At 49.4% G+C, this 57,671-nt stretch carries 53 protein-coding genes (1 of these 53 running past the window's edge); 18 read left to right on the top strand and 35 right to left on the bottom strand.

The window, feature by feature from the left end:
* The 8 genes from ACRJJO_RS07550 to ACRJJO_RS07515 form a co-directional block, all read right to left on the bottom strand.
* On the bottom strand, positions 1-1,390 hold the 5' portion of the coding sequence (locus ACRJJO_RS07550; RefSeq protein WP_431065248.1) for a helicase-related protein. 482 nt of this gene lie to the left of the window's left edge; 1,390 of the gene's 1,872 nt are visible here — the first part of the coding sequence; it begins with the start codon at positions 1,388-1,390; its stop codon lies off the left edge, out of view.
* Positions 1,387-2,421: a DEAD/DEAH box helicase family protein gene (locus ACRJJO_RS07545; RefSeq protein ID WP_431065247.1), complete on the bottom strand. Its 1,035-nt coding sequence runs from the start codon at positions 2,419-2,421 to the stop codon at positions 1,387-1,389. The genes ACRJJO_RS07550 and ACRJJO_RS07545 overlap by 4 nt, the downstream gene beginning before the upstream one ends.
* The gene (locus tag ACRJJO_RS07540) at positions 2,411-3,031 is read right to left on the bottom strand and encodes a class I SAM-dependent methyltransferase (protein ID WP_431065246.1); all 621 of its coding nucleotides are present in this window, start codon (positions 3,029-3,031) and stop codon (positions 2,411-2,413) included. The genes ACRJJO_RS07545 and ACRJJO_RS07540 overlap by 11 nt, the downstream gene beginning before the upstream one ends.
* Before the next feature lie 487 nt (positions 3,032-3,518).
* Complete coding sequence (locus tag ACRJJO_RS07535) at positions 3,519-3,803, bottom strand: type II toxin-antitoxin system RelE family toxin (protein WP_431065245.1); 285 nt, start codon at positions 3,801-3,803, stop codon at positions 3,519-3,521.
* On the bottom strand, positions 3,793-4,068 hold the full coding sequence (locus ACRJJO_RS07530; RefSeq protein ID WP_209004286.1) for a type II toxin-antitoxin system prevent-host-death family antitoxin: 276 nt from the start codon (positions 4,066-4,068) through the stop codon (positions 3,793-3,795). Before ACRJJO_RS07530 ends, ACRJJO_RS07535 begins: the two co-directional genes overlap by 11 nt.
* Positions 4,069-4,360: 292 nt before the next feature.
* Positions 4,361-4,603, bottom strand: coding sequence for a type II toxin-antitoxin system HicA family toxin (locus tag ACRJJO_RS07525; RefSeq protein WP_017840095.1), 243 nt, complete (start codon positions 4,601-4,603; stop codon positions 4,361-4,363).
* Positions 4,600-4,806: a 2-oxoisovalerate dehydrogenase E1 subunit beta gene (locus ACRJJO_RS07520; protein ID WP_014147666.1), complete on the bottom strand. Its 207-nt coding sequence runs from the start codon at positions 4,804-4,806 to the stop codon at positions 4,600-4,602. Before ACRJJO_RS07520 ends, ACRJJO_RS07525 begins: the two co-directional genes overlap by 4 nt.
* A gap of 1,074 nt (positions 4,807-5,880) precedes the next feature.
* The gene (locus tag ACRJJO_RS07515; RefSeq protein WP_431065244.1) at positions 5,881-6,267 is read right to left on the bottom strand and encodes a hypothetical protein; all 387 of its coding nucleotides are present in this window, start codon (positions 6,265-6,267) and stop codon (positions 5,881-5,883) included.
* Positions 6,268-6,644: 377 nt separating this feature from the next.
* Between ACRJJO_RS07515 and ACRJJO_RS07510 the strand changes: the two genes are divergently transcribed.
* Positions 6,645-6,887, top strand: a complete 243-nt coding sequence (locus ACRJJO_RS07510; RefSeq protein ID WP_431065243.1) for a type II toxin-antitoxin system ParD family antitoxin — start codon at positions 6,645-6,647, stop codon at positions 6,885-6,887.
* A complete protein-coding gene (locus ACRJJO_RS07505) occupies positions 6,884-7,186 on the top strand; it encodes a type II toxin-antitoxin system RelE/ParE family toxin (protein ID WP_431065242.1) in 303 nt (100 codons plus the stop codon). Before ACRJJO_RS07510 ends, ACRJJO_RS07505 begins: the two co-directional genes overlap by 4 nt.
* A gap of 394 nt (positions 7,187-7,580) precedes the next feature.
* On the opposite strand, the gene nqrF is transcribed toward ACRJJO_RS07505, so the two are convergent.
* The 12 genes from nqrF to coxB form a co-directional block, all read right to left on the bottom strand.
* Positions 7,581-8,810: an NADH:ubiquinone reductase (Na(+)-transporting) subunit F gene (nqrF, locus tag ACRJJO_RS07500; RefSeq protein ID WP_431065241.1), complete on the bottom strand. Its 1,230-nt coding sequence runs from the start codon at positions 8,808-8,810 to the stop codon at positions 7,581-7,583.
* Positions 8,807-9,010 (bottom strand): hypothetical protein, encoded by a 204-nt coding sequence (locus tag ACRJJO_RS07495; RefSeq protein WP_431065240.1) that lies wholly within the window; start codon positions 9,008-9,010, stop codon positions 8,807-8,809. Before ACRJJO_RS07495 ends, nqrF begins: the two co-directional genes overlap by 4 nt.
* 35 nt (positions 9,011-9,045) lie before the next feature.
* Positions 9,046-9,657, bottom strand: a complete 612-nt coding sequence (gene nqrE, locus ACRJJO_RS07490; RefSeq protein WP_431065239.1) for an NADH:ubiquinone reductase (Na(+)-transporting) subunit E — start codon at positions 9,655-9,657, stop codon at positions 9,046-9,048.
* Positions 9,658-9,661: 4 nt separating this feature from the next.
* Entirely contained in the window at positions 9,662-10,486 is an 825-nt protein-coding gene (locus ACRJJO_RS07485; protein ID WP_431065238.1) for a Na(+)-translocating NADH-quinone reductase subunit C, read from the bottom strand.
* Positions 10,473-11,678, bottom strand: coding sequence for an NADH:ubiquinone reductase (Na(+)-transporting) subunit B (locus ACRJJO_RS07480; RefSeq protein ID WP_431065237.1), 1,206 nt, complete (start codon positions 11,676-11,678; stop codon positions 10,473-10,475). The genes ACRJJO_RS07485 and ACRJJO_RS07480 overlap by 14 nt, the downstream gene beginning before the upstream one ends.
* The gene (locus ACRJJO_RS07475; RefSeq protein WP_431065236.1) at positions 11,675-13,042 is read right to left on the bottom strand and encodes a Na(+)-translocating NADH-quinone reductase subunit A; all 1,368 of its coding nucleotides are present in this window, start codon (positions 13,040-13,042) and stop codon (positions 11,675-11,677) included. Before ACRJJO_RS07475 ends, ACRJJO_RS07480 begins: the two co-directional genes overlap by 4 nt.
* A 546-nt stretch (positions 13,043-13,588) precedes the next feature.
* Positions 13,589-14,101, bottom strand: a complete 513-nt coding sequence (fae, locus tag ACRJJO_RS07470) for a formaldehyde-activating enzyme (RefSeq protein WP_431065292.1) — start codon at positions 14,099-14,101, stop codon at positions 13,589-13,591.
* A gap of 606 nt (positions 14,102-14,707) precedes the next feature.
* Positions 14,708-15,901 (bottom strand): NAD(P)/FAD-dependent oxidoreductase, encoded by a 1,194-nt coding sequence (locus ACRJJO_RS07465; protein WP_431065235.1) that lies wholly within the window; start codon positions 15,899-15,901, stop codon positions 14,708-14,710.
* A gap of 224 nt (positions 15,902-16,125) precedes the next feature.
* Positions 16,126-16,977 carry a cytochrome c oxidase assembly protein gene (locus ACRJJO_RS07460; protein WP_431065234.1) on the bottom strand — a complete coding sequence of 284 codons (852 nt, stop codon included), beginning with the start codon at positions 16,975-16,977 and terminating at the stop codon, positions 16,126-16,128.
* The gene (locus ACRJJO_RS07455) at positions 16,968-17,390 is read right to left on the bottom strand and encodes a hypothetical protein (RefSeq protein WP_431065233.1); all 423 of its coding nucleotides are present in this window, start codon (positions 17,388-17,390) and stop codon (positions 16,968-16,970) included. Before ACRJJO_RS07455 ends, ACRJJO_RS07460 begins: the two co-directional genes overlap by 10 nt.
* A gap of 97 nt (positions 17,391-17,487) precedes the next feature.
* Entirely contained in the window at positions 17,488-20,010 is a 2,523-nt protein-coding gene (gene ctaD, locus ACRJJO_RS07450; RefSeq protein ID WP_431065232.1) for a cytochrome c oxidase subunit I, read from the bottom strand.
* On the bottom strand, positions 19,997-20,698 hold the full coding sequence (gene coxB, locus ACRJJO_RS07445; protein WP_431065231.1) for a cytochrome c oxidase subunit II: 702 nt from the start codon (positions 20,696-20,698) through the stop codon (positions 19,997-19,999). The genes ctaD and coxB overlap by 14 nt, the downstream gene beginning before the upstream one ends.
* Positions 20,699-20,737: 39 nt before the next feature.
* Between coxB and ACRJJO_RS07440 the strand changes: the two genes are divergently transcribed.
* The gene (locus tag ACRJJO_RS07440) at positions 20,738-21,190 is read left to right on the top strand and encodes a DUF2231 domain-containing protein (protein ID WP_125218815.1); all 453 of its coding nucleotides are present in this window, start codon (positions 20,738-20,740) and stop codon (positions 21,188-21,190) included.
* A 33-nt stretch (positions 21,191-21,223) separates the two neighbouring features.
* Here the strand turns inward: ACRJJO_RS07440 and ACRJJO_RS07435 are convergent, their stop codons facing one another.
* Positions 21,224-21,634, bottom strand: coding sequence for a CopD family protein (locus ACRJJO_RS07435; protein WP_431065230.1), 411 nt, complete (start codon positions 21,632-21,634; stop codon positions 21,224-21,226).
* Positions 21,635-22,249: 615 nt separating this feature from the next.
* On the bottom strand, positions 22,250-23,755 hold the full coding sequence (locus tag ACRJJO_RS07430) for a phenylacetate--CoA ligase family protein (RefSeq protein ID WP_431065229.1): 1,506 nt from the start codon (positions 23,753-23,755) through the stop codon (positions 22,250-22,252).
* 902 nt (positions 23,756-24,657) lie between these two features.
* Between ACRJJO_RS07430 and ACRJJO_RS07425 the strand changes: the two genes are divergently transcribed.
* Positions 24,658-25,455: a dienelactone hydrolase family protein gene (locus tag ACRJJO_RS07425; protein ID WP_431065228.1), complete on the top strand. Its 798-nt coding sequence runs from the start codon at positions 24,658-24,660 to the stop codon at positions 25,453-25,455.
* Here ACRJJO_RS07425 and ACRJJO_RS07420 read toward each other — a convergent pair.
* Positions 25,452-26,435 carry a phosphatidylglycerol lysyltransferase domain-containing protein gene (locus ACRJJO_RS07420; RefSeq protein ID WP_431065227.1) on the bottom strand — a complete coding sequence of 328 codons (984 nt, stop codon included), beginning with the start codon at positions 26,433-26,435 and terminating at the stop codon, positions 25,452-25,454. The genes ACRJJO_RS07425 and ACRJJO_RS07420 overlap by 4 nt on opposite strands.
* A 1,092-nt stretch (positions 26,436-27,527) precedes the next feature.
* On the opposite strand from ACRJJO_RS07420, the gene ACRJJO_RS07415 reads away from it, so the two are divergent.
* Positions 27,528-29,177 (top strand): patatin-like phospholipase family protein, encoded by a 1,650-nt coding sequence (locus ACRJJO_RS07415; RefSeq protein ID WP_431065226.1) that lies wholly within the window; start codon positions 27,528-27,530, stop codon positions 29,175-29,177.
* Positions 29,178-29,226: 49 nt separating this feature from the next.
* Here the strand turns inward: ACRJJO_RS07415 and ACRJJO_RS07410 are convergent, their stop codons facing one another.
* From ACRJJO_RS07410 to ACRJJO_RS07390, 5 genes are all read right to left on the bottom strand, one after another.
* Positions 29,227-30,237: a hypothetical protein gene (locus tag ACRJJO_RS07410; RefSeq protein WP_431065225.1), complete on the bottom strand. Its 1,011-nt coding sequence runs from the start codon at positions 30,235-30,237 to the stop codon at positions 29,227-29,229.
* Positions 30,238-30,468: 231 nt separating this feature from the next.
* Positions 30,469-30,759, bottom strand: a complete 291-nt coding sequence (locus tag ACRJJO_RS07405; protein ID WP_431065224.1) for a hypothetical protein — start codon at positions 30,757-30,759, stop codon at positions 30,469-30,471.
* 117 nt (positions 30,760-30,876) lie between these two features.
* The gene (gene tnpB / locus ACRJJO_RS07400; RefSeq protein WP_431065223.1) at positions 30,877-31,128 is read right to left on the bottom strand and encodes an IS66 family insertion sequence element accessory protein TnpB; all 252 of its coding nucleotides are present in this window, start codon (positions 31,126-31,128) and stop codon (positions 30,877-30,879) included.
* 308 nt (positions 31,129-31,436) lie between these two features.
* Positions 31,437-31,796, bottom strand: a complete 360-nt coding sequence (locus ACRJJO_RS07395) for a TraU family protein (RefSeq protein WP_431065222.1) — start codon at positions 31,794-31,796, stop codon at positions 31,437-31,439.
* Positions 31,797-32,375: 579 nt separating this feature from the next.
* Positions 32,376-33,668 (bottom strand): IS4 family transposase, encoded by a 1,293-nt coding sequence (locus ACRJJO_RS07390; protein WP_431065291.1) that lies wholly within the window; start codon positions 33,666-33,668, stop codon positions 32,376-32,378.
* 383 nt (positions 33,669-34,051) lie between these two features.
* On the opposite strand from ACRJJO_RS07390, the gene ACRJJO_RS07385 reads away from it, so the two are divergent.
* The 11 genes from ACRJJO_RS07385 (at position 34,052) to ACRJJO_RS07335 (ending at position 49,430) form a co-directional block, all read left to right on the top strand.
* Positions 34,052-34,702, top strand: a complete 651-nt coding sequence (locus tag ACRJJO_RS07385; protein WP_431065221.1) for a carbonic anhydrase — start codon at positions 34,052-34,054, stop codon at positions 34,700-34,702.
* Positions 34,703-34,926: 224 nt separating this feature from the next.
* Positions 34,927-35,820, top strand: coding sequence for a universal stress protein (locus ACRJJO_RS07380; protein ID WP_431065220.1), 894 nt, complete (start codon positions 34,927-34,929; stop codon positions 35,818-35,820).
* 71 nt (positions 35,821-35,891) lie between these two features.
* Positions 35,892-37,472: a SulP family inorganic anion transporter gene (locus tag ACRJJO_RS07375; RefSeq protein ID WP_431065219.1), complete on the top strand. Its 1,581-nt coding sequence runs from the start codon at positions 35,892-35,894 to the stop codon at positions 37,470-37,472.
* Between the two features lie 583 nt (positions 37,473-38,055).
* On the top strand, positions 38,056-40,779 hold the full coding sequence (locus ACRJJO_RS07370) for a cation-transporting P-type ATPase (RefSeq protein WP_431065218.1): 2,724 nt from the start codon (positions 38,056-38,058) through the stop codon (positions 40,777-40,779).
* Positions 40,780-41,078: 299 nt separating this feature from the next.
* A complete protein-coding gene (locus ACRJJO_RS07365) occupies positions 41,079-42,035 on the top strand; it encodes a beta-ribofuranosylaminobenzene 5'-phosphate synthase family protein (protein WP_431065217.1) in 957 nt (318 codons plus the stop codon).
* Between the two features lie 100 nt (positions 42,036-42,135).
* Entirely contained in the window at positions 42,136-43,203 is a 1,068-nt protein-coding gene (locus tag ACRJJO_RS07360; RefSeq protein ID WP_431065216.1) for an ATP-grasp domain-containing protein, read from the top strand.
* Positions 43,204-43,217: 14 nt separating this feature from the next.
* On the top strand, positions 43,218-44,201 hold the full coding sequence (gene mch / locus ACRJJO_RS07355; RefSeq protein ID WP_431065215.1) for a methenyltetrahydromethanopterin cyclohydrolase: 984 nt from the start codon (positions 43,218-43,220) through the stop codon (positions 44,199-44,201).
* Positions 44,202-44,213: 12 nt separating this feature from the next.
* Positions 44,214-45,134 carry an ATP-grasp domain-containing protein gene (locus tag ACRJJO_RS07350; RefSeq protein ID WP_431065214.1) on the top strand — a complete coding sequence of 307 codons (921 nt, stop codon included), beginning with the start codon at positions 44,214-44,216 and terminating at the stop codon, positions 45,132-45,134.
* Positions 45,131-45,991 carry a triphosphoribosyl-dephospho-CoA synthase gene (locus tag ACRJJO_RS07345; protein WP_431065213.1) on the top strand — a complete coding sequence of 287 codons (861 nt, stop codon included), beginning with the start codon at positions 45,131-45,133 and terminating at the stop codon, positions 45,989-45,991. Before ACRJJO_RS07350 ends, ACRJJO_RS07345 begins: the two co-directional genes overlap by 4 nt.
* An 80-nt stretch (positions 45,992-46,071) precedes the next feature.
* Complete coding sequence (gene fae, locus ACRJJO_RS07340) at positions 46,072-46,581, top strand: formaldehyde-activating enzyme (protein WP_431065212.1); 510 nt, start codon at positions 46,072-46,074, stop codon at positions 46,579-46,581.
* A gap of 449 nt (positions 46,582-47,030) precedes the next feature.
* Entirely contained in the window at positions 47,031-49,430 is a 2,400-nt protein-coding gene (locus ACRJJO_RS07335) for a penicillin acylase family protein (RefSeq protein ID WP_431065211.1), read from the top strand.
* Positions 49,431-49,511: 81 nt separating this feature from the next.
* Here the strand turns inward: ACRJJO_RS07335 and ACRJJO_RS07330 are convergent, their stop codons facing one another.
* Complete coding sequence (locus ACRJJO_RS07330; protein ID WP_431065210.1) at positions 49,512-50,210, bottom strand: HisA/HisF-related TIM barrel protein; 699 nt, start codon at positions 50,208-50,210, stop codon at positions 49,512-49,514.
* Positions 50,211-50,266: 56 nt separating this feature from the next.
* Between ACRJJO_RS07330 and ACRJJO_RS07325 the strand changes: the two genes are divergently transcribed.
* Complete coding sequence (locus tag ACRJJO_RS07325; protein WP_431065209.1) at positions 50,267-51,277, top strand: ATP-grasp domain-containing protein; 1,011 nt, start codon at positions 50,267-50,269, stop codon at positions 51,275-51,277.
* Positions 51,267-52,316, top strand: coding sequence for a hydantoinase/oxoprolinase family protein (locus ACRJJO_RS07320; RefSeq protein ID WP_431065208.1), 1,050 nt, complete (start codon positions 51,267-51,269; stop codon positions 52,314-52,316). Before ACRJJO_RS07325 ends, ACRJJO_RS07320 begins: the two co-directional genes overlap by 11 nt.
* 174 nt (positions 52,317-52,490) lie before the next feature.
* On the opposite strand, the gene ACRJJO_RS07315 is transcribed toward ACRJJO_RS07320, so the two are convergent.
* The 6 genes from ACRJJO_RS07315 to ACRJJO_RS07290 all read right to left on the bottom strand — a co-directional run bounded on the left by ACRJJO_RS07315 (position 52,491) and on the right by ACRJJO_RS07290 (position 57,387).
* Positions 52,491-53,138, bottom strand: coding sequence for a c-type cytochrome (locus ACRJJO_RS07315; RefSeq protein WP_431065207.1), 648 nt, complete (start codon positions 53,136-53,138; stop codon positions 52,491-52,493).
* A 2-nt stretch (positions 53,139-53,140) separates the two neighbouring features.
* Positions 53,141-54,760: a b(o/a)3-type cytochrome-c oxidase subunit 1 gene (locus ACRJJO_RS07310; protein ID WP_404356310.1), complete on the bottom strand. Its 1,620-nt coding sequence runs from the start codon at positions 54,758-54,760 to the stop codon at positions 53,141-53,143.
* Entirely contained in the window at positions 54,753-55,286 is a 534-nt protein-coding gene (locus tag ACRJJO_RS07305) for a cytochrome C oxidase subunit II (protein ID WP_431065206.1), read from the bottom strand. Before ACRJJO_RS07305 ends, ACRJJO_RS07310 begins: the two co-directional genes overlap by 8 nt.
* 10 nt (positions 55,287-55,296) lie before the next feature.
* Positions 55,297-55,449 (bottom strand): hypothetical protein, encoded by a 153-nt coding sequence (locus tag ACRJJO_RS07300; protein ID WP_404356314.1) that lies wholly within the window; start codon positions 55,447-55,449, stop codon positions 55,297-55,299.
* 92 nt (positions 55,450-55,541) lie between these two features.
* Positions 55,542-56,237: an HAD family hydrolase gene (locus ACRJJO_RS07295; protein ID WP_431065205.1), complete on the bottom strand. Its 696-nt coding sequence runs from the start codon at positions 56,235-56,237 to the stop codon at positions 55,542-55,544.
* A 220-nt stretch (positions 56,238-56,457) separates the two neighbouring features.
* Positions 56,458-57,387 carry a hypothetical protein gene (locus ACRJJO_RS07290; RefSeq protein ID WP_431065204.1) on the bottom strand — a complete coding sequence of 310 codons (930 nt, stop codon included), beginning with the start codon at positions 57,385-57,387 and terminating at the stop codon, positions 56,458-56,460.
* Between the last annotated feature and the right edge of the window lie 284 nt (positions 57,388-57,671).

Here is a 57,671-nt window from a genome sequence, read left to right as displayed (position 1 = left end):
TACGTTGTACCGGTGGCACTTTTCGTAGTCTTTCTTCGTATTGCATGTAACGATAGTCGATCAGCTCCCCGATCAATGCAAAAAAGATGTCGATTTCGTTCTCCGGAACATCGCCAATAAATTGAAATCGCTCGACATCAATTTTAAAAAAAGCTTGATCGGTCGCCTTATTCCCGCCCGTCCACGCTTTGATGGGATTGGATTTCCAGTAAGTGCGCCAGCGGTTGACTGCCCTGCCCTCTAATCGATCGACTGCCCTAAACTCATCGGGCAAGTCGGCAAGCAAGGCACGACGACGCTGGATGATGCCGAAACAATGCATGGACAAATCCTTGATATCGATTGACTGTCGAAAACCGTCGAGCTCCAAGAGCGCTTCCAAAAGGACGATTTTGTAGGATTTGGTCAGGTTGGTGACTTCAATTTCTTTGAAGAAACCTTCAAAACGGCTCAAGCATTCGCTTTCATCTACCGAAAGGTCCTGCTCGGAAACAATAAAATTCAGCCACTGACCATATTGTTGACGAATGACTTGAACCTCGCCGCCCGCGTTATAAAACTCCGCCAATGTTGGCCGGCGATCTTTCGATGCCTTCAACGAACGATAAATCTCCTCTTGGGTATCGATATTCGTCGCGATTAATTTTGCAAGAAAATCGATGGCTTGAAGATCAAAGTTCACATAACAGCCGTCGGGCAGCTTGAGCGTGTTTGATTGAATTTGCTTGATGAACTCGCTACGTTCACGTTTGGAGACGCCCACATTGAAAAGCGCTTCGGGCTTGCGAAAAAAACTCAGGTGATTTCCGATAAAATCCAACACGACCAAGCTATCTTTCAGAAGATGTCTTCGTAATCCGCGCCCTAATTGTTGAAGAAAAATAATTTTCGATTCGGTCGGCCTTAGCAATAAAACGGTATCGATGAGCGGTAAATCAATACCCTCATTGAACAGATCGACCGAAAATATGATATCGATTTCAGCATTTTCTAATTTCGATAAGGCATCGTTTCGCCGAATGGAAGAGTCACTGTGCACAGATACCGCTTTATAACCCTGCTGTCGAAAGAAATCGGCCATATAATCCGCGTGTTTTTTCGAGACACAAAACGCCAGCGTCCTGACTTGTTTCAACTCCTCCCAGCGTTTGAGTGCATGTTTGGCTCGTGCCTGGGTAGCCAGCTTATTCTGTAGTTGCTCCGGGTCAAATTTGCCGTTGCGCCAGGGTATGCTTTGGTAATCGACTTCCTGATCGGCAATCCCGTAATAATTAAACGGACTTAATAGGCCTGAATTAATACCGTCGAACATATCGCGGCGATAAACCAAGTTATCATCACAAAGCGAAAAAATGTCCGCCTGATCGGTGCGCTCCGGCGTCGCCGTCAAGCCCAATAAAAAACGGGCTTGAAGTGGTTGAGTAATTGCCGATAAGTGCGAGCGGATGCATGATGAAATTCATCGACGACGATGTAATCGAAATGATCCGGCGCGAATTTGTTTAAGTGATGCTGTTTGCCCAAGGTTTGGATCGAAGCAAACAGCATATCGGCGTCCAGTTGATGATCCTGCCCGGTAAATTTCGCGACCTTGGCTTTAGAGCGAATACAGACAAAGGTATATTCGGCTTGAATCAGTATTTCTTCTCGGTGCGCGACAAACAACACTTTCTCGCTATTCAATTGCAGGCTATCGAACGCGGCTAGCCAGGTTTTTCCCAGTCCTGTCGCCATAACGACCAAGCCGCGTCGATAACCCATTTCACGAGAATGCTTTAGCGCTTTTAGCGCTTCTTCTTGAATGGCATTGGGTTCCGGCGGGAGTGTCGTTTCTTCTTTTTCCAATTCCGGAAAAAGAACGATAGGCCGATTTTCGAATCTTTGCTGATAAACCTCTATCCAATGATTCGACAATCGCTTTGTACTGGAATGAGTATAAATATGTTCAAATTTACGACATATTTCATCAAACCTGGCCGTATTTTCTTCAAGTGCCACTCTGAGATTCCATTCCAATCCATGCTTCAATGCGGAACTCGAAATATTACTGGAGCCGACATAGGCATGACCGCCGCTCTTACCTTGCTCACTCGAAAAGGCAAAGATATAGGCTTTCATATGAAAGCTTTGACCATTGTGCGTTTCGAATACCCGGACATCGGCGCCGGATTCTTGCAACAAAAGTAAATGACGCAAAGCAACCGGTTCCGTAACGCATAGATAGTCCCCGGTTAAAATGCGAATATCAACGCCCCGTTCAAGCGCATCGATCAAGGCGTCAAGGATCAATCGTAGACCGCTTTGCCGAATGAAAGACACCGTGATATCGATCCTGTTGGCAGAATTGATATCGTTCTTTAGCTTAGGCAGAAAAGGATCGTCGCCCCCCGTGATCAAATGTTGAATTACATTAGACGTCATTGTCCGCTTGTTTTTTTGCGTATAAATTGAGCCAAGTCTGGAGTCCGCCTCTTAGCGGTTTTGATTCGGTAAACAGGTCGATAATTTCTAAATCCGAATGGGCAACTAGCAATTCAGCCAAATCGGCTTCCGTGTAATCATTGAAAAAACGCCCCCGTTCGTCAACTCGTTCGCCGGCTCCAAACTTAAAAGACATATAAGCGATACCGTGCGGTTTCAAAGCCTTTGTTATTTTCAGTATGACGGAGTCCATCTCTGCTTTTGGACAATGCAACAAACTAGCGCAAGCCCAGATACCGTCGAAAGTCTCAAAATATTCAAGCTCTTGAAAATCTAGGACATCAACCGTTATGCCAATAAATTCGCTAGCTAATTTGGCAATGACTTCAGATGCATCGACAGCCGTCACCGAATAACCTCGGTCGATAAAAAAGCGACTGTCACGGCCTGAACCGCAGCCTAAATCTAATATCTGCCCGCCGTCAGGGATGAAATTCAGGAAACGATTTCGATGGTCTGAAACATCTAAATTGGAGGTTTCGGCAACATACTGTTCAGCATTGGCATTATAGAAATCGATTGTTTGCTTTTTATTATTAGTTTGGGGCATGCCGAAGAATGTCTAAATTTCAAATCTTATAATTTTTAATGGCGGCTTTTAATGCTTTCAGAGACAAGCCTACCAGACGTGCTGTGCTTGCAATACTAATTTCTGTCATTGCAATCGCACCCCAGTCTGTTTAGCTATCCGGTAGATCGGTAAATCTATTGACGAGTCGGCTCTGTGCAAAACGATATCTATTTTTTGCTCACCGATTTTTTTGTGGAGCTCCCGTAAAAACTGTAATTTGGCCGTTATTAATTCTTCGGCATTTTGTGTTGGTATTTCGATATACAGATCAATATCGCCGCCTTTGCGTGTATCGTCAACTCTCGTTCCGAATAATCAAACCTGCACCCGAGCCAAAATATTTTTCAGCGGCTTCACAAATAATATGCTTTTGTGTTATGCGCATACATTTAGTGTATTTTTATTTTTTGTACCAGAAATTTTCCCCCGAAATAAACCAATATGCTCGTAATGTTGGCTCGGCCCACTATAATCGAGATTGTGCCGTTTCATAAACCTTGGATTTTTCTCGTTTACCAACAGCGATCACAGTCACAAAAATAATCTCATCATCGACGCGATAAATCAGGCGATAGCCTTTGGAGGCAAGTTTTATTTTATAACAGTTAGGCATACCGGAAAGTGCCGCAGCCGGAACCCTTGGATTTTCAAGCCGTTCAGCCAATTTCTTTTTCAATGGCGCACGAACACTACCATCGAGTTTCTCCCATTCCTGTAGCGCCAGTTCATGGAAACGCAACTCATAAGTCATCAAGGCTTACCTTGATGAATGGGCCTTCTGCACGTTCCTTGACCAACTGTGCATCTTCTAAATCCTCCAAGTACGCCATCAACATTTCATAATGCGCGGCAGGTAGTAAATAGGCTTCAGCCTTGTTGTGGCTTAAAATAGCAACCGCTTCATCTTCTGCTTTTTTCAGGACGTCTGAAAAACTGCGTTTCAATTCGGTTACACTGACCGTCTTGTTACTTAAAATGACATCCATAAGAACTCCATGAATTGTTGGTTTGTTCATTTGTTGCTAATCTTTTAGCACATTAGGGCGCAATAGCGTTAGCGTATTGCGCCGGATGGTTACAGGCCAACATGCTGCGCAATACGGCTAATAACAAATCGGGGCATTCAGGTATTATGCAAAAAGAACAGCGAAGCACCGTGAGAACCGGATAACTCACCACTCAAGCGTCATAATCATCCAACCATGCCTGAAGCCGGGTAGGTCGGGTTAGGCGATAGCCGTAACCCGACCATCAATGGCTATCCTGTCGGGTTACGCTCACGCTAACCCGACCTACATTACTACTTTCTTATTCAAATAAACGACTTAATAGTTCGTCTCGGGTTAGATTAAAATGCGAAGCAACATCGTTCAATATGGCTGATAACACACCCGTTCTCAGCGGATTATGTGCTGGAATTGTTATGTGATGTTCGCCTTTTTCTAATGTCGTTAACCGCATGTGGCTACCTGTTTGCCGCGTTATTTGGTAGCCTAGAACCGCTAATTTTTTAGCGAGTAATATTCCTGTTAGATCTCGCGGCAACTTCATGCTGCAATCACTTCGTCACGGACAAAATGCAAACGAATAATGCTCGGCTTGTCTTCCGACTCGAAGTGACAGGCGACCGCATCTCGAACATTAGCATGCAGTTGTTCTATATCATCCGCCTCGGTATATATTGAACAGCCAAGCGCTTTAGCGATAAAACCGCCCTCCGCGGCTTCTTCTACAACAAAAATTATTTCGTTCATTTGCGCATTATCTCAGTTGTTTTTAATAATAACCCTAGAAAGAGCAGTTGACATGTGTTGTAGACCGTTCGTGCTGAGCCAAGTCGAAGCATGAAGGGTCTACAACACTTTCACCGGACTGGTGAAGCCTCAAACTACCGCTCACCCTTCGACAGGGCTCTCCTGAGCGCAGCCGAAGGGCTCAGGGCGAACGGTAGTTTGAGGCTCTCAGCTACTCTTTTTAGGATAATCGTTTCACGATCATAACCCGAACATCGATAGAGTAACTATTCAGTCCCCGGCAATTATCGTTCCCACGCTCTACCACTGCCATTAAGTTAAGCCATCACAGAGATAAGTAATGCTTGCATTCAGGCTCTAATGTGCCTCAAAAGCTTGCCATCCATGGCACAGGATCCCGCCACAAATCCGTACGGAACGGATTTGCATTTACCCGAAGGGTTCCGGGCAGGATAGCCCGGAGTGAATCCATGGCGGAATGACGGGCTTACCTTAACTTAATGGCAGTTACGCTCTCCCGCTCATCGTTATACATAAGTCAAAAATTACCCTTTTGCAATCTTAGCCAATGAGAGCTCGATACCTTTATTGTCATTTAACACACTCGGCTATCCTTCACCTAGCGCTAGGCGATCCGCGTAGGGTACGCTGTGCTCACCATGGTAACCCGGCAATGTTCATGTGCCAATCGAACCGTCAGGGCACGGCTTTGGCACGCGCAGCGTACCCTACAATTTATACCTTTAACACTTCAAATTTCGGCAGTGCCAGAGGAGGCGCCTGGGTGTCCGGTCGATTTTCGCTCCTGCAAAATCGACATTCACGCCATCCATGGCGCTCATAAAGGCTTTGCCTACATGGACTTATTCACCCAGCACCTAAATAAGCCATGTTTTGAATCATTTCCAATGACCTATGGAATTTAGGTGCTGGATTTAGGTGCTGGGTTCACGGCGTCCTTTAGCGGTCACCCAGGCGCCGAATTTTGATCTACGACGGGTATATGTATAACGATGATCGCTCTGCGTAAGAACGATAGTGGGATACGAATAATTACTCGATAGATACCCTTATTCAAGATGACCACTCCTTTATCAATCGCGCAAGAATAGCCTGTTTCAATGCCTGGCTACCTTGATCCAGCTTCAGTTCCGCTATTTTGGCGTCGGCCTGTTCTTTTAATTCTTCGGTCAAATAGGCCACTTGTTTGTATTCGCCATTTTCGCTCACGATTCGTATCAACGTCGCTTCACTGCCGGCTTCTGCTTTTTGTTGCTCGGCGTGGACGATCGCAAGCTCTTTCAATCTTCCGCTTAATTCGATTAAACGATAAGCGGCTTCGGTGGTGTTGTTTGGCTTCCATTTATCGGGCGGCGCTTTGCCTAAAAATGCGGCGACCGATTCCAACCAAGCCGTATCGGTGTCTTTGTCGTTCTGCAATCGGATGATGAATGCCTTCAAGCCTACGCCATCGATAGTATAGTTTTCCAGGCCGGAATAGCGTTGGGCGAATTCAACTCATAAATGCAACCACCCAGCAAATTATCGGTATTAAGTCCCGCCATTTTATAAAACACTCGTTCCCATGCTCTGCGCGCGAATGCCGCTTTAGACGCTCTGCGTCGACTGCCGTGGGCAATTGGATTAAAAAACTATAGAGAATCTATCGTTGCTCTTGTCGGGATTATCGACCCCCTGGGGACGCAGAGCGTAGGAATGATGTAAGGCATTGGGCCGACATATCGATTTGACGTTGGCTTGACGGCAGTCCGAGTAATTTGTCTTGATGTGTGTGTTGTACCATAATCAGGTATAAATAGGTATAAGCGAGGTGCAGAATGGCTAAAAACACGAGTATTACGTTGGGTGATCATTTTGATGGATTTATTGCTAGTCAAATTAAAAGCGGTAGATTTAGTTCAGCCAGTGAAGTAGTAAGAGCAGGACTTAGGCTGCTTGAAAATAATGAAACAAGATTGCATGCCTTGAGAAAAGCCCTAGATGAAGGCGAGCGAAGCGATATTGCGGATTACAACTACGATACTTTTATGGCCGAACTTGATAAAGAAATGGATGAATGAAGGCATTTGAGTTAACTCAAGCAGCAAAGAAAGATCTTAGGGAAATAGCTAAATTTACTGAAATTCGCTGGGGTCGAAACCAGCGGTATTTGTATCTAAAGCAATTTGACGATGTTTTTCATTTTTTAGCCGACAACCCATCTGTTGGAAAGAAATGCGACCACATAAAAATTGGATATAAAAAGTTCCCGCAAGGAAGCCATATTATATTTTTTCGTGAAGGTACGAATAGCAAGATTACAATAATTCGCGTACTTCATAAAAGCATGGATGTGGAGTCTCAGATTCTAGACACATAAAGGGCGTACCCCTTTGACACCATCCGCTAAAGGCGTTTTTGTTTATCTCGTATCCATTTCCCCCTAACTAAGGTGTCTTTCGAGGCTAGGCACAAAGAGCAAAGAGACCATGTTTATATGGGTACGTTATCAGCGATATACTTCGCGCGGTCATGTTTGCGGCTTTTATGGCAATGCTATTTTGTTCGAGAGCAAGGCGCGAAAACAGGCGCATAGCAAGCTATGTAACTGTTTTCGCAACGCCGCTATCGGACAAAATAGCGCGTTAGCTTACCAGCAAATGTGGCCGCGCGAAGTATAACATTACTTGAAGGGAGAACATGCGAACGTAAAAGCCCTTAACTTAATGGCGGTGGCGAACAATACGCACTTAACAACCTTGAGTACAAAAGCTTCAGAATTTATCAAACAATATATTCTTCGAATCGACGCCGAGATCGGTCAACATATCGACCACGGCATCGATCATCACCGGCGGGCCGCATAGATAATATTCGCAGTCTTCGGGGGCCGGATGGTCTTTTAGATATTCGTCGTACAGAATTTGGTGTATGAAACCTGTAGGTCCCGTCCAGTCGTCTTCGGGTAGCGGGCTCGACAAGCCGATGATCCATCGAAAATTGTCGTGTTCCTGCGCCAGTCGGTCGAAGTCTTCGGCGTAAAATACTTCGCCGAGACTGCGGGCGCCGTACCAGTAGGATATTTTCCGTTCGCTATTCAGCCGTTTCAATTGATCGAAGATATGCGAGCGCATGGGCGCCATGCCGGAGCCGCCGCCGACGAAGATCATTTCGTTGTCGGTTTCCCGCGCGAAGAATTCGCCGTAAGGCCCCGATATGCTGACCTTGTCGCCCGGTTTCAGACTGAAGATATAGGACGAGACCTTGCCGGGCGGTACGTCGGGATCGGAGGGAGGCGGCGAGGATATGCGGACATTCAACATGATGATGCCTTTTTCTTCCGGATAGTTGGCCATCGAATAGGCGCGCATGACCGGTTCGTCGACTTTGGAAACGTATTGCCACAGTTTGTATTTATCCCAATCCGGCCGAAACCGTTCTTCGATTTCGAAATCGCTGTAGTTAACGGTATGGGGCGGCACATTGATTTGGACATATCCTCCGGCCCTGAATTCCATGTCTTCGCCGGGCGGCAATTCCAATACCAGTTCCTTGATGAACGTAGCGACGCTGCGATTGGAATGCACCGTGCATTCCCAGTTGCGGATCGAGAACAGTTCCGGCGGCAAATCGAGGCCCATATCGCCCTTGACGGAAACCTGGCACGACAATCGGTAGCCGGCTTTGATCTGCTGCCGGTTGAGTTTGGCCCGCTCGGTGCCCAGGATAGCGCCGCCGCCTTTTTTGATCACGACCTTACATTGGCCGCAGGTGCCCTGGCCGCCGCAAGCTGAAGGGACATAGATAGCCTTGTCGGCTAAGGCGCCCAGCAATTTGCCGCCCATCGGCACGGTTAGGCTATGATCCGGATCGTCGTTAATCGTGAGAGTAGCGTCGCCTTTTTCGACCAGCCGGGCTTTGGCGAACATCACGACCAGCGTTAGCAGTAGAACGATGACTGTAAACAAGGCCATGCTAATGATGATTAAGCTAGTATCGCTCATGCCGGCCTCCGTTCGGTCGTCAGGAACGAGCATGAAGTGACTTCTTCAACAATCGGAAAGGGGATTCGGTGGCTCGATTGACAGGTGTCGGCGACAGGGAAAGCCGCCGTCAAGCCTACATGGACGTATTCACGGCGTCCTGTCAAGCGAGTCACCGAACCTCCGCAAAGTTTACTGTTTCGAGAAGATAATTTGTGCATATTCCTTAATGTCATCATTGTGGGAGGCCGCATCGCTAGAGCTCTATGCCCGAAAACAACATGAAGGCCATCGCCATCAAGCCGGCCGTGATGAAGGTAATACCGAGACCTCGCAGACCTTCGGGTACGTTGCTGTATTTCATTCTTTCGCGAATGCCCGCCAATCCGACGATGGCTAACGCCCATCCCGTTCCGGTACCGAATCCGAACACGATGCTCTCGGTAAAATTGTAATGACGCTCGACCATGAATAGGCTGCCGCCGAGGATGGCGCAATTGACCGTGATCAGCGGTAGAAAGATACCAAGCGCAATATAGAGCCGGGGAATATATTTATCCAAAAACATCTCCAGAATCTGCACGACGGCGGCGATCACGCCGATATAGCATAAAAGCCCCAGAAAAGTCAGGTCTATGCCTTGTAGTCCGAGCCAGGCGAGCGCGTTTTCCTTGAGGACATGCTGATAAATCAAATTGTTGATCGGCACGGTGATCGACTGCACGACGATGACGGCAATGCCGAGGCCGGTAGCCGTAGACAGTCGATCGGATACGGCCAGAAACGTGCACATGCCCAGAAAGAAAGCCAAGGCCAGGTTTTCTATGAAAACAGCGGTCAAAAAAAGACTCAAGTAATGTTCCAACATGGATTTACTCCGGTCCGTTGTTATCGGCGAAATTCTTTTGTTTACGCGCTTTTTCGAGAGCGTTTAGGTAGGGTCCGTAGCCGTGTTCGCCCAGCCAGTATCGGACCAGATTGTTGACTCCGCGACTGGTTATCGTCGCACCGGAAAGCCCCGAGACTTGATGATCCGCATCGCCGGCGTCCGGTTCGACTTCACCCCTCACGACTTCGATCACGACCCGACCTTGATCGTCAAACGCTTGCTTGCCTTTCCAGCTATTTTTCCATTGCGAATTGTCGACTTCGCCACCTAGGCCCGGCGTTTCCTTATGCTTGTAAAAAGTAATGCCGGTAATCGTGCGTAGGTCTTTATCCAGCGCGATGAATCCGTAAAGAGTCGACCACAACCCTCGTCCGTAGATAGGCAGGATGAGTTTTTGAAGGTGTCGATCCGTCTCGACTCGATAGACCGCCATGTATTGTGGGCGCTGTTTGATTTTTGCCTTGTCGTACTCAGGCGGTACGGATGCGCTATACCTTGGGTCTGCAGTCAGTGTTTGAATATCGAAGGCTTCGATATTCAGAGTCTCATCGAATTTTTCCGGTGCTACGACGTCTCCCGAATCCAACGCTATCATCTGCGGTACGATGTTTTGTCGGTAGACGGCTTCAATATCGATCCCGGGTTCATAGAGATCCGCAACGGCCAGGATATTTCCGATCCTGTCCAGGCGTTGGTTTTGCCTTTGCTTCGGTTGCAGCAATATCGCGGTCGCGGATACCAATAAAGAACAGATCAGGCTCACGCCCAATACGATCCGGAGGGTATTTTTGAAGCTATTTTTCCGCATCGACAGTTTGCCTCCTCAACCGTTTTCGGATATGACGGCTGACGAACAGCCTGTCTATGGTCGGCGCAAATACATTGCCGAATAAAATGGCCAGCATGATGCCTTCCGGAAAGCCCGGATTTATGACCCGGACCAGCACTGTCAAGGCGCCGACCAGAAATCCGTAGACGTATTGACCGGGCAGAGAATGCGCGGCCGAGACCGGATCGGTGGCCATATAAACGGTGCCGAAGGCAAATCCGCCCAACACGAGATGCCATTGCGGCGTGAGCTGAAACATCGGATTCGACGGGTTGCCGACATAGTTGAACAGCAATGATAAGCCGACCATGCCCAATACCACGCCGGTCATGATGCGCCACGACCCGACCCGGCTAACGATAAGAATCAACGCGCCGATCAGGCAGGCCAGCGTCGAGGTTTCGCCCATCGAGCCCGGCATGAACCCGAAGAAGGCATCCTGCCAAGAAACGCTCAGTTCAAGCTCGGGGGCGGGTAATTCCGCCAAGGGCGTGGCCCGGCTGTAACCGTCGACCGGCACCCAAATCGAATTGCCGGTCATTTCTCTCGGATAAGAGAAAAACAAAAAGCTACGTCCGACCAGGGCCGGATTGAGTATGTTCATGCCGACGCCGCCGAAAATTTCCTTACCGATCACCACGCCGAACGATATACCGAGCATGACCTGCCACAAAGGAATGTCGGGCGGCAGAATCAGCGCGAACAGCAGACTGGTGACCAAAAAACCTTCGCTGATGGCGTGTTGTCTGACGCTTGCGAACAGCACTTCCCAAAAGCCTCCCGTGACAACGGTAACGATATAGACCGGTAAAAAATACAGCGCGCCCAGCAGCATGTTATCCAGCATTCGGTTCGGATCATGACCGACACCCAGCAAGGTCAGTAGCGCGCCGCGCCATCCCGAGGCATGTTCGATGTTTAGTTGCTGCAGCGCCAAGTTGATTTGCAGACCGGTATTATAAAAAGCCATGACGACGGCCGGTATCAACGCGACGATGACGGTGACCATCATGCGTTTCATGTCCATCGCGTCGCGCACATGCGGGGCGCCACGGGTAACCGTTCCCGGCGTATGGAGAAAAGTGTCCACGGCCTCATAGAGCGGGCCGAGTAAGCGCCGCGTTTCGCCTTTGTTAGTTTGAGAGCCGCTTTTTCCGGAATCTTCGCTCATAAGGATTCATGCTCCAGGGTTTCTTCCTCGATCATATCCAGATTTCGGCGCAGCAACGGCGCGAAATCCAGTTTCGATGGGCACACAAAGGTACATAAGGCCAAGTCTTCTTCAGCCAGTTCGAGACAGCCGAGGTTTTCGGCTTCTTCGATATCTTCGACGGCCAGCGCTCGCAGCAAGAACAACGGCATCAAATCCAAGGGCATGACGCGTTCGTAATTACCGTTGGGAATGATGGCCCTGATATCGCCGTGCGTCGAGGTCGTGAAATCATAAGTGCTGCCGGGAATGAACTTGGATAGCACGACATTCTTGACCGAATAGAGCCTAAGGCCGGGATTCAACCAACCTAATAATTTGCGTTGTCGGTCTTCCGGCAACACCGAAATCTGCTGATGATAGCGGCCCAGAAACGCCGTGGCGCCTTGGGCGTGGTGACCGGACAATACAGAGCCGGAAATGATGCGATTCTCGCCGTCTATCAGCGCGTCGCGGCAATGGTCGTCCAAACAGGCGCCGATTCGGGTCTTGATCAGGCAGGGATGCAGCACGGACGGGCCGGCTAAGGCCGCGATGCGGTCTACATAAAGCCGGCCGGTAGTGAATAACTTCCCGACTGCGATCACATCCTGCAGCCCGATATGCCACACCGTCTTGCCGAGATGGACGGGGTCGAGAAAATGGATATGCGTGCCGACATTGCCGGCCGGATGAGGGCCTGAAAAATCCGTAATAGTCAGATTTTCGATAGCCAGGTCGGGCAGCGTCGTTTTGGGATGTTTGCAAAGAAAGACGCGGCCTTCGGTTAAGCGAGCGACGATTCGCACACCGTTGATGAAATCCCGCTCATGGCCGTCTAACATCGGCTCGATGGCCGGCGCCAACGGGTTGGTATCCATGGCCGTGATAAATAGCGAGTGCGGCACCGTGTCGGGATCGGCCGTCTTGTTGAACGGTCGCGTGCGCAACGCCGTCCATAACCCCGAAGCCAGCAGTTGGTCGATTATTTGGCGGCGGGTTAGCGAGATTAGCCGGTCTTCGGAATAGGCCTCGAAATGAACTTCTTCGTCGCTGTCGGTCAGCTCGATCACGACCGACAGCAGAGCGCGCCTTTCGCCGCGATTGATCGCTTTGACAAAGCCGGTTCCGGGCGAGGTGTAGCGTACCGCCGGCATTCTTTTATCGGTGAACAACAATTGGCCTTTAATGACCGGATCGGACTCTTTGACCGCCATCTGCGGCTTTAAACCGGCCGTGTCGAAGCCGAGTATCGCAACGCTTTTCGGCGGAGGCAGGGATTTGATAATCTGTTCAGGCCTGCCCTTGATGGGCAGGTCCAGGCCTTTTTTGATTTTAATCATCATCGATGCCCGTTTCTGAAAAAATTGCTAAGGGATCTTAAAATACCTCAACTCATCTTCGGCTTTCAACTCAAGCCGCCGACTTCAAAACGCATAATCCTAAAAAGAGCAGTTGGCATGTGTTGTAGACCGTTCGTGCTGAGCCAAGTCGAAGCATGAAGGGTCTACAACACTTTCACCGGCTTGGTGAAGCCTCAAACCACCCCTCATCCTTCGGCAGGGCTCTCCTGAGCGTAGCTGAAGGGGCTCAGGGCGAACGGTAGTTAGAGGCACTCAACTACTCTTTTTAGGATAATGTTTTTGAAAAAGCAGAAATGAAACGGCTGTTGATGGATTGTCATGTATCGATCATTCAGAACAATGACTGAACACTCGACCAAATAACCGCCCAATCGATTTACGCCAATCCGATACCCGTAAAGCGGTTCGTTAAGCCCGCCTAGGGGGCATTAGCGATAGCGTACTGCAACGAATGAATAAAATCCATCATGCGTCGCAATACGACTATCGCCTATTGACGCCCTACATACAGTTGCACCTTACGGACTATTAATCGTGAGCGGCAAGCGGATGATGCATGACATCTTCCTGAGCAATGACTTCCGCCGGTTTTGGCTCCCCAGCGATTGCTCGCTTGATTGCCAGCTTGACGGCCTCATAATTCCAGTCCTGGATTTTGTTGTCATCCTGCGCATCCCAATGAATATAAACGCCCACGCAAATAAATACATCTCCGGCTTCATCCAGAGGGATTACACCTTCTTTGACGCTATCGGCCACGGCCTTGGCTACGCCGCGCTCCGCGGGCCCAAACATTTGGTTCACTTGTTTTTCGTTTTTGAGTTCGACTTTGTTGAATATGACGGTATTGGGCTTAGCCATGAGATTGGGAGCTACCAATGCCAATAGCGCATTGTCGCCTCGTTTCTGGTTGGTCAACGTAATACAAAATGCGACTTCAGCGGCGCTGCCGCGAGGCCCCATCAACAAGTCAATGTGGGCCATCTCGTTGCCTTTTCCTACCAAGGCTTCACCGACCAGTACTTTATCGATTTTCGGCATGTTCATGATGATCTCTCCACTTAAGCATTCAAAAATTATCTATAATCTTGACAAGATTCAGCCGATTTCAGTATTTCCTATACAACTGACTCGTAAACATTAATAGGTCAATGGTTATAGACGTTTTGCTTTAACCCATTACTTAGGAACGTGCATTTTATAACTTACGCAACCGACAGGTCTTTCTGTCCGTCTTCTTCGTTGCTCAAACAGTTACATAGCCTGCTATGCGCCTGTTTGAGCGCCTTGAATACGAACAAAAATCCTGCGTCAGTTGGGTGACTTATTTCATGCCCGTTTCTTAACGAACCTCCGCTAAAAACGAGAGGAAGCGAATAACGGATTGAAAGTGCGAATACGCGTCGTATTAACGATGCAACTTAGGACATGGTCAAAAATAACCTCCCTCCGTATCCTTTGCTCCAACCGGAAGAAGGAAGGAGTAAAATGCGGAAGTTATTTTTGACGTAATCCTTAATCAGAATCCGGGTGAATAAACGCTCTGACGTAAAGGTTTCATGTTTCTTGAATTCGCCAATCATAAAATACGTCCTTTTGCGGTTTTATCCCCAATTGAGAAGTTCATAAACTGACAAAGGAATAAATTCATTTCAAAAAGCTTCCCTTCAGGTCCCGAATATCAATAGGACCGGGTTCGGCAATGAGCTTGCGAGCCGCGTCAACACACTCCCAGACATTCCATAACAGCACGCCGCGTACTCGGTCCTCTTTTAGGTAATAAACCACGCCTTTTTTATAAGGTTCGACCCAATCCTCCATCGTTTCCAACCGGGAGTCCGTGCGGCCGACGGCTTCGTAGCCCAAATCAAATAAATCGGAATAAAAAAAAGGAAGGTGATGATAAGGGACCGACTCGCCTGCCATATTCCGGCCGGCATGCTTCCCCATGTTCAGTGCGTTGTCCTCGTGTTCCAACCGAATGCGGGCATCCAAACTTGGATTATAAAAGTTGGCGACATCTCCGGCAGCGTAGATATCGGGGTTTCCCGCGCGCAGGAATTCATCGACAACGATGCCGTTATCGACCGGTAATCCAGCTTGCTCGGCGAGTCGAACATTGGGGCGGATGCCGATTCCGGCGACTACCGCATCGACCTTGATATCATGCTCATTCGTTCCATCGGCGCTTCGGACATTCAAAATCAATCGATCCTGTTGCCGCGTGAGTCCGGTGACACTATGCGCCGGTAATACTTCGACCCCCTTGTCGGTGTAATATTTATTCAGGAATTGATTCAGATCTTTAGGAAACAAGCGCGCTCCGATACCTTCCTCGGGAAAGACCATGACGACTTGTTTGTCGTTCATAGCTAACGCCGCGGCTATCTCCGAGCCTATGAAACCGCCCCCTATCACGGCAAAACGCTGTTTTCCATCGGCGATGGCGCGAAGTTTCAGATAATCGTCCAGGTCGCGGAAGTAGATGATGTCATCGCCGCCAAAGGGAAGACGCTCGGGGCTTCCGCCCGTTGCCAAGAGTAGCTTTTCGAAATGGTAAACGCTTCCTTGGTCATCGATGACTCGTTTGTCGCTTAGCTCCAAAGTTTGAACGGTACGACCCAAATGCATCGTCGCATTGTATTCTTCGTCGTTGTACCAGATTTTTTCCAGGGGCTTGCCTTGCCATAAACCTTTGGAAAGGGGGGGACGTTTGTAGGGAGGATGAGTTTCCGAACCGATTAATCCTATTGAAGCGGTAGGATCTACGGTCCGTATGCCGCGTATCGCGCCGTGAGCGGTCATCCCTCCACCAATAATGAGATATTGATAACTTAACATGTCATCCCCCTTGCCATTTGATGAAAGATCTCAACCCAGCTTTAACATTTCATGATCATAAATTATTGAACAATATGCATAAAATAAGTTAATGGCACTACAAAGTTAAATTTAGAATTATTTTTATTCCTATTATTTCAATAACATAGACCGTAGCCACTACATTTATTAAAGCTGGGTTAATTTTAAAGAGAAACTCTAATTTTTTTGTGACTAACAAATTCCTAATCGGTTCCTAATTTTTCTATTCTTTGCCGACGGGTCGGCCCCAAGCTGTGCTTGGAAGACTGAGTATACTCACCCGAAAACAAGCGCAGACAGCACCAGCCACCCGCAACAAGATAAGGCAGACCGCCCGGCACCCACATGATCAAACCGGTCAATTGTTGATCTTGAAGGTTGAGCAAATCGTCGTAGAACGGGGTTTGCGCGAAAGTCAGCAAGGCTCCGAGCATGCCTGTGCTCATTAGCGTCAATACTAAAGCCGGAAAGACGGTTAAGATGCGCCTTAACAAAATCGACCACCAAAATAAGCCGGAGGCGAGTGCGAAACTTAAGTGCTCGGCAAGATGCCACCAGGGATTCGCCAGCGTCAGATTATAAAAAACCGGCGTATGCCAAAACCAAATCACAAGACTTTGCAGGATGCCGGTCCGCAACGGATGACGGCTTAGTCTTAAAAAAGGCTTCCACAGCCGAATGCCGATTCTTCCGCTTGCGGCAAGCCATTGCGGTAAAGGACGAGCCATTACATACAGCGGGGCGATAACGACCAGTATCAGCATGTGTTGAACCATGTGCAGAGCCGAGGAACTTTTATCGAACCACCCGTCCGTATTGCCTAACATCGTCATGACAGCAATAAGACTAGCTCCATGAAACAGCAGCCGGCGATTTTTGGTAGGCCGGATGCGGCCAGCTCCGATAACATAGATCAACCAAAGAGCTGTCGGCAACAGTCCACCGAGCATGGCCGATAACCGTGCTTCAGTAGCATCCTCGCCCCAGCCATGCGCCTCTGCAATATCAATTGGCAAAGCCGAGACTGCCAGCAATAACGCGAGCCTTATAAACATGGCGGTAATAGCAGCGACATGAGCCCTTGGCTAAGCGTCACGACGGCGCCCAATAGATTGACACCGGCACCCAGCACGGCGATAAACGCATTGATTTCGGAATCGGCATCATTGTTGCCGGAACGCGCCGCGCGCCAACAATTATTCGCCCAAAACAACAACAAAGCGGTTACGGCTAGGGAACCGATCAACAGCGTTGCATTGATCCATGTGAAAGCCCCTTGTTCGATAGGAGGCGGTGCTTGTTCGCAGAAAAATGCCAAGGCCCCGTACTTCACGATAAACCAAAGTATCCAGACCGTTAGTCCGAAAGCCAGTTGCATTGGATGGTATAATAATGCTTCGCGCGGCCACATTTTCGGTTTTCTGACGCGCTCTTTTGTCCGGTAGCTGCGTTGCGAAAACAGTTTCATAGCTTGCTATGCGCCTGTTTTTGCGCCTTGCTACCGAACAAAATAGCATTGCCATAAAAGCCGAAAACATGACCGCGCGAAGTATACGTCGACAACATCAGGCGCTTCTCCAAACAATAGGCAGCATGATGACGGCCATGAAGCTTAGCCAATATACGGCGGTCGTATAAAGCCACCAGGGTTTCACGACGGCTATTTCATAGGGCGCCGCCTTGCCGACATAGCCGTATGCAACGCGCATAGCTTGCAGTGTCGTCATGATCACGGCGAGTCCGCTGTGAAACAATTGATACATCAGTATCACCGCGATCACGGCATCATGGGCTGTTTGTGTTGCAAGCAGTGACGAAGCCGACCAGGTCCAGATTAGTACGCCACAATGAACCAAACCGACCGCCGCTATCGACCACAATTGTCCTTGCAGATGATCATCCCTATCCTCGCGTAAGCGTAGAACGATAAAATGATGCCAAAATGTTGCGATTGTGAGCAATACACCGCTAATCAGCAACGGCTGCCAAGCCAGCGGCACCGTTTCAGGTGCCTGCCAGTTCGGCGCTACGATCCGCAAATAGAGCCAACCGAAAAGTATGGACAAAAATAGCGCACCGTCGGCCAGCAGCGTTACGACCATGCCCCACAAACCGGGGCCATTGAAAGTGCGCGAATGCAGTTGCGGATAGCCGGGTTTCGCGGCAGAATCGGAATCCTCTTCAAGAAAGGCACCGTTTTTCCAAGACCAGCTTAGTAGTAACACTAGGCTGACCGTCATCGCGATCAATGCCATGCTATAATTGCGGATCAAAAGACTGATACATAAGCCGGATAACGCCAAAGCCGAGTAAAAAGGCAGCCAGGAATTACCGGGCAAATGAATGATTTCTCGAATAGCGCCGGAAACCGGATCTGAGCCCCAGGTTTCGCGTCTGCCATGATCGATTTCGGATAAGCGGTGATGTCCTTCGGCTATGGTTGCTTGCAGATCCGGCTGGTCCCACATCGGATGCCGCGTCGAACAGTCCGGCAAGCTGATGAAATTATAGGGTTGGGGCGGCGTATCGGTCGCCCATTCGAGCGTGTCGGCCTGCCAGGGATTGGTACAGGCAAGGCGACCGAAGCGGAAATGCAATACGATATCGAGCAGAACCATCGCGATACCCATAGCCATGATAAAACCGCCCACAGACGATATGCTGTTGGGCAGTTCCCAGCCCAATCCGGCCGGATAAGTGTAAACGCGTCTCGGCATACCGAGCAGTCCGGTCAGATGCATCACCAAAAATGTCGTGTTAAAGCCGACAAACGTCAGCCAGAAGCCCCAGCGCGCGAGTTTGTCCGACGGCATTCGCCCCGAGAAATGCGGCAACCAGTAATAAAGACCCGCCAGCAAAGGAAAGATAATGCCGCCGACCATCACATAATGCAAATGCGCGACGACGAAATGCGTGTCATGCACTTGCCAGTTAAACGGCACTAAGGCCAACATGACCCCGGTCAAACCGCCTATCATGAAAATAAATAAAAAGCCGACCAGCCATAGCATCGGCACATGATAAACGGGCCTCCCAGTCCACAATGTCGCCAGCCAGGCGAACAACTGAATGCCGGTAGGAATCGCCACCAGCATGCTGGCCATCGAGAAAAACGCCTGCGCCAACTGCGGAATTCCGACCGTAAACATGTGATGTACCCATAAACCGAAACTTATGAATCCTGTCGCGATAATTGCCAGCACGATCCATCGATAGCCGACGATGGGTTGGCGCGAGAACACCGGCAGCAGGGTCGAAACGATTCCCGCGGCCGGTAAGAAGATAATATAGACTTCGGGATGACCGAACAGCCAGAACAGATGTTGCCAGAGAATCGGGTCGCCGCCTCGTGCGACATCGAAGAACGGCATGCCGGCAGCGCGCTCCAGTTCCAACAGGATGCTGCCTAGAATCAGTGGCGGAAAGCCGAACACGATCATCAGCGCCATGACCAGAATGTACCAGCAAAAGAGTGGCATATGCAGCAATGCCATGCCGGATGTGCGTGTGCGCAAAATCGACACGGTTAGTTCGATGCCGGCCGATACTGCCGAGATTTCGATAAACGTGATGCCGAGCAGCCAGAAATCAACGTTCGGCCCCGGTGAGTAAACCTCATTGGTTAACGGCGTGTACATGAACCAGCCGCCCGCCGGCGCGATACCCAATACCAAGCTCGACATCAAAATCAGACTGCCGAACAGATAGCACCAGTAACCGAAAGCGCTGAGACGCGGAAACACCAAATCACGTGCGCCGATCATTTTCGGGATCAAATACATCGCCAGACCCTCGAGCACCGGTACCGCGAACAGGAACATCATGACCGTTCCATGCATCGTAAACAACTGATCATAGAGTTTCGGTTCGATGATCTCCTGTTCGGGCAGCGCCAGTTGCGTGCGCATCAGCATCGCGAGCAATCCGCCGATCAGAAAGAAGATGCCGCCCGTGATCATGAAGCGAATGCCGACCGTCGTATGGTTAACGATAGTCAAGGCGCGCCAGCCGCGCGGATTGCCCCAGACCTTGAGAAATTCGTCGTGCAGAGCGGCCTCGGCCTTTCGGGTTTCGTTATTCGTATTCATATGTCTCCAGCCACGACTCAAAATCTTCAGGCGTGTGAACCTGAACCTCCAGCATCATATGGGCGTGGCCCACTCCGCAAAATTCCGCGCACTTCCCTAAGAATTGCCCCGGCGCATCTGCTTCGATCCGCAAGACGTTGGTGCGGTCCGGAATCATATCGATCTTACCGGCCAACCTCGGCACCCAAAACGAATGAATGACATCGGAGCTGGTCACATGGATATCGACCGGCGTCCCGGCCGGCAAGTGCAGTTCGTTTATCAGCACGATATCGGTATCGGGATAGCGAACCTCCCACCACCATTGGTGTCCGATAACATCGATACGCGGCACCGACTGTCCGGCAACAGGCAACGGCAGCATGCGATAACCCATCGGAATGCCGAAGCTTAGCAGCGCTACGATGCCGACGATAGGCAGCACCAGTCCGCCGCCGATGATCCAGTTTCGATTGATTCTATCGGCTTGCGCTTCGGTAAGCGATCGCGGGTTGCGCCGCATCGCATAAATCCATAAAGCCATGACGGCCAGCAATACCGCAACCGAAAAACCGAACATACCCCACCACAATCTGCTTACGGCAAGAGCCGAAGGGCCGGCGGGATTTAATATGGATTGAGGGCCGCTGCAGCCGCTCAGTAAACTCAGCGTGATAATTAACGAGGGTAAGGTTAAACTTGGCATCATCGTTGATAATTCCGACTTTAACCGCGAGAGGAGAGCGTTATGGCGCGAGACCCCATCATCAGCCGCATGTCTATCGGCGGACATCCGATCCACCCGATGTTGATTCATTTCCCGGTAGCCTTTTTGCTCGGCTTGGTAGGCGCCGATTTGGCGTATCTTTATACGGCCGACCCATTCTGGATTCGAGTCGGTTTGTGGTTGTCGGGTCTTGGCAGTCTCGGCGGCTGGTTTGCCGGGCTGGCGGGCTTCATCGACCTGGTGCTCGTTCCGCGCATCCGAAATTTGCCGATCGCATGGATCCATGCGCTGCTGGCCGTGATGACGCTGGCGCTGGCTTCGTTCAATTGGGCATTGCGCTTTCATGACGAAAGCGGCTTCGATCCTTGGTATTTGTATATTTCGCTGCTGACGGCTGCGCTGATTGCCGTTACCAGCATGTTGGGCGGGCAACTGGTTTATGGACATGGCGTCGGAGTTCATTCCGAACCTTGATACAGTCACCTTGAGATATCTCACTGTTAACTCCTAAAAAGGCTTGGTTAGCACAATCCAAACGATTGCCGGAATCGATATCGCCGCCGTAATTCCGATCGCTATGCACGGCAGGGTTAAGTTTTTATCGGGCGCGTGCTCTGTGCGAATTAAAATCCAGCCGGAAAGAGCATGACACAATACTAATGTCAGGACTAGCGTAAGCTTTAAAATGAGCCACCGGTCGATAATGCCGCCCGTCAGAAATAAGGCCGTACCGGAAACGATTGCGGTCAAAGCAGCTGGCGTCGCTACCCCAGTAAAGATCTGGAACGTCAAGGCCTGATGACTTTGTTCTTCATGATCGGAAAAAACACCTGTAATCAGCGCGGGCAGATAAAGCAATGAACCGCACCAACAGATCACAGCCGCTATGTGTAACAGTAACAGCAAAAGCCAAAGCATATTGTTCCCCTTTTAGGTTTGAAGTTTTTCCTAACACCTTCATAAAGTTAGTCAATTTTCAAATATCAAGGGCGTAAATTCAAAGTCCTTCCTGATTAGCAAGTTTCTTCAGCTAAAGCCCAAAGATCAGCAATTCCCTAGCAGGACGGGTTTCGTAAGTCATCCGCGTCAAGCGAAAAAAACGGCCAACCCACATCACGCTCTTTCCCAAGCTCCAGCTTGGGAAAAACACTCCAGAAGCTCCAGCTTCCTGAGACCGACACAACCCTCGCACATTCTCAATCAACCTCGACTCGCTCGTTTAATTTTTCTTGATTGTCGGGAAGCCAGAGCTTCCTGAACAGGTTACCCAAGCTGGAGCTTGGGTAACAGCATAACTTCAAGTTTCGGCAGAGCCAGAGGAGACGCCTGGGCGTCCGATCCCACACCTAACGCCAGGTGATCCGCGTAGGGTACGCTGTGCGTACCATGGTAACCCCGCGATGTTCATGTGCCAACCGAACCTCTAGGGCACGGCTTTAGTACGCGCAGCGTGCCCTACAATTTATGTATAACGATGAGCGCTCCGCATGGGAAAGATAAGGGGATGTGAATAATTACGCAAGAGATATGCAATTAGTTTCGCGTATAACGATGTTTCACGCCTGCGGGAAAATAGTCGGGATCGGCAAAGACATGTAAAGTTAGTTTGGGCAGCTGTCTTTCCGGTGGTGTGTAATGAGCGAATTCGCTGTTCAGGCGTAATAACTCCCGACGAATCGATTCCGCGATCGTCGGCGCCATGGCTTCGGTCGCCTTGATGTCGGGTAATAATTCTAGGGCAATATGCAAAACCTTATTTCCCTCACTGGTTTCTTGCGTTTCCAAAACGAATTTACCGGTGACCAAACGCATGATGTCGGGTTTTTCCAAACCGACCGATACATTTTCGGGATAAATATTGGCGCCGTAATAGGATACGGTAAAGTCGGCACGACCGAACACAAAAACGAATGGCAATTTTCGCGGCTGAAAATCCTTCGGCAGCCCCAATCCGCTTGAAGAACTCATGCCTTGCGATTCGAGGAATGCCCACATCGTATCGTATGGGATCAATCCTCCCTTGTCGGCGATATGATAGCGTATTAGAGGAACGCTATTTTCACCGGATACGACTAAAGTCCCTTCATGCGTTTCGAAAAACCGGCTGCTTGGATCATACTGTACCAACGTCGGTAAGCGCGATTCGCCGAATAATTGACGCGCGGCAGTAGGATGCTTGGCCAACCAGCGGCGAATCGCTATGCTCACCGGGGTTTCGTTACCCAGTACGCCTCCATCCGCAGTACCGTACAAGGAAGCCGAATCGAAATACGGCGCGGTCGAGCCGGTGCGCTTGCCGATCAATTCACGCCATTCCTCGCTGAATACTTCACCGGCAAATACCAATTTAGGTCGGTAGGTGTGCCAGTTTATGCCTTCGGCACTGCCGGCATCGATTACGTCTTTGACGAATGGCGGATAACCCAACAAAACCGTTTGCTCGAAATGCGGCGCTAGCTCTCGGACTACTCGAAAAATCTCGGCTTTGTTATTGCCCGGCGTCGCCACCATCAACGGATAACCTTTTCGGGCTAGGTGCCAGCAACAGGAGGTCGTAAACAAACCGCCGACCCAATTGCCCAGGGCAAAACAAACGATTGCCAGGGTACGTTTTTCGTGCGCGCGGAAACTGTCGCGAAAAACTTGCTCGAAGCGTAGCGCCACATCCAGTTCGTAAGCGGCGGAGCGAGGCCAGAAAGTCGGCCGGCCGGTAGATCCGGAAGATACCGCCACACGGTCAGATCCCGCCAGGGTTCCTCCCAAGCAGCGATCCGGTAAAGGGTACGACTGCATATAATCGCTTTTGCCCATCAGCGGCAAATCGCTGAATTGTTGATAAGTTGTTATGTCGCCCGGATTGATTTGCCGCGAGTCGAGAAAATGACGATAAGCGGGGACTTCAGCCGCACAGCGTTGAAACAATTTCAGTACGCGCTCTTGTGCGTCGATATCCTTATGATCCGTCAGCAATTCATCTAAAGGGGTATTGAAAAAGCGATTAAATAGGGCGTCGTTAGAGGGCTTTAACGGGTTGGACATGGCGATTTCCTAACATTTTTGTTTAAGAAGATTTATTGTCATGCTTCTCGCTCTTTGCGACGGACAATTAAATAGCTAATAATAGTCGACAAAATAATTGTTTTTTCGAACCAATGAGTACTTGTTAATGCACACCAGCAGAGCTTCTCTTAAACCGTTGCTGGATGGAGAAGATACCAGTCTAACTAGGCTATGTGCACTGTTTACAGGCGCTGATTCGATTAGGGATGTTATTGCATTTCCAAAGAATAAATCGGGCCGCGACACCAGGACAGATACACCTTCCGCAATTAAAGTCGAACAACTTGACGAACTCGGTATTTCATTGCGTCCAAAAAGCTAACGGGAATTTTTAGCTATGTTGAATGTCATAGTTAATGAGTACTCCCTTTTGATTGAATAACCGTCTAAAAATATAAGGCATGGGATGCGTCTATCGAGGACCGCCGTGAACCCATCCATGGGGGCTTGACGGCAGCAATCCCTGCTGCCGACATCCTCGCTAGCCACACCCCATACCTTCATAAAGTTAACTAATTTTTGAGTATAAAGGGAATAGGAAAAAATATTATTGATGAAATCTTCCATGATGTCTTTGCTTGGATATTTAAGTATACCTTTCGCACTTCAAATTTCGGCAATGCCTTAGGAGGCGCTGGTTCACGGCATCCTTTGACGGGCACCCCGGCGCCGAACTTTGATCTACGATGGTTATAACATGGCTTATTCGTGTGTTTCTTTCCTCTTTATAATATGTATTCATAAGTTATTCCTCAGTAATGCGAAAATATCGATCTGTCTCCCGCGCTATCCTTTTAACGAGTCTACTTATATTTGAGATTAGTTGCAGTGGTTTCCTGAAACAACTGCCATTCGATAGACTTGCAAATGATGTCAGAGGCATGTCAAATGGCGACTTGGCCGGCCCCGGCCAGCAGCGGGTACATGCCGCGCGCTTAGAAGTTCCGATTCAAGACGAAAGCTTGGAAGTCGTGCTTTATAAACCTAAGAGTCCTCCTCAGACACCGGCACCCGCTATTGTCTTCTTGCCGGGCCGCATGGCCACGGACGACCAGTATGAAAGCTACGCCCGTGCGCTGGCCTCCCGTGGGTTTGTCGTGGCCGTGCGGAGTTGGTATTCGCTTTTCAGAAGCGACCTCGAACTGGCCCATGATGCGAAAGTCATAGCCGATTGGCTAATCCAGGATCAGGGGGTCGATTCGAGGAAAATCGGCATCGCTGGTCATTCGATGGGTGGTAAGAATGCGATAATGGCCGCTGCAAAGTATGGTGGATTTGCCAGCGTAGTGGCCATCGACCCCGACGATAACGGTAACGTTTCGGTGGTACACGGTCTGCTTGCCAGCTTGAAGGCCCCCTTGCTGCTGATCGGTGCGGAAGTCGGCTGGCAGGCTTCCAGCGTCTGCGCTCCGCTGGCGACTAATTATCTGCGTTTCTTCGAGCAGGCGCCGGCTGGAACCATTGAACTGGAGCTAAAAGATGCTGACCATGTGCAGATGCTGGATCAGCCAGACAGATTCGGCTATGGCATATGCCGTAGCGGCACGGCGGATTCGCGCCAAGTGCGCATCACGGCAAGGCGCGCTACCGTTGGTTTTTTCCTCCAGCACCTCCAGGGCGGACCGGTTTTGCCAAAGGTGACTTCCGTGCACGCCAGGTTTCGCGTAGCAAAGGCTTAACCCGTCACAGAAAAATTAAAGGCCCGTAACAAGGCATAAAGTTCGGTCGGCCTGAGGCGAGACGATTGGAAAATCAGGTACAAAGGTTCCCTTTTCGTTATCCCGAATTTTTCCCAGAACACCGTTTTACCGTGCTGATGCATTAGCTTAGCGGCCAAGCGGTAAAGCCTGCGAGACAGAAACTCAACGATGGCGCCGCAACCCTCAATCCGCCCCAGTGCCTCCAGCGGCCCAACCCCCAGGCAGACTGAATCGACACCTTCTTCCCGAAGTGCCTGCAGAGCTGTAACTATCATAAGTTCGTTGGTGTGCAATGGGGCATTGGGAGCAGAAAACCCGATATTGATTAGATATTGACTCTCCAAACCTCCAACCCATAGCATGGAGAGAAAACCGACTACCTTGCCGGCCTGTTCGCCAAGGAACCAGCGGCGGCCCACCTTATCATCGAAAAGCCTGGGTCGGCCCAAATACATTTGCGGCCCACGCCGGTCATCCAGCCAAGCGTCGCAAGCTGCCTGTGTTTGGGCTTCCATCTGGGCGTCTATCTCCCCCTGATGCTCGCGTACCGTTACCCCCGTCCGCCTCGTATGATTGAGGTGCTGGCGCAGATGGCGACCCTGCGGGCCTGCTTCAGGATCGTTCTGCGGATCGGTCATAAGCAGACTGGCAAATTCCATCGATGCATATCCCCGATCACGGGCATAGACTTGCAAATCCGCTGTTACCGCGACAAACAGAATAGACCAACCCTTACCAGCGCAATAGCTGGCAAAGGCGCCGGTCAAGCGAGGTTTATCTTCGGTCGCGCAAATTGGATCACCAAACACAACGGCACACCTTCGCACAAGCAGAAAGCTGATCAACCCGTCAATACCCGGAGTACGGAAAGTGCTGCGTAAGGGATCTAGGGCAGCGTGCGACACTGGGCCGCCGTACTGCCGGACTAAGTCTACGGTGGTTAAAAGCGGCTTAGTCATAGGTTGATATTAAATCTTGATAGCGACATGGAAGGAAATGAGGTGGCATAAACTTAGTTCGTCATTGCAATCCCTCTCAATTAGATGTGTCTGTGACAAACTTGACTATACACATTGGCACGTTGAAATATTCAGTGAATCATATAGTAGTAATAGTCTACTTTATTTTTGGCTATGTTCGCGTTAATAGTTGATACTTTTGAACTTAAAGCCAACATGAAACCCCAGGATACAACTCTAAATAACTTTCCTTTTTTCAATATCGCGCCAATAGTTGAAAGGAGGGTTCGGTTGCTCGATTGACAGGTGTCGGCGGCGGGGTAGATTTTTGCTTCTCGGCAATTGCTCCTGCATCGCCTAAAGCGCCTACTGTTGGTGCCCTAATACACGCCATCCATGGCGTAATGCAAAATCTGCATTTACCCAGCACCTAAATTCCATAGCCCATTGGCTAGGATTAATTGTCTTGGATAATTCATCCAGCACCTAAATAAGCCATGATTTTGAATCATTGCCAAAAACCTATGGAATTTAGGTGCTGGATTTAGGCGCTGGGTTCACGGCGTCCTGTCAAGCGAGTAATCGTACCCTCTTCCACGCTCAGTGTATCAAAAAGCAATCATTGACTATTTCCTAAATGGTTTATTTAGTAGGAAAGAGAACTGTTTAAACTACTAACGCGAACATAGCCTTATTTTTCATTGAAAGTACCCGGCTCTATGCCAGCATCCATGCTGGAAAAGCCTCTGTCGAGTCCCGCCGGCGCCTCCTTAGGCATTGTCGAAATTTAAAGTACGAAAGGTCCTTCCTGTTGATTATTTAACCTTATCATCATGTAAATAAAGGGTGACCCGAGGACTTTAATATTTAAAAAGCGGACACCGTTACCTAGCGATAGGTTTATTTAGCGGATTGCTGTTGATTTTGCCTTAGACTATTGACTTCTAAAAGGTGTAAGAGTACATCCTTGAAATACTAACGGCAAAGCTAATCGCCATGGAGAGGCAAAATTATTCCAGAATTAATAAGCTAAAGCTTTGCGATAGTGAGTACTGAAACACTACAATTATTTAAATTCATGGGGAAGCGGCAATGACAAATGATTCCGGCAAAAAACAAAACTATGAAGCAGGGCAATGGTACAAGTCGATCGGTTTGGCTTTGTCCGGCGGTGGTTACCGTGCGGCGGCTTTTCATTTGGGAGCCTTGGATTATCTCGAGCATATCGGCTTACAAGATAAGATTTGTAAAATTTCAACTGTGTCGGGCGGGACGTTTACAGGAGTCAAATATGCATTGTCTCAGGTCGAAGGACAAACCTTTCCTGAATTTTTTAGTGAGTATTACTATTTTTTAAACAATACCGATTTGCTGCGGCTCGGTTTGGAAAAATTGGCCGAAAACCGGTTCGGCGGGAAAGTAGAGCGCAAGGATATGATCACAGCGATGGCTCAGGTCTATGCCGAAACGTTTTTGCAAAAAGCCGACGGAGCTCCTTATTTATTTGGAGATATTCTAAACAGCAATATCGCATTAGGCGATACTGTTTTCAATGCGACCGAATTCCGTCACGGCCTGGCCTTCCGTTTTCAGCGTCGAACCAATCCGAAAGCCTTTATCGGCAATTACAAAATCAGAATCAACAAAAATGATGCAGCGAAAATTCGCATGGCCGATATCGTCGCGGCATCCTCCTGTTTTCCAGGCGGCTTCGAGCCGATGGCCTTTCCGGACGATTTCGTCTGGCCGGAAGGGCACGTTCCCGAGACATTGCGACAACAGTTTGTAAATGGCCCGATTGCATTAATGGATGGCGGCGTTTACGACAATCAGGGACTACAAAGCTTGTTATTAGCCGATGTTCGCAACAGTAGTTTTGACAACGAAGATTTGTCGATGTTTATTATTTCGGATGTCGATCAACAAAGTGCCGATCTTTATCGGTATCCGAAAAGGGACAAGAATCGTAAAGGCCTTACCTTGAATACATTGGCTGGTTTAAGCATCGTCTTTATTGTCTTGTTGACGATTAGTTTGTCGATGTTGTTGATCAATCTTTTTGTGCAAGGTTTTAGTTGGTATAACTTTTTTCTATTTGTGCTGCCCGCAGGCTTGGTTGCGGTTGCAACCTATGCCTTGCTTTGGCTGAGGGGGCGGATTGTGGAAGAATTGGACAAAATTCCAATGATTGGGCGTGCCGCTTGGAAAGATATCAAACATCTCAGCGTCGACGAGATCGAGGATATGATCAGTCTGAGAATCGGATCGCTATTTGCGATGGCCGGCTCGGTCTTTATGAAACGGGTGCGCGGTCTGGTTTACGGGTTGGTATATGGCGATTTTAGAGCGCCGATCAATAAGATTCTCGATGAAATGTACGGTCTTCGCCGCATTTCGAACTTGATCGATCATCTTAAAACCGGTCGGAAATTTAACGAGGAGTTACTTAGAGCCGGTGTGCCTGAGCCTAGTGCCGAACTTCAGCGAATTACCGATATTGCGGCCAATATGAAAACGACCTTATGGTTCGATAAGCCGGATCAGTTGCAATCATTGGTCGCATCAGGACAAGCGACACTGTGTTATAACTTAATGAAGTTTATCGTGCGCAATTTTGGAGAAGATCCCGAGCAATTTCCAGATGATGCGCGAGTGTTTTGGGAACGCTTAAATGAGGATTGGCAGACGTTCAACGAAACGCCATTATCATTGGTGGAGAAGCGGCTCGATGAGGCTTTGTAGTTTTTATCCTAACGATCATGAAGGTATGGCCATCGCCCCAATATTTTCGTCAAGACGCTCTTTTACGGCTAAAGGGGAAAAGCATGACAACACAGCTGGCCATTAACCAGAACGCAGCAGGCAAGGGTATAGGAGCGGTAAAAACAATATTATTCAGCAATGGGTCGTCGCCACCCAATGAATAACCTTCCGGCAGAAAAATACGGAGTTTTGCAGTATTTGAAAAATCAACAGCGCCAGCGGAACTTAACACGGAAATATCAGTGGTCACGTCGGCATCGTTATTCTCGGCGTCCGGTTCCGGGCCGGCGCTTCCGGCCACCACTGCGGATATGAGTAAAGAGTCGCCAATCTCCAACGGAAAAGTCAACCTGAGTACAGCGCTAAGATTATTTAGCTCGTCCGCCAAAATATTTGCGGATGATCCTTGGTAATCCTCTCTCTGACCACCTCCCAACGGGGAAACGGAGCTACCAAAAATTGTTTCAACCGGATTGCTGACATCCTGTAAAACAGAAGAAATGAAGCTCAGGTTGGATTGAAAGATGCTTCCGGCCAAGGGTAAAACTGGATTGAATGTGGTTGCGGCCAAATCACTAAACAGCAACAGCGTCGGCGATCCATTATTGATTACAAAAGAGCCATGCACATCCAACTCAACAGTAATGTCTACGGTGGTAGGCGAAATAGGATTTACCGGCTCAACCAGAAATGTATCTAAAGTAAGGATTCCTGTAGCTCCTGCACCTTCAACATCGTTTAACGTAGGATAAACAAAATCTTGATCCAGTGCATATTCAGCATATCCGTAAATCTCGCCACGCATAGTATCGACTTGAACGCTGGTAACAGTGTTTAACGCGGTAGCTGCCGAAAAGACCGAATTCCGAGTTGGGTTAAAGTCGATAACGACTCCGTCTTCCACACTTACTGTTTCATCACCGCCTTGAGGAGTCACTGGCGAACGGGTAGCGGATCCTGCTGCAAAAACGTTAGTCGAAAATAAAGCGACGCAAAACAACGTCAATAATATGGCCTTAGGTGATTTGATAGAAGGCATTTTGACTCCGCGATGTCAGTAAAATACAGAATGGCAAGGAAATTCAACAGCCTTTTCCTAATTATTTTAAAGGTTAATTTATACTCTAGCCTGTTCTGTTTATCAATACTGTTGACCGTTTACAGATATACCTGGAGATTTAGGTGCAACTATAATGGGATTTTTTGCATTTGAGACTGTTATTTATAACCTGCTATACCGATAGCGCACATCCTTGTGCTATTGCCTTTCTTAGCGAATGTCGACCGAACCGGTGTTCGCGACCGAGTTGCGGCCTATCGCTTGCGTGTTGGTTAGCGTGTTTTTCGAGGCATTGATGACCGTGGACTTTTGGATTCTGGAACCGACCACGTTGATTGAGCCGGTGCTGGCGGCACTGTTGCGGCCAATCGCCTGAGTATTAGTCAACGTGTTTTTGGACGCGTTGATCAATGTGGATTTTTCGATTTTGGAGCCTTCGGCCATGGCTGTGCCGGCGACGATTGACATTAAAACGACTGCTGCTAAAGATACTGTTTTCATGATGGTTTCCCCTTGGTACTTGTTGGTATGGTTCGTTCAAGCGTTTCGTTGAACTTGGGTACAGTATCCCGATTTCCGGAGGAAAAGGCGGTGATCGAATCACGCCGTTTGTGTGATTTATTCACCAGCCGGCGAATGGTGAGGGCATCGTTTGTTGAATCCGCTAATCGTCCGGATGTCACTGCGCTTGCCTTCGGTAACTTGGAGGGGCAACGCTGCCCCAGCGCATGGCGCATGACTGAAGCGCTGTTGCACAATCGCCGACAAACCATCGATACCCCGTCTCATATCGACCGACTCGACCGCCAGGCATTTATTAGTGTCCAGTAACAGCAGCAGACCGACAATGGCAAAAATTCGTTGGTTCATAACGCCCCCATGTAATCGCGTTTTAAACATGTCATCGCGTGTTTAATGAGTAATGACCGGTGTCGGAAACGGCATGAAATCGATGACGACCAACGCTCCGTCGTCGATTTCGCAACAGGTGTAAGGTCGCCCACAAGGCATGGACGTAATCGCCCGTCTTCGACACTCGGCCGCCTCCCTAGCCTCCGCTGCCATTAAGTTAAGGATTTTTCCGTTCGCCCTGAGCCTGTCGAAGGGTGAATGGAAAAATCCTGGGTCGATAAGTTAAGCCGTCCATGGTTCGACAGGCTCACCACGAACGGCTTAACTTAATGGCAGTGATCCCTAGCCTCGGAGGCCAGTGTATCGTTCTCGCCGAACACCAAACATTGCTCCGTTTTCGACCAGGTGGGTTGCCACCGACCCTCTTCGTTGCTGTTTTCGATCAGACTGCCCGGCGACCAGGTCAGCTTGTTGTCTTCGATGAAAACCGACTCGCCCAAAATGCTCCGGTAAACATGCGGCTGACCGTTACGGGTGATGATATCGCCGACCCGTTGCGCAACGACGACAGTGGCTTTCGGCTGCGAATGCTGGATGGTCCAGTCGGTTCGCGGATAAACATGACCCCATCGTAGTAGGCTTTGCGGCGGTTCGGTGGCTTGCTTGACAGGACGCCGTGAATACATCCATGTAGGCTCGACGGCGGAATCTGATTGCCATGGATGGCATGAATGCAGATTTTGCATTACGCCATGGATGGCGTGTATTAGGGCAATGCAGGAGCAATTGCCGAGGAGCAAAAATCTGCCCTGCCGCCGACGCCTGTCAATAGAGCCACCGCCTCCCTTTCAGCATTTGTCGAAGTTATTTCATGCTCGTTCCTAAACTCTATCCAATGGGCTATGGAATTTAGGTGCTGGGTCTTAGAAATGAATACCCGACACCAAACAGCATACTCAAGTCGAATAGTTAAAACCCGGTTAAAAATTAACATCTTTAAATTGAAAGGATTCTGAAAGGTAGTATCGATACAATACCTTCCAAGCCAAACTATCGGTCCTCATTGGGCCGATTAGCGCATTTAGATGCGATAGGTTTAAAACAACCAAAAATAGTTTGTAACGATTCGGGTTTTTACTGGACTGAACCGAACTAGCCTAGCTTATTGATTTAACAAAAAACGAGTCACTGACCCATAAATTCTTTTTCGCAGTATTGGCGACCATTAATAATTCAAGTGACCGGCGCCCCTCAATGCTGTTGACTTAAGCATCAGCGATCCGTTTTGATTTATCCTGCTGCCATTTATTGATGGGTTTACGGGATACACGAGGATGGGACTTCCTGGGCTTCTTCGGATGGTAATACTGAACGCGCGTGATTTCCACCAAAAGCTCCTGAAACACGTTGCGTGCGATCTCCGGATAAGCTGCGGTAAACACCACGACCTCACTCGCCAATGCCCGCACGGCATTTTTAAATTGGGGCGTCGATAAGCGCTCGGGATCCGGGTCGGTGAGCAGGGCAATCAAGGTTCGACTGATCACGCACATGACCAGGACAGCTAACAGTTCTTGTCTTATGCCGTTTTCACTGTGACTGTGGAACGTTTCGATGTCGAGGTGCAATTTTTCATCACGATACTGTTCTTCAATACGCCAGCGACGGAAATACAGTTCGACCAGCGAGTCGGCGGGATACTGACGGTTATCGGTGAGATTGGTTAATAAGACCGACAGCGTGCCGTCCGGGCTTTCCAAACGGACCGCGCGTAGCTTGATGCTTTTGGGGCCCGGTCGTTTCCGGCGAATCCGCGAGGCCGTATCCAACCAGATGACGGCCTCTGAACGCCCGGATTGGACAAAGTTCTCGACCGCTTTAAAGGTCGATTGGGCCGGACAGCGGAACACGAAAGCCGAATCCGGCGAGGTATCTCGTAAGTAGTAAAGCAAGTCATAGCTGGGATAACCGCGGTCAAACAATAAGACCAAAGGACGATCGGGGAGCTGCGGTAGCAGCTCTTTCACATCCTCGCGTTCGTTGCCTTCCGCTAAGGGACTGATCGCGCGAGCGATCGGTAACCGTCGAAAGACATCGAATGCGGTCGAGACCAGACATTGCGGATAGTGGCCTTTGCCGGGATAGGTCAAGCCGCTGTTGGGATCGAAGGCTTGGCGAAGTTCGGGCGAGGCCGGCAAGTGATATTTGGAACCGTCAAAAGCCACCGCCGTCATGCCATGCCACGTATATTCCGGCGACTCCGGCCAAAGCGAATAAGCTAACTGCACACTATCGGCTAATAGATCAGTAAAGACGGACCACGGTAATCGACTACGGGCTTTCGTCACTGCACTCCGATGCACGGCTTCCGCCTCAGGCCAACAACCGCTTCGCCGCGCTTGTTTGAAGAATTCACCGGAGTGGATGTCCATGCCAGCGGATTTATCACTGGTGACCAGTGATAATACCAAGGTAATTAGGTTGGGTAAGGAGAGTTTGCGTGTGCGGGTAAAGTGCTCAGCCGATTGCTTTTGATCATCGGCTAACGTCTGCGGAATTAAACGGCGAAATTGTTCAAGATAAGACGACAGTTGGCATGAATTTTCATAGCGATGTTTGTGCCATGTTTGCGGTGCTGGTCATAAATGAGTCTCTCTGTAGTGATTTCATGTGCTTATTATAATAAAAACAAAGCATTATGTCTTTATTTTTCTTAAGTCAACAGCATTGCCGGCGCCCCTAGCCTTGGAATCTCTAAGAGCGTGGACTCTCTGCTCTTAGCTTCGAACAAAACGAGACGAAAAGCAGTAAAGAGAAGATAAGTATATTCTGTCTTGTCATTGTAAAGCCGATAAATCAATAAGTTATAGTATCAGGATTAAACAGCTCGAAGCGTTACAATCTTTAACTATAGTCAATTGCATACAGCAAGGCGGAAACTATGAAATCATTCGAAAAGCTGTTAATGGAAAACAAAAAATGGGCCTCTGACAAGCAAAAGATAGATCCCAATTTTTTTAAACATCTTGCAAAGGAGCAAAAACCCGAATTCCTTTGGATCGGCTGCTCGGATAGCCGTGTTCCGGCGGAACTCATTGTGAATGCCGAGCCCGGCGAAATGTTCATTCATCGCAACATTGCCAATCAAATGGTGGCAACAGACTTCAACTGCTTAAGCGTCTTGCAATATGCGGTAGCCGTGCTGAAAGTCAAGCACATTATCGTTTGCGGTCATTACAACTGCGGAGGCGTGAAAGCGGCTCTCAATAATCAAAGCACCGATTTGGTATTGACTAATAAATGGTTAATGCATATCAAAAATGTTTACCGACTCCATCAAAAAGAGGTCAATGCGCTAGCAACCGAACAGGAACGTATCGATCGATTGGTTGAATTAAATGTTATCGAACAGGTTAAAACACTGGCTTACACCTCCATCATTCAACAAGCCTGGCATGAAGAGAGCCGCCCTATTATCCATGGCTGGGTCTACGGTCTTTCCGACGGCTTGTTGAAAACATTAATTTCTATGGAGCCCGGACATGAAATCGAACCGATATTCAAATATGATTATACTGAAGCGGTGGCTTAAATCGGGAAGGCTTGGCTACCTACAACCGGTTTGATGCCGCCGGCAAACGTAACATATCTAGCGGCTCGGCCTAAGCTTCAGGCCCGACAATCCGGTCGAGATGTTCGGAAAGCGGACAGCGATTGCCGATATTTTACCGGTACAAAAACGAGGAGAAACCAATTTTGAGCTTCTCCTCGTTTCAGATCAGCCAACCACCCGAATTATGCAAAAGCGAGAATTTCATGAACAATAGATTAAACCAATGCAACATTATCGTCCCCGTCGATTTCTCAGACTATTGCCGGAGAGCATTTCCGGTCGCACAAGAAATCGCACGGCTGTTCGACGGCAAAATTTCACCTTTCCATGCTTACGATTTGTATTCGGATCTGGATGGTTTTCATTATTTGAATGGAGAGATGAGCCTGCATGGCGAGCCATTAACCATCAAAAAGGCATTGAAAGCCGCACTGACAGACTTTACCGGGGACAGCGTCGACCAAGCTTATTTGGCGGATTGCCTCGTCGAAGAGGATAATGATGCCCCTGACGCCATCGTCAAGACATCGGGCCACTTCGACCTAGTGGTCATGAGCAGTCATGGTAGAAAAGGATTCTCTCGCCTTCTTTTAGGATCGGTCGCCGAAAAAGTATTGCGCTTGACTCATCGCCCGGTGATTATCGTCGAGGACGACGCAGACTTATGTCCGATTCAAAAAATCCTAGTCACCACGGACTTTTCTCAAAGCTCGTACGCCGCTCTGCCTTATGCTCAGGAAGTCGCACTCGCTACCGGAGCCGAAGTGCATTTGTTTCACTCGATAGTGAACGAACATCTCGATGCAGAGCAAATCGAAAACATCCGCTCCGAATGTCTGGAGAAATTACAAGATGCCGTCGAACGGTACATGCCGGCAATTGGCGAACAAGTAAACTGTATCGCCATGCACGGCTCCGACTCGGCTCATCATGCAATTCGCAAGCATCTTGCTAAGCAACATTATGACTTACTAATCATGGCGACAGTGGGAAAGACTGGCCTAAGTCACCTGTTAGGCATGGGCAGCACGACTGCGACACTAGTCAGAGCGGTAAAAACCACCATCATGGCGGTTAAGCCCGATACCCAAGCTTGACCGGACGCGATCAACCATTATGGACATTTGTCATAGCGACTCAGCAACCCGACTTAAGGAATCCAGCCAATATGATTCATAAACATATCGATTATTACATCAAGCATTTACATCATGACATTCCGTCCGGAATCGTCGTTTTTTTAGTGGCCTTGCCGCTCTGTTTAGGAGTCGCACTGGCTTCCGGCGCGCCGTTGTTTTCCGGCCTGATCGCCGGCATGGTCGGCGGTTTGGTGGTAGCCTGGCTAAGCGGCTCTCAGCTCGCCGTGTCCGGGCCCGCCGCCGGCCTGACGGTGATCGTCTTCAACGCCATCGAATCTCTCGGGAGTTTTTCAGGTTTTTTGACCGCAGTCGTACTAGCCGGCGTCATTCAATTGATTTTGGGATTCTTGAAAGCCGGCGTTATCGGCGCCTATTTTCCGTCATCAGTGATCAAAGGCATGCTTGCGGCGATCGGTTTGATTCTGATTATGAAACAGATTCCTCATGCCATCGGCTACGATGCCAGCTTCGAAGGCGATGAAAGCTATATGCAGGAGACCGCGTTATCGACAGTCGAACAACTGGCCGAATCGGTGAGTTCGATTTCGCCGGGCGCAACCATCGTCAGTGTCGTCGCGTTGTTGTTATTAGTCCTTTGGGAAAGCAATTTCATCAAACGTATCGCCTTCCTGAGGTTGATTCCGGGCGCCTTGTTGGCCGTTATTTGGGGTGTCGCTTATAACGCGGTCGCTATACGTGTGGCGCCGGAATGGGCTATCGGCAGCAAACATTTGGTTTCGCTGCCGGTCACGGAAAATCCAAAGGACTTTTTGCAATTGTTCAGCTTTCCCGATTTCAGTTTTCTAGCCAATCCACAAATTTATACAATCGCCTTCACACTGGCCGTCATCGCCAGTTTGGAAACGCTGTTGAGCCTCGAGGCATCCGACAAGATGGACCCGTACAAACGCGTGGCACCGACCAACCGCGAATTAAAAGCGCAAGGGGTCGGCAACATGCTGAGCGGCTTGATCGGCGGCATTCCGATCACCGCGGTCATCGTACGCAGCGCGGCGAACATCAACGCCGGCGGCCAAACAAAAGTGTCCGCGTTCGTGCATGGTTTGGCATTGCTGGTCAGCGTAATGTTCTTCGCCAACTTTTTGAACGACATTCCGCTATCATGCCTGGCCGCGATATTGTTGCAGACCGGCTATAAACTCGCGAAACCGAAGCTGTTCATCGAGTTTTTCCACAAAGGCTGGAATCAATTGATACCGTTCGTGATCACGATCGTTGCGATTTTATTGACCGATCTGTTGAAAGGCATCATGATCGGCATCGTCATGGGCTTGTACTATGTAATACGTGCGAACTATCATGCCTCGATTTCGATGACTCGATCCGAAGACCGCTTTGTCTTGACGATGAACAAGGATGTGAGTTTTTTGAACCGCGCCTTGCTCAGAAAATTTTTCAATCAAATCGAAGAAAATTGCACTATCGTGATCGATGGCTCTAAAGCCCAATTTATCGATTACGATATTTTGGAAACGATTCACGACTTCATGTTGAGCGCCCAAGACAACAATATCATTGTCGAAACGATCGATCTCGAAGGCAAAGAAAAAATCAAAACTTTACCCGACTCTAGGGGGGCAGCGACATAATCCTAGCCGTCGAGAAGCACCTCTTCGAGGTGCTTCTCTTTCGCATTCCTACCTAGCCGACAATCTCGATACCCGCACCGTCCCTGTTTACGGACTCGCTAATTGTTCCCCGAAAAAACTCACTTCTCGCACCCAGAAATACTCAATATACTCTTCGCAGATCAACCGACGTAGCGTACCTAATTAGCCTAAAAAGAGCAGTTGAGAGCCTCAAACTACCGTTCATGCATCGACTTGGCTCAGCACGAACGGTCTACAACAAATGCCAACTGCTCTTTTCAGGACTAGAGGACGCACAGATAAACCGGTGCCGAATTTTGATCTACGATGCGTATAATGAATGTAGACAAATGCCCCTGCATTTTTCTGCATTCGTAATATCCTTGCGACTCAGCAGTTGCCGAATAACAAAAATCTGCAAGCGCCAAAGATTGCGTGTTATCAATTTGAGCGGAAAGGCAAAGTCAAAACATAGTGCAACTTCTTTTTGTCAGTTAGGAGTAAGTTTCCTTTGCTATTGTCATTAGATTAAGCTGGCAATATAACTTTAGTTATTTTATATTTCAATTACTTAGGAAAATATATGCGCAAAATAACCGAACCGAGAAAACGAGTGCACTGGCATGCCCTGCTCGCCGATCAGATTTTCGAAAAATTGAAAACTGACGGGAACGGTTTATCCAGCCGGCAGGCACAAAAGCGTATCGAGGAATATGGCGCAAATCGTTTACCTCCGCCCAAAACCCGCGGCCCGCTACTGCGCTTTTTTTCCCAATTTCACAACTTATTAATCTATGTCTTGATCGGTGCCGCAGTCGTCACGGCGCTACTGGATCATTGGATCGACACTTATGTGATAATCGCCGTCGTATTGGTTAATTCGATTATCGGCTTCGTGCAAGAAGGCAAGGCCGAAAAATCGCTCGAAGCCATTCGGCATATGTTAGCGCCGCGCGCGACGGCATTGCGCGACGGCAATCGAATTGGGATTCCGGCCGAAGAATTGGTTCCCGGCGATATCGTGATTATCGAACCGGGCGACAAAGTTCCCGCCGACCTGCGCTTGCTTTCGGCGAAAGGCCTCCAAATTCAAGAAGCGATACTCACCGGCGAATCGGTCGCGGTCGAAAAGACGACCCAAGCGGTTGAAGCAAATGCCGATTTGGGAGACCGTTTTTCAATGGCTTATTCGGGAACCATGGTTGCGGCAGGACACGGCAAAGCCATCGTCGTAGCGACCGGCGCCGATACCGAAATCGGCCGCATCAGCGGCATGATTTCTAGTATCGAGGAGTTGACGACTCCGCTGCTTAAACAAATCGCGATTTTTTCCCGCTGGCTGACCCTGGCGATCATCCTTATTGCCGCAAGCGTCTTTGCTTTCGGTTTTTATGTCCAGGGAATCGATCCCTCGGAAATGTTCATGACCGTGGTCGGCCTCGCGGTAGCGGCCATTCCTGAGGGTTTACCGGCGATCCTAACGGTAACATTGGCCATCGGCGTCCAGCGCATGGCCTCCCGCAATGCCATTATCCGCCGACTGCCGGCAGTCGAAACGCTCGGCGCCGTATCGATCATCTGTTCGGACAAAACCGGCACGCTGACGCGTAATGAAATGACCGTTAAATCGATCGTGACATCTTCCAAACTCTATGAAATCAGCGGGGTCGGCTATGAGCCTTCCGGCGACTTTTTCTCGGGCGGCGAACATGTCGCTATCGACAAGCGCCCTATTTTGCAGCAAATCGTTAAATACGGCGCTTTATGTAACGATTCGTCATTGCGCCAAAAAGACGATCAATGGATTGTCGACGGCAACCCGATGGAAGGCGCCTTATTAACCGTTGCGTTGAAAGGCGGTTTCGACCCCGCCGACCTACACCGCAATAATGCACGGAGCGATGTAATTCCATTCGATGCCCAACACCGTTTCATGGCCACCTTGAACCATGACCACGAAAATCATCAGTATATTATCGTCAAAGGCGCGCCGGAACGCTTGATCGAGCTATGCACCTTACAAAGACAAAAGGACGGCGATGCAGCAATCAATCCTGCATATTGGAGCGGCTGGATCGATGAAGTCGCCTCACTCGGACAACGCGTTTTAGCCATCGCGTATAAACCGGTCGAAGAAGGTAAAACCGAGCTTAATTTTTCGGACCTGGATGACGGTTTGATACTATTGGGACTTATCGGACTAATCGACCCGCCACGCGAGGAAGCGATACAAGCCGTCAAGGAATGCCGCGCGGCCGGTATCCGCGTGAAAATGATCACTGGCGATCACGCCGCGACTGCCCGCGCGATTGCCGCACAATTACATCTTGAAAATCACGATGAAGTCATGACCGGCCAAGACCTGTCTTCGATCGACGACGATGAATTGATCGAAGTCGCCGCACGCGTCGACATCTTCGCCCGAACTTCGCCGGAACACAAATTGCGCCTGGTTACCGCAATGCAGGCCGGCGGCAATGTTATTGCCATGACCGGAGACGGGGTAAACGACGCGCCCGCCTTAAAACGAGCCGATGTCGGTATCGCAATGGGCCGGACCGGAACCGAAGCCGCCAAGGAAGCTTCGGAAATGGTGCTGGCGGACGACAATTTTGCATCGATCGCACGCGCAGTCCGCGAAGGCAGAACCGTTTACGATAATTTAAAAAAGTCCATTATCTTTTTACTACCGGTTAACGGCGGCGAATCGATGAGCATCATCGCCGCGGTATTGACCGGCCTGACTTTGCCGATTACACCGCTGCAAATCCTTTGGGTCAACATGGTCAGCTCGGTCGCCTTGGCAATGGCGCTGGCATTCGAACCTTCCGAGCCTAGCGTCATGCAACGCCCGCCGAGACCTAAAAATGAAGCGATGTTGTCCGGCTTTTTATTGTGGCGCATCACCTTCGTTTCGCTGCTGTTTTTTTCCGGCATCTACGGCATTTTTCTTTGGAGCCAACTACATGGCTCGACGCTCGAAGAAGCCCGAACTTATGCGGTTAATACACTGGTTATGCTGGAAGTCTTTTATTTATTGAATGTACGTTACTTAAGCGGCTCTTCGCTATCCCTCAAACAATTATTTGGTTCCAAGGCTATTCTGATCGCGATTACAGTCGTCATTTCATTACAAGCCATATTTACATACGCGCCGTTCATGGAAGTCTTTTTCGACACGCGTCCGGTCGACTTCATCCATGGCATGGAAATCTTCGGAATCGGTCTGGCCTTATTTATGATCCTAGAATTGGAAAAAATGATAAGACGCTTGTTTTCAGCTTCTCGAAATAAAGACAAAGCCTAACCGAAATCTAAGCGCTAAACTCCATCAGTCTAGCTGATCGAAAGAGCATCTAATAATCCGAAGGTGTGGAGGGAGAGTGTTTGTCGAGGGTGCCGGCAGGGTAACGGATTTTTGCTCTTGCAAAACCTACCCTGGCGGTCGAGCAACCGCACCCTCTTCGGAGCCGGCATCGTACTTTCACAGTAAACTTGATGAATATATTCAAACGGGGAATTACTAAGATATCAGTTTCAACCCTCATTCTCTGCTGCGTTTGGGTATAATGCCCTTTTGTTTGCCATTAAATCAGATCATTGAAAGTGCAATACTCTAAAGTTAGCGTGATAGCCCCTGCCCGTCTGCATATGGGCTTTATCGATTTAAGCGGCGCACTGGGACGTCACTTCGGCAGCATCGGCGTCGCGCTGAATGAAATCAACACTCGCTTGACCATCAGACCGGCCAATCATTTGACCGTAACCGGTAAGTCGGCTTCTCGAGCCGAAAAATGCGCGCGCAAACTCTGTATGGCACTCAATCTTCCCGATTCATTCAGCATCGAGGTCGAAGCGTCGATCCCGGAACATGTCGGATTAGGCTCCGGTACACAAATGTCGCTGGCGGTCGGCATGGGCTTGAACCATTATTTCGGATTAAATCTGACGGTGCGCGATATCGCACGATTAACCGATAGAGGCATGCGTTCGGGAATCGGCATCGGTGTTTTTGAACGTGGCGGGCTGGTTGTCGATGGAGGACGGGGCGAGCGCACAGTGACCCCCCCGGTATTAGCAAACATGCAAATTCCCGACGATTGGCGCTTTATTTTAGCGTTCGACAAGCGCGGACAAGGCTTGCATGGTAAACAAGAAGTTCAGGCTTTCGAAGCGCTGCCCCCATTTCCGCAACAAGAAGCGGCCCGGCTTTGTTATTTATTGATGATGCAAGGATTACCCGCCGTTGCCGAACACGATATTGTCAGATTCGGCGAAGTCGTTACACAATTGCAGCGCTCGGTCGGCGAACATTTCGCGCCAGCACAGGGCGGTATTTTCACCAGTTCGGAGGTCGCCGAAGCCATGGCATGGCTGGAAGCGCAAGGTTGCGTCGCGATCGGCCAGACCTCATGGGGACCGACCGGCTTTTGCGCTTTGCAGGGAGCCGAACAAGCCGAAACACTGACCGAACAGACGCGCCGGCAATTTTCTCATCACCCGCATTTGAGTTTTATCACAGTCAGCGTCAGCAACGGCGGCGGCCAAGTATCAGCCGTCTAATTCGTTTATTGATGCCTGAAGCCGGCACATACTCGCTTAAGCGATAGACTTTTAACATCATAAACTGCCATTTTTGAACCCCAGCATTAACAAACCTATTTTGATTATTGCGAACTCCGGCCGCATGCTGGCCGAGGCCGCCAGCCGGTCGGGATTCATACCTTGGGTAATCGATTTGTTTGCCGACCAAGATACCCTGAGATTGTCCGAACGGGTCTTTCGCGTCGACACATTGGACGCGCCATTTCTAAGAAAAATCATTGCCGATTTCAAATCTCGCCACCCATGCTCTCCAGTAGTCTATGGAAGCGGCCTCGAGCATTATCCCAAGGCGCTCGAGCTCATTACTCGTGAATGCGAATTAGTCGGCAACGATATAAAATCCGCTCGACAGCTTCAGCAAAAAAAACGCTTTTTCGAGTTGCTCGATCATTTGGAGATAGACTATCCGCGCGTCGCCTTCACCAAACCTATGAAGGCAGAACAATGGTTGATCAAACCCCAAACCGGTGAAGGCGGTCTCGGTATTCGCCTGTTTCGAAACGGCATGCCGACCCAAGGAAATATGTACTGGCAAAAATATATCGAAGGGACGGCCGGCTCCGCTTTATTTCTTGCAGACGGAAAAAATATTCGAATTATCGGTTTCCATACGCAATGGTGCGAAAACCAAAACGCCGACCAACCCTTCTTATTTGCCGGCGTGATCAATCGCTGCCCCCTGTCCGCCGAGCAAGCCGATATCATTCATTCGTGGATCGCCGCCATTGTGAGGGCAATCCCGCTTAAAGGTCTCAACACCCTCGATTTCATTATCCAAGGTGAGCGAATTTATGTATTGGAGGTCAATCCCCGCCCATCGGCCAGCATGCAATTATATGATGCCGATTTATTCGGGGCGCATCTCAATGCCTGTCGAGGCATCTTAGACAATACGAACTTTACGCGTCATCAGGTTTGCGCTTATCGCATCGTTTACGCCGACCGAAACATCACTATTCCCGATGACTTTAGTTGGCCGAAAGCCTGTCGGGATTTACCGATTGCCGGCTCGATAATTCGCAAAGGACAGCCTATATGCAGTATCATTGCCCGCGATATAAACGTTCGGAGCGTTCATCGACAATTGAACAAAATCCGGCAAATCATTATTCAATCATTCAATTAAAGGTGTTTTAGATCATGGAATCAAAAGCGAGCGTTAATAAACTGGCGCAGCCTCTGGTTAGAGAACTCATCGAAAATGCGGCTAAATTACGAGTCGGCGTAGAAAAATTGGCGAACGGTTGTACCATCATCGACGCCGGCATCGACATGCCTGGCGGTTTGGAAGCGGGCCGAATCATCGCCGAAATTTGTTTGGGTGGCATGGGCTCGGTCTCTATCTCACACAGTTGTTATACCTCGAATTGGCCGTTGACGGTCAATGTGCATACCGGCAATCCGGTCTTGGCCTGCCTTGGCAGCCAATACGCCGGTTGGAGTTTGTCGCATGAAAAATATTACGCGCTCGGTTCCGGTCCCGCTCGGGCGATGGCGGTTAAGATCAAGGATGGTCAACAAGAGCCCGTCGAAGAATTGTATAAAGAATTGGCTTATCGCGACAACGCAGAAAACACCGTTTTGGTGATCGAAAACGATGCGATACCGCCGCTTGAAATCGTCGAAAAAGTAGCAAACGCTTGTCAAGTAGACCCTAGCAATTTGACAATCATCGTGACGCCCACCAGCAGCCTCGCCGGCGGTGTTCAAGTCGTCGCACGGGTTTTGGAAGTTGCGATGCACAAGGCGCATGCCTTGCATTTTCCGCTGAAAAATATCGTCGATGGTAGCGGCAGCGCGCCGATCTGCCCGCCGCATCCGGATTTCATCAAGGCGATGGGACGGACCAACGATGCAATATTGTTTGCGGGGCAAGTTCATATTTTCGTCAAAGGCAGCGACGAAGCGGCCGAGAAGCTCGCAAAAGAGCTGCCGAGTTCAACTTCGAAGGATTACGGCAAACCGTTCGCGCAAGTCTTCAAAGAATACGATTACGACTTTTTCAAAGTCGATGCAATGCTATTCAGCCCAGCAAGTGTAATTGTGACCGCAGTCGAATCCGGCAAGAGTTTCCGCGCCGGCAAACTTGACAATGCGTTGCTCGATCAATCGTTCGGCGCCTAAGGATTTCGACGCGTGGGTAGAATTGCCGTTTTCACAGACGATCCGGGTTGGCACGGCAAGGCATTGCGCCTTGCATTCGCCGCGCGCGGCTACTCGGCAGACTATGTATCGTTGACCGAGTGCCGCTTGAATCTGGTTTCGGAAGGACTTCCTGTTTCGATTCCGGGTTTCGAGCATGCCCTGCCCGACGCCGTGTTTGTACGCGGTGTACCGGGCGGCTCCCTCGAGGAAGTTGTATTTTATCTCGACATCCTACATGCGTTAAAGATCATCGGCGTTCCGGTGTACAACGACGCCGGGGCAATCGAACGCAGTGTCGACAAAGCTATGACCAGTTTCCTGCTTCGACAAAACGGTTTGCCGACGCCACCGACCTGGGTCTTGCGCGACAGAAAAGAGGCACTGGCAATCGCCGAACACGAATTGGCGCAAGGCAATATGATCATCAGCAAGCCTTTGTTCGGCTCGCAAGGCGAAGGCGTCCGGCGCATCGAAAAAATGCTGGATTTATTTTGGTTGACCGGCAGCCGCGGCATCTATTATTTGCAACGCTTTGTCGAATGTTACGGCGAAAGTTATTCCGATACGCGAGTATTCGTTATCAACGGGCGCGCGGTCGCCGCGATGCGTAGGAAAGGAACATTTTGGTTGAATAATGTTGCCAAAGGCGCCAGTTGCGAACGAGTCCAGTTGGACTCCGAATTATCGGAATTAGCCATCAAGACAGCGGAAGTCGTCAAAATGGACTATGCCGGCGTCGATATTATTCGCGAAAAAAACGGCGATTACACCGTTATCGAGGTCAACAGTATTCCCGCATGGAAGGGCCTGCAAAGCGTTTGTAATATCAATATCGCCGAATTACTCGTCGAGGATTTACTGGACAGGCAAGTCGGCGATCATCGCCCCGAATTGCAAACGGTTGCTTCATGATGACTATCGAAACGCTTGAAGACTTGTATCGGCAAGCCTGCGAGATCGAATTACAGGCTTTTAAGCCAGGCAACGTCAGTGTTCATGCCGACGGGCATGACATGACCGTCGATGATTTTAGAGTCAGCGCAAAGGTCAGCGCGCCGCATATCTCAAATCCAAATTACTCGCTTGGCGAAAAAATTTATTATGCGATCAAGGCCACGCGCGATAAGGTCGGCTGTAATACCAACCTTGGCATTGTTTTATTATGCGCTCCTCTGCTTCAAGCCGCATTTTTACGAAAACCGAATTCGACGCTAAGACAAGCTTTACACGAGGTATTAAACAATACATCAGTCGACGATGCCGATTGGGTCTTCAAAGCGATCGTTTTAGCATCCCCGGGCGGTTTAGGACAATCATCCGAACAAGACGTTTCAGAGCGGCCGGCTGTCAATTTGACCGAAGCGATGCGAATCGCGGCCGATAAGGATCGCATCGCGTTACAGTACTGCTCGGATTATAAAGATATTTTTGATTTCGGAGTTTTAAGGTATAATTCTCGGCTAACTCGATGGGCTGATGCTAATTGGGCGGCTGTAGCAGTCTATGTCGGGTTGCTGAGCCTTTATCCCGATAGTCATATCGAGCGGAAATACGGCGATCGCTTTACGCTTTCGGTGGCCTCCAAAATGGCCCTGGTTAACCAAGCGCTGCAAGATTCCGATAATCCGGATCAAATCGAACCTTTACTGCGTAGGATTGACGCCGAATTTAAATCCGAAGGCATCAATCCGGGTACGACGGCCGATTTAACGGTAGCGACGATTTTAACGGTATTTCTGGAGGATCAAATTAGCAATTCGAGTTGCTAATGGGTCTTCAAAACGGATTTACATTTAGTAAATAAATTAATTCTCACTGTTCATATTATTCTTCAAAGGAGACAACTAGCATGGCTAAAATCAACAACCTGCGCGTAGGCGAATCATTGATAGGTGACGGCAACGAAGTTGCGCACATCGACTTGATCATCGGCCCACGCGGTTCGGCTGCCGAAACCGCTTTCGCTAACTGCTTGACCAACAACAAAGACGGTTTCTCCAGCTTGTTGGCTGTTGTTGCACCTAACCTGATGGTTAAACCTGCAACTGTTATGTTCAACAAAGTAACCATCAAAGGTTCGAAACAAGCCGTTCAAATGTTCGGCCCTGCGCAACGCGGCGTAGCCATGGCTGTTGCGGATTCAGTTGAAAACGGCACCATTCCTGCCGATGAAGCTGACAACCTGTTTATTTCTGTTGGTGTTTTCATTCACTGGATGGCTGAAGACGACGCAAAAATCCAACAATACAACTACGAAGCGACTAAAGAAGCTATCGAACGCGCTGTTGCCGGCTCTCCAACAGCTCAAGAAGTTGTTGCTGCTAAAGCCACTGCAACACACCCATTCGCTGCTAACTAAGATTTAGTTCGGCCTAGAATGATTAAAAACCCCGGCTAGCCCGGGGTTTTTTTTGCCTAAAAGAAATTGGATAGCGGTTAACAGTGAGTAGTAAGCGGCAGAATCAGGGCTTTTATCCTAGACTTGGCAGATATATACTCATCGTAGATGAAAATTCGGCCTCGGGGCGCCCGTCAAAGGACGCCGTGAATACGTCCATGTAGGCTCTATGCCAGCTCCATGCTGGCAAAGCCTTTGCAAGCGCCATGGATGGCGTGAATGTCGATTTTGCAGGAGCAAAAATCGACCGAGCACCCCGAGGCCTCCTCCGGCACTGCCGAAATCCTCGCCAAACACACCCCAAACCTTCATGAAGCTTAACTATTAAATAAGTTATAAAGAATGAAGCCGTGTTTTAGTTGGCTTGTTCTCAATGGAACATATGCCCAACAAAAAAGAACTAATAGGACATGAAAAAGATAAGAAGCATCGTGCTTTATTTGACGGCATTCGCATCGCTGACGATTCTGATTGGACTGGGCGGCACCTATTGGTTACTGCAAGAATCGATGCCCAAACTAAACGGCGAAGTCGAATTAGCCGGCCTTGCCGAACCCGTTACAGTCGACTCCGATGAATTCGGAATTCCAGCCGTACATGCCGAAAATCGTCTCGACGCGATTCGGGCACTCGGCTATCTAAGTGCGCGCGACCGTCTATTTCAGATGGACTTGATGAGACGAAAAACTGCAGGGCGCCTAGCTGAAATATTCGGCGAGATAGCCGTCGACAGCGATACCAGAGCCCGAACGCTCGGTTTCAATCAAGTTTCCGAAAAAACGGCAACACAACTGCCGCGACGCCATAAGCGCTTCCTCGATGCTTATGCCGAAGGCGTCAACAGCTATATCGAGCAAACTAATGCCTTAACCTTTGAGTTTAGCGTATTGAATTATCGCCCCTCCCCTTGGCAAGCCGAAGACAGCATTCTGGTCATGCTCGGCATGTTCGATACGCTCACGGGTTGGGCCGAAAGGGAGGAACGCATGTTGACCGTGATGGAAAAAACGCTGCCTCCCGATCTACTTGCCTTTTTGACGCCGGATACCGACCGGTTTACCGAGCAATTACAAGACTATCGCGAATCGTCGCGACCGGCTCGCCCCATTCCTTTAGCCTCGATGAAGGCGGCCCTTGATCAATATTCATCCGACGCCTTGAAAGTAGCCGGCGCCGTGCAATTACACGACACCCTGCCGGGATCTAATGCATGGGCCGTCAGCGGCAAGAAAACTCAGGACGGACGCGCGATACTTGCCAACGATATGCACTTAGGCATTACCGTACCCAACTTATGGTATCGAATCGAAGTCCATTATACCGAAACTCATGCAAGCGGCGTGATGTTACCCGGCGTACCGATAATAATTGCCGGCAGCAACAAACATTTAGCTTGGGGAGCAACCAATCTTTCCGGTGATTTTCTCGATTTAGTCAGCCTTGAAATCAATCCTGAAAATTCGAATGAATATCGTGTTGACGGAGGCTGGCAACGGTTCGAGCAACGGCATGAAATCATCGCCGTAAAAGGAGGAGATTCTCGAGAAATAACAGTCAAACAATCGGAGTGGGGCCCGGTTGCCTCCGAACCTCTGATGGATAACTTAGTAGCTGTCCGCTGGACCGCATTGGACCCCAAAGCTATTAACATCGAATTGATCGACTTGGAACAAAATCGAACACTGGAACAAGCCATTCCGACGATCAACCAAAGCGGCGGACCGCAATTGAATTTTTTACTGGCCGATAAGACAGGCCGAATCGCTTGGACGCTGATGGGACGCATACCTAAGCGGTACGGCAACGACGGCTCGGTAAGCCGCTCTTGGGCGGACGGTTCCGCGGGCTGGAACGGTTATTTGAATCCGGAGTCATTGCCCCGCACAATCGATCCGCCGGAAGGTATTTTAGTCTCGGCCAACGATCGTCGATTCGGCAAAGACTATCCTCATCTCATCGGACGGCAGTTTGCCAACGGCTACCGAGCTTATCGGATTACTGAGCGGCTCGGACAAATCGAAATACTGAACGAACAAACGATGTTCGCATTGCAACTCGATAGTAAGAGCGAGTTTTATCAGTTTTACCAGCAATTGGCGTTATCGGTTCTGACACCAAAAAATTTCGAGCAAGAACCGGAATTAGCCGAATTGCGAGGCTACCTTCAGGCCTGGGACGGAAATGCGGATCGAGACAGCTTGGGGTTTGGGTTATTGGTGGAATTTCGCAAGCAATTGGCACATTCAGTATTCGAGCCTTTTTTATCGGCATGTCGCAAATCGGATAGGAATTTCAACTATTCCTGGACCTACATCGACACACCATTACAACGGATTTTGACTGAAAAGCCGGTCGAACTGTTACCTGACCCGGCGCGTTTTCAGGACTGGGATAAGTTCATTCTAAACCAATTAAAAAAAAGCCTCGGTCGACTCAAAAACCTGTACCCCGAAGCGAGCTTTCCGGAACTAACTTGGGGGAAAATCAACCGAGCGCAATATCGTCATCCATTCTCAAGGGTATTGCCATGGGTCGGACGTTTCCTTGATATGCCGACGGACCCGTTATCGGGTTGCCCTTATTGCGTTCGAGTGGCCGGCCCCGATTTCGGCGCCAGCGAAAGGCTTGTGGTTTCTCCGCGTCATGTCGATGAAGGAATACTGCACATGCCGGGCGGGCAATCGAGCCATCCTTTATCGCCCCACTATCGCGATCAACAAGCCTATTGGGTCGAAGGTTTACCGATACCGCTTCAGGCAGGAAAAACCGAGCATCGATTAATTTTGCAGCCGGAAAGGAAGAGTGAATAGTGTCGGTTAGCAGTAAATGGTGAATAGATAATAGTGAATGGCGTGATATCCGCTTGATACGTCTGAAACAACTTATTTCAATTAATTTTCGAAGATCTGTTTAATGTCGCTCTCCGACAAAGCGCCGGAATGTAAAGCGCTGGCTATCAAGACATCGTTCACGCCGATCTTTTGCAGTTCGAATAGATCTTGTTTATGCCGGATACCGCCTGCGGCGATAATCCGTTTCTCAGGAAACTCTCGGCAATAATAGCTCAGCTTCGCGAAATCCGGGCCGAGCTCACTACCAACTTGCGCTAACGTCATGATAATAATAGCGTTCGGCCATAAATTAGGATTGTCAAAAATCAACGACGAGCCGAGCCGGCCGTTTGCCGAATAATCGAGCGAAAGCACAAAGTCTTCCGGCAATCGCTCGATATGCTCGACATCGTCATCGTTCAACGATTCGGAGCCGATAACCGGTAAATAATTCGTAAACCCTTGGTAATAGCGCTGGACCGAATGACTTCCCGAGTCGACCCAAAACTGCCTATCCGGATAGCGGCTGAATACATCGAGTAAAAGGCTTTGATGAACCGATTCGCAAGCGGTAATAGCATTCAGATCGGCGATATAAAACATCTTAAAATCGTATAGCGACAAAAAGGCATCAATGACGCGATCGATATCCGGCTCTTTGCATAATGAGGAACGAACCGGCACATATTCGACCCGATTACCTTTGACGGCATGAACGACATAATGGTCTTTGAGATCAAGGACCGGAATGATTTGCATGTTACGAAAACAACCCTCTGCATTTTTAAGAAATAGTATGTATTATACTGTGTGCAATGAAAATACTCGTTTTTGAATATGTTACCGGCGGCGGCTTTAGCCGTGAATGCATTCCCGATACGCTCGCCGCGGAAGGCTTGTTGATGCTGAAGGCTTTATTGCAGGATTTATCGGAAATAGCCGATATCAAGTTGAGTGTAATGCTCGATATCCGGTTTGCCGACGCAATTTCGGAATATGCCGGAGCAATCGAAATTGTGACGATTGATGAGCATCAATCGGTACTCGAAATATTTCAAAAACAAGTCGAGCGTTGTGATGCGGTTTGGCCGGTAGCTCCCGAAATGAACAATATTCTGTTCGATTTGACCCGCATGATCGAACAACTTGGAAAAAGACTACTGTCCTCTTCGTCCGAAGCCGTCGCCATCACTTCGAATAAGCTCGAAACATTTCGTCATCTGATACAAGAACAAATCGAAACCGTACCATCGGAACCTTTCATTGCGCACGAATTCCAACCGATCGGACGACACGTCATCAAACCGATCGACGGCATGGGCTGCGAACGAACATTCCGAGTCGATGACGCCGAGGATTGGGCGCTCGTGAAGTCTCAACTCGGTGAAACACCCTACATTGTCCAGCCTTACATCGACGGAACGCCGGCTAGCTTGAGTTGTTTATTCAACCATGGCAAGGGATGGCTCTTGTGCCATAATATCCAACGAATTGAAATCAAGGACTGCCGATTTAAGTTGAACGCTTGCCGAGTCAACGAACCCGGCGTCAATGAAAACTATCAAGCCCTGGTCGACCGTGTCGCACATGCTTTGCCGGGCTTATCCGGTTATGCCGGAATCGATATCATCGAAACACCTAAATACATTGCGGTATTGGAAATCAATCCGCGTTTGACGACGTCTTACGCGGGGATACGAGAGGCCTTGGGAGTCAATGTCGCGGCAGAGGTTTTGCGAATGCCGCAAAACCAACCAAACGTTCCCCCCATCATCAATCGAAGCATTAATCTACTCATCGACGGAGACGAAACCTATGCAAACTAACATTATCGGATGGGATATCGGCGGCGCCCATTTAAAAGCGGCGCTGATCAACGAATTGGGCGAAGCACTGGCAATCGTTCAACGCCCCTGCGCGTTATGGCAAGGCATCGAGCAATTGCAACAAGCCGTACAAGCCGTTACCGCCGAACTGCCGGAAGGCCGATACCGGCATGCGATTACGATGACGGGGGAATTAGTCGATCATTTCGAGAGTCGAGAACAAGGCGTGCAACGCATCGTCGAAGCCATGTCGGTTTACTTTCCGGGCGATTCGCTGTGGATTTATTCCGGTTTGTCCGGATTCATTCGAGCTGGTTCGGTACTGCCCGAGCATAGCGAAAGCATCGCGTCGGCGAACTGGTTGGCTAGCGCATCGTTTGCCGCACGCAACATCGACAGCGGGTTATTTATCGATATCGGCAGCACCACAACCGATGTCATTGCGATGGCAAACGGAAAAATTAATGCCAAAGGTTTTACCGATTATAAGCGACTAATTTCCGAAGAATTAATTTATACCGGCGTCGTGCGCACGCCGGTAATGGCTATCGCACAAACAGCCTTATTCAAAGGCGTCAAAATCGGATTAATGGCCGAGTATTTCGCGACGATGGCCGATGTTTACCGTATAACCGGCGAACTGGACGAAGCCCATGATCAAAACGATACCGCCGATGGCGGCGAAAAAACCGTTACGGCCAGCGCCAGGCGTTTGTCGCGCATGATCGGGCATGAAGTCGAACACGAGTTGCCGGAATGCTGGCGCCATTTCGCGCTTTATCTCCGCAACCAACAATTGCACAAAATACAAATGAGCTGCGAAAGGCAAATATCCAGAATTCGTTTACCTTCAGATAAACCGTTTGTCGGCGCCGGCGTCGGCCGCTTTTTGGTCAAACAACTAGCCGCCAACTTAGGGCACCCCTATCTGGATTTCAACGATTTATTCGAACAGTCCTTAGTTTCCTCGCCAATGTCCGCCGCCGATTGCGCACCGGCCATCGCGGTAGCCTATTTAGCGTTGGCGCAATTCAAATAAGGGAAACAAGAGGATAAAATTCCCCCAACTTAGGGATCAAAAAGCGATGTGGTGGCGCGCTTGAAGTGGATACCCACAGTTTCCTGCTACCGGCATCCTTGCCGAATATGTCTGTATCCTCCGTAATACTCTTAGAGAATATTGAATTTTGGGCGCCGAAGAAGCGCCCGGTATTTATTTTGCCTGGTAATATTGAGCTAGTTCCTTGATTTCCTCGGCAGTCAATTGCTTACTGAGAATTCTCATACGACCGAAAATATCGTTACGCCGCTCGTCTTTTTGGTAGGCTTCAAGGGTCTGCACGAAATAGTCGGCTTGTTGACCGGCTAACGCCGGAATATCCATTTTTTCTCCCTTACCTTCGGCCCCATGACACACCGCACAAGGGGGCAGAGTCCGTTTGCCGTCGCCTTTCTTGACTAAAACCTCGGCTTTAGCCAACGATTGGCGCCCCCCCTGAGGTTTAGGGGTAGGTAACGTACTAAACCAGACGGCAAGATCGGCCATATCCTGATTGCTCAACCCGGTCACCATCGACCCCATCAGCTCATGCTTTCGATGGCCGGTTTTATAATCCTGTAACTGTTTATAAGTATACGTCGCCAACTGTCCCGCTAATGACGGATAATTCGGCACCTGACTCACGCCTTGCTCTCCATGACAACCCGTACAGGTCGCGGATAATTCCTTGCCTTTGGCGGCGTTGCCTTTTTTGACGAAGTTCAACTGCTCGGCCGTCCAGGCGACTTTTGACGCCGGCTCGGCCTGGGCGGCAGTCGAAACAAGAAGACCCGAAAGGGCCGCGACAACCATTTTATTCATGTTCAAAATCCCCATGCGCTTGAGCCGAATGTTTTCATAAAAAAGAATTGTAGAATCGGTACGCCGAAACTCAGCGCCATCAAACCGGCGATGACTTTATTCCATAGCGTAAAATCGTTCAGGTATTCAGGCAGATCGGTAACCGGATGAATCGGCTCGGCGTATTCGATTTCGCCTTCGAATACTTCTTGCGAACGATGCGTCATCGCTAAATTGTAAACAAACAAACACGCGGAACCGAGCATCACCAAACCGCCGAAGATCATCGCCAGCTCATAAGGATCCCAGGCCAGCGTCAACAGCGAGTTATATTCGACACCGGAAATTCGCCGAGGCTGCCCCAATAAACCCAGCACATGCCAAGGCGTGGTTAGAATCGTCATGCCGATAAACCAAGTCCACAATTGCACCAGCGCCATATCTTTGGAAAAAAGCGGCTTACCGGCCATGATCGGCCAAAGATAATAAGCGATCGCAAAATACATGATCACGGTGGTACCGGCGAAGATCAAATGAAAATGCCCCGGCACCCAAGCCGTGTTATGGATCATTGCATTCATCGCATAACTGGCGTTGACTAGGCCGCCGAAGCCGCCGAGAATCAGCATTAACAAAGCCAGAATAACCGACAGCACCATCGGATTACGCCAGGGCAGCGAACCGATCCAACCGAACAATCCCTTGCCGCCGCGCAACCTGCCGGCGATTTCGAGCGATGCAATCACGCTAAAACCGGTAATGAAGGTCGGAAGCGAAACAACGAAAGTCCCGACGCCATGCAGCAATTTCCATCCTTTAGCTTGCTCGGGATCCATATATAAATGATGAAAACCGATCGGCAACGCAAAGACTATCAAGACCACGAAGGCGGCGCGGGCAATTTCATCGCTGAACAAATAACCGCCCGCCTGCTTCGGAACCAAGACATAAAATGCCGTATAAGCGGGGATCAACCAGAAATAGACGATCGGATGCAAGGTCCATGCAAACAAAGTGCGCGCCAGGCCCGGATCGAGCGTATCCATCCAGCCGAGTGCCATCGGAATCAATTGAAAGAGCACTTCCAGCGCCACACCGGCACTAGTCCAAAGCCACAAAAGCGCATTGCCGGCGGTTGCAAACATCGCGAGCGGCACCGGCGCGCCGGGATTAGCTTGCTTCCATTCGCGCATCATCATGATCATGATGACGCACCACAGCCAGGAACCGACAATCAACAATGTCGCGCCGACATAGAACATCCAATGCCCGATAATCGGCGGATAAAACGTGTACAAAACCGAGGCTTTACCGGTCAATAGAGGTATTGCCGCCAGCACAGTGCCGAACGACGATATTCCGAATCCGGCCCAGGCCCATTGAGGATTCCAAATCGGCTGCTTCAGACTAGTCGTCGCAACGACATAGCCGAAGCCCATGATGAAAAACGTCGTCAATACAAAAGCCATTAATACGCCGTGCGTACTGACCGATGCAAAATACACCGAAGGCGATTCGATTGCCGGAATGAAACCGCTCCTTTCCAAGACTTGATACTCGCCCATGAAACAGGCCAAAAGAAACGCGCCGAAGGCGACCCACAGATGGCAGAACGCCAGTTTTTTGGTGACCACATCAATCATTGTCTTGTCCTCCTTTTGAAGGGGCTTTTCCCGGCGCGGTCCAATGTTCTTTAGCGACGACCGAAACATTGCTCCACATATGGTCGTGCCCTATGCCGCAATATTCATTACATAGCAGCGGATATTCGCCGGGTTTCGGCAAGGTTGTCGTTACTTGCGCGACATACCCCGGTACGATCATCGTACTCATATTCGTCATCGGCATATGCACGCCATGGAGAACGTCCATGCTGACCCAACGAAATGTCAAAGAAGTATCTGCCGGCACGGTAATGTGTTTCGGATAAAAACCGTAACGCCCGGCAACCATTCGAATGGTTATAGTGCCGCTTTCGTCGACTTGCACACCCAAATTATCTTCGTCGAATTCCTCGCTCAAATGTAGACTGGCTGAATCGATAGTCTCGACATTGCTCGGGGCATTAATGCCGTGAAATAATGCATCGATCAAGATAATACCGACAAAAAGACCGGCGATGCCGACTGCCGCATAGGCCCATTTTTTTTCAAGAGGATCTATATGCATAAAATCACCACTAATTGATCGCGCCGCGCGGCAAGAATACCCCGTAGTACAGGAACAGCCATGCGACAACCATGCCCACGCCAACGGTAATCATCAAAGCCCAAGTGCCAACAGGCGGGCTGTTCAGGATTTTTTCACGTTCTTCTTCACTTAATGGTTTCATGGCTTCCTCTTATTTATTTTTATTAATTTGGTATGAATCGTACGGATATTAGCGGCAAGTAAACGCGAAGGAAACGTTAGCGTCAAGCAGTTTTACAAGTCCCGCGCCGCCCATAAAGCCGCGACCTGGTCCAAATCGCGGCATTGCAGATGACATAACTCGCCGGCATAAGGATCGGCCGGCAATACCGACGGAACATAGACGGTAAAAGCACCGGACGCGGACGCCGCCATCACACCGGCGGTGGAATCTTCCAATGCTAAACAACGAGAAATAGGAATCGACAAACGTTCGGCCGCATTCAAGAAAATATCGGGCGCCGGCTTGCCTCGCTCGACATGATCGCGAGCGACAATCGTCTCGAAAACATTGCCGAGGCCGGCAAAATCGAGACACTCGAGTGCATTATTCAAACGACTGTTGGTGGCAAGACCATAGGGTATGTCGGATTCCTGCAATAATTTAAGAAATGTCCAAAAACCCTTTTTTATGTCGATGCCTTGCTTTTCGACGATGCGATACCAACACACACCGCCCAGACGATTAAATTCCTGAAGATTGAAAGCGTTTCCGCAAAACTCAAGCAAGCGTATCTCGACATCGCGATAATGAAGTCCCGATAAAGATAGGCAGAAGGCACTCGGCAACTGATACCCCATGAGCGCGGCAGCCTGACGCCACGCCATGAAATAGGTGGTTTCGGTATCCAACACCAAGCCATCCAGATCGAATACAACCCCTAGACAGCCGTCAACGCCTCCAGCAAAAAATCCGTCCCTACCATTCACTTTTCACCTTTCATCTTTCATCTTTCATCTTTCATCTTTCCGCTTAAGTATGCATTCCCACACTGGAGCGGTGGGAACGAGGAATCTTGGCCAATGCGACTTCGATACCGTTTATTGTTACTCTAGCTTACCGACTCTCCCTCACCTAGCGTTAGGTGATGGACGATATGGGGATCGCTCCCACAAAGGCCTCCATTCACCCCCTTTCGCCTTTCACCATTCACCTTTCCCCTAAAACCTTTATATACTCCCCTTCCGCCTCGCGGCTCGAACCGACGATAATACGCTTCAAACCGCCCTGTGACTCTTCCAACAAACCGCAAACCTCGATTTCTTCTCCATTTTGCGCTTGACCGGTATAAGTCGCGGTAAAAACAGCAATCTCATCGATATTAGGATCATTGCATTTAAACAGCGCCGGATAATCGAAAGCTCGGCTATCGTCTATCACGACGCAACGCAATAAGATTTCGCCGCATTTACGGTAAGTTTCAGTAGCGACCGACTCCGGATCGATGAAATTCAAATCGAATTTACGGTCATTGACCAAAGCCTTATTGAATTTGCGCTGTTCATGCCAAACATAATCGTCGAAATCGATATGACAATCCCGGCGACGAAAACTCTCTTGCCAATGCCTCAGGTCGAGCTCATGCAGAAAGCCGGCTTGAATCAACTCGCGGTTAATCGATCTGGCTTGATGAAACTGATTCCGGTCATAAAAAACCAAATCGATATCGGATAACTTACCTTGAGCGCCAATCAACAAAGAACCGGTCACGCCTATTTGTTTAACATCCACACCCCGACTCTGATACAGATTCGATAATCGAAGCAAATCTTGTTCGACCGGGTCGAGCCATGTCGCCGATAATAGCTCGCTCAAGCGTTGTCGTGGCTGATAATGCTTAATCACTCGCTCTTCAGGAACGGCATGAACACGAACATCCCGCATCGGGCAATAATACAGATATTCAGGATGATCTCGACTCAATAAGTTGTCCGCTTGCCGGGTGGATTGCTTTTGCCAGCCGTCTGCGGTTCGCCGATAACGTAAAAAACATAACACCCTGCCCCGCTCGATGCCGTGTTCCACTACGGCAAAAACCAGCCCTTCAGCAGTCTCAATGAAATCTTTCGCTAAATACATAATAATTACTAAATTCCGATAAAAACATCCGTTTAAATCGTTTTATTCGACACATCCAGGTCTACTCCCTTTATACTCAAAAAATGGCTAAGGAACGAGCATGAAATAACTTCGACAACTTCTGGGAGGGGGTTCGATGGCTCGATTGACAGGTGTCGGCGGCAGGGCAGATTTTTGCTCCTGCAAAATCTGCATTCATGCCATCCATGGCAATCAGATTCCGCCGTCAAGCCTTGTATGATTAATTTAAATGAATTTTAGCCAGGAAATACTTTAAGCTGTAC

This window comes from Methylotuvimicrobium sp., assembly GCF_050611805.1.
In the GTDB taxonomy this organism is placed as follows: Bacteria; Pseudomonadota; Gammaproteobacteria; order Methylococcales; family Methylomonadaceae; genus Methylotuvimicrobium.
This window is presented reverse-complemented; position numbering and strand designations above follow the sequence as displayed.

Bases quoted from the DNA above. Each gene is read 5' to 3' on its own strand.
- ACRJJO_RS07545 (WP_431065247.1), bottom strand. From the start codon at position 2,421: ATGACGTCTAATGTAATTCAACATTTGATCACGGGGGGCGACGATCCT.
- ACRJJO_RS07540 (WP_431065246.1), bottom strand. From the start codon at position 3,031: ATGCCCCAAACTAATAATAAAAAGCAAACAATCGATTTCTATAATGCC.
- ACRJJO_RS07535 (WP_431065245.1), bottom strand. From the start codon at position 3,803: ATGACTTATGAGTTGCGTTTCCATGAACTGGCGCTACAGGAATGGGAG.
- ACRJJO_RS07530 (WP_209004286.1), bottom strand. From the start codon at position 4,068: ATGAACAAACCAACAATTCATGGAGTTCTTATGGATGTCATTTTAAGT.
- ACRJJO_RS07525 (WP_017840095.1), bottom strand. From the start codon at position 4,603: ATGAAGTTGCCGCGAGATCTAACAGGAATATTACTCGCTAAAAAATTA.
- ACRJJO_RS07520 (WP_014147666.1), bottom strand. From the start codon at position 4,806: ATGAACGAAATAATTTTTGTTGTAGAAGAAGCCGCGGAGGGCGGTTTT.
- ACRJJO_RS07510 (WP_431065243.1), top strand. From the start codon at position 6,645: ATGGCTAAAAACACGAGTATTACGTTGGGTGATCATTTTGATGGATTT.
- ACRJJO_RS07505 (WP_431065242.1), top strand. From the start codon at position 6,884: ATGAAGGCATTTGAGTTAACTCAAGCAGCAAAGAAAGATCTTAGGGAA.
- nqrF (WP_431065241.1), bottom strand. From the start codon at position 8,810: ATGAGCGATACTAGCTTAATCATCATTAGCATGGCCTTGTTTACAGTC.
- ACRJJO_RS07495 (WP_431065240.1), bottom strand. From the start codon at position 9,010: ATGCACAAATTATCTTCTCGAAACAGTAAACTTTGCGGAGGTTCGGTG.
- nqrE (WP_431065239.1), bottom strand. From the start codon at position 9,657: ATGTTGGAACATTACTTGAGTCTTTTTTTGACCGCTGTTTTCATAGAA.
- ACRJJO_RS07485 (WP_431065238.1), bottom strand. From the start codon at position 10,486: ATGCGGAAAAATAGCTTCAAAAATACCCTCCGGATCGTATTGGGCGTG.
- ACRJJO_RS07480 (WP_431065237.1), bottom strand. From the start codon at position 11,678: ATGAGCGAAGATTCCGGAAAAAGCGGCTCTCAAACTAACAAAGGCGAA.
- ACRJJO_RS07475 (WP_431065236.1), bottom strand. From the start codon at position 13,042: ATGATGATTAAAATCAAAAAAGGCCTGGACCTGCCCATCAAGGGCAGG.
- fae (WP_431065292.1), bottom strand. From the start codon at position 14,101: ATGCCGAAAATCGATAAAGTACTGGTCGGTGAAGCCTTGGTAGGAAAA.
- ACRJJO_RS07465 (WP_431065235.1), bottom strand. From the start codon at position 15,901: ATGTTAAGTTATCAATATCTCATTATTGGTGGAGGGATGACCGCTCAC.
- ACRJJO_RS07460 (WP_431065234.1), bottom strand. From the start codon at position 16,977: ATGTTTATAAGGCTCGCGTTATTGCTGGCAGTCTCGGCTTTGCCAATT.
- ACRJJO_RS07455 (WP_431065233.1), bottom strand. From the start codon at position 17,390: ATGAAACTGTTTTCGCAACGCAGCTACCGGACAAAAGAGCGCGTCAGA.
- ctaD (WP_431065232.1), bottom strand. From the start codon at position 20,010: ATGAATACGAATAACGAAACCCGAAAGGCCGAGGCCGCTCTGCACGAC.
- coxB (WP_431065231.1), bottom strand. From the start codon at position 20,698: ATGATGCCAAGTTTAACCTTACCCTCGTTAATTATCACGCTGAGTTTA.
- ACRJJO_RS07440 (WP_125218815.1), top strand. From the start codon at position 20,738: ATGGCGCGAGACCCCATCATCAGCCGCATGTCTATCGGCGGACATCCG.
- ACRJJO_RS07435 (WP_431065230.1), bottom strand. From the start codon at position 21,634: ATGCTTTGGCTTTTGCTGTTACTGTTACACATAGCGGCTGTGATCTGT.
- ACRJJO_RS07430 (WP_431065229.1), bottom strand. From the start codon at position 23,755: ATGTCCAACCCGTTAAAGCCCTCTAACGACGCCCTATTTAATCGCTTT.
- ACRJJO_RS07425 (WP_431065228.1), top strand. From the start codon at position 24,658: ATGTCAAATGGCGACTTGGCCGGCCCCGGCCAGCAGCGGGTACATGCC.
- ACRJJO_RS07420 (WP_431065227.1), bottom strand. From the start codon at position 26,435: ATGACTAAGCCGCTTTTAACCACCGTAGACTTAGTCCGGCAGTACGGC.
- ACRJJO_RS07415 (WP_431065226.1), top strand. From the start codon at position 27,528: ATGACAAATGATTCCGGCAAAAAACAAAACTATGAAGCAGGGCAATGG.
- ACRJJO_RS07410 (WP_431065225.1), bottom strand. From the start codon at position 30,237: ATGCCTTCTATCAAATCACCTAAGGCCATATTATTGACGTTGTTTTGC.
- ACRJJO_RS07405 (WP_431065224.1), bottom strand. From the start codon at position 30,759: ATGAAAACAGTATCTTTAGCAGCAGTCGTTTTAATGTCAATCGTCGCC.
- tnpB (WP_431065223.1), bottom strand. From the start codon at position 31,128: ATGAACCAACGAATTTTTGCCATTGTCGGTCTGCTGCTGTTACTGGAC.
- ACRJJO_RS07395 (WP_431065222.1), bottom strand. From the start codon at position 31,796: ATGTATTCACGGCGTCCTGTCAAGCAAGCCACCGAACCGCCGCAAAGC.
- ACRJJO_RS07385 (WP_431065221.1), top strand. From the start codon at position 34,052: ATGAAATCATTCGAAAAGCTGTTAATGGAAAACAAAAAATGGGCCTCT.
- ACRJJO_RS07380 (WP_431065220.1), top strand. From the start codon at position 34,927: ATGAACAATAGATTAAACCAATGCAACATTATCGTCCCCGTCGATTTC.
- ACRJJO_RS07375 (WP_431065219.1), top strand. From the start codon at position 35,892: ATGATTCATAAACATATCGATTATTACATCAAGCATTTACATCATGAC.
- ACRJJO_RS07370 (WP_431065218.1), top strand. From the start codon at position 38,056: ATGCGCAAAATAACCGAACCGAGAAAACGAGTGCACTGGCATGCCCTG.
- mch (WP_431065215.1), top strand. From the start codon at position 43,218: ATGGAATCAAAAGCGAGCGTTAATAAACTGGCGCAGCCTCTGGTTAGA.
- ACRJJO_RS07345 (WP_431065213.1), top strand. From the start codon at position 45,131: ATGATGACTATCGAAACGCTTGAAGACTTGTATCGGCAAGCCTGCGAG.
- fae (WP_431065212.1), top strand. From the start codon at position 46,072: ATGGCTAAAATCAACAACCTGCGCGTAGGCGAATCATTGATAGGTGAC.
- ACRJJO_RS07335 (WP_431065211.1), top strand. From the start codon at position 47,031: ATGAAAAAGATAAGAAGCATCGTGCTTTATTTGACGGCATTCGCATCG.
- ACRJJO_RS07330 (WP_431065210.1), bottom strand. From the start codon at position 50,210: ATGCAAATCATTCCGGTCCTTGATCTCAAAGACCATTATGTCGTTCAT.
- ACRJJO_RS07325 (WP_431065209.1), top strand. From the start codon at position 50,267: ATGAAAATACTCGTTTTTGAATATGTTACCGGCGGCGGCTTTAGCCGT.
- ACRJJO_RS07320 (WP_431065208.1), top strand. From the start codon at position 51,267: ATGCAAACTAACATTATCGGATGGGATATCGGCGGCGCCCATTTAAAA.
- ACRJJO_RS07315 (WP_431065207.1), bottom strand. From the start codon at position 53,138: ATGAATAAAATGGTTGTCGCGGCCCTTTCGGGTCTTCTTGTTTCGACT.
- ACRJJO_RS07310 (WP_404356310.1), bottom strand. From the start codon at position 54,760: ATGATTGATGTGGTCACCAAAAAACTGGCGTTCTGCCATCTGTGGGTC.
- ACRJJO_RS07305 (WP_431065206.1), bottom strand. From the start codon at position 55,286: ATGCATATAGATCCTCTTGAAAAAAAATGGGCCTATGCGGCAGTCGGC.
- ACRJJO_RS07300 (WP_404356314.1), bottom strand. From the start codon at position 55,449: ATGAAACCATTAAGTGAAGAAGAACGTGAAAAAATCCTGAACAGCCCG.
- ACRJJO_RS07290 (WP_431065204.1), bottom strand. From the start codon at position 57,387: ATGTATTTAGCGAAAGATTTCATTGAGACTGCTGAAGGGCTGGTTTTT.